The following is a 54,383-nucleotide window of genomic DNA, read 5'->3' on the forward strand; positions in this document are numbered from 1 at the left end:
CTCGTATGCCCAAGGGCTGACGCACGGCGCGACCAACAGATTGACACGGCCCGCGTAATCCGCCGCATGCTGATCAAGAAACTGCAGTGCGCCGTGTACACCGCTGGTTTCATAGCCGTGTACCCCGCCTGTTATCAGCACGACTGGCAAATCCTCACGCCAGTCGCGGCTGCGAATCGCCATCAGCGGATAACGGTTGGCGCCATAATCCAGACGGCCATACTCTTCCACATCAAAACGTGGGCGCAGACGCTCGATCACGCTCAACACATCAGACTCATAGCTCCGTTGACGGGTCTGCTGTGACAACCACTCAGCACGTTCCACCTCACCCCAGGGAGTGCCAGGCTTACCGATGGGATAGGGTGCGGGAGCCGTGTTCATATCATCTTTCCTCCATATGAGTTGTCAGACGTCGTACTCATCGTGGCGGCGATTCCATACGTAGGGCTCCGTCTGAGGCCAGCCTTCCGGTGAGTCTTCCCAAGTTTCCTGGCGACCAAAGGGGGTCAAATCCAGGTATGTCCAGAGAGTGCCGAGATATTCGACGCCACGCGCACCCGTATAGTAGGTGCGGTAGATATCATCTCCGTCGCGAATAAAAACACTGGCACCGTGTCGTTCACCGTTATCCGTGGTTGCGCCGAAATCGACGTTAAAGTCGCTCTCGTAAGACGAATACCATGGAACAGGCGCCGTCCATCCCATCCGCGACCTGTACTGCATGAGTTTTTCCCTTGGTGCGCGTGACACCATAACCAACGACGTATCGCGAGCATGCAGGTGGGCCGGGTGTGTCATGGCATCTACCAACCAGGAGCAACCGTCGCAGCCAGCGTTCCAATCCGGGGCAAACATGAAGTGATAAACAATGAGCTGACGGCGCCCTTCGAACAAATCGAGCAGGGACACTGCGCCATTTTCCCCCTGGAGCGTATAGTGCTTGGCCACCTTGACCATCGGTAACTTCCTACGCTCTGCGTTCAGTGCATCCCGTGCCCGGGTTAACTCTTTCTCTTTTACAAGAAGCTGATCCAGCGCCGCTTTCCACTGTTCCGAAGAAACGACCTCCGGTAGTGGCTGTTTATCTGTCGCCATTGTCTGAGTCTCCTATGCGTTCAATGTAGGGCCTCCGGCAACCGCGGAAACTACGTAACACTGCGCACGGTTTTGGGCTGGAGTTGTCGCCACACTAGTTCGACAGGTTTAGCTGCCAAGACACACCATACCTATCATTCAACCACCCGAATTTCTGGCTAAAACCATAATTATCCAGCGGCATTAGCTCTGAGCCACCTTCTGCCAGGGCTTTAAATACTTCCTCAATTTCGCTCGCCGATTCGCACTCAACATACAGCGACATGGAGGGCGTAAACGTAAATTGGTGATCAAGGTGGCTGTCGAGCGCCATAAACTCTCGACCGTTTATCTTAAACTTCGCCATTTTCACAGAACCTTCTGGTTCATGCTCGCCGGCCTGGTAACGTTGAATATCGACGATCTCTGAACCAACGAATAGCGAGGTATAAAACCTGATGGCCTCCTCGGCTTTCCCAGCCTGCTCTCCAACAAACATGAGTGATGTTGCAATAGATCTCATCTGTGCCTCCATTCCAATCAGATAACATTCCGCTGCGGGCCACACACGCGCGCATCCGCCCCTGGTGCTTAACGAGGTTGTAGAGAAACCGCTTCCAAGCGTTCCCACCACCAGTCTTGATTATGTTTTTTTACACGCCACGAACTCACCTTTGCCTACCGGCACAGTAGTGGTGGTAAACCCGCCAGTGCTGTCGACAAAATCAATGAATTCCCTCAGTTCCTCAGCGTGCGAAACCGCATTGTCACACACCAGAATGCCCCCGGGCCGAATGAGGGAAACGATTTGGCCAGCAACTTGAACGTAGCTCGCGCGGTCGGCGTCAAGAAAAACCAGATCAAACAAACGGCTAGCTTGCCCGAGATAATCGACGGCGCCCATTTGTACCACAGTGATCTTATGATCGAGATTGGCACGTTTGAAGTTGCTTTTGGCCTGACTAATCTTGAACGGAGACACTTCCAGAGTGGTCACATGTCCATCCTCTGGTAGCGCGGACGCTATCCACAAAGTGGAATAACCGTTAGACGTTCCGATCTCCAGAACCTGTCTCACTGCGCCAGCTTTTATCAGTACCGACAAGAACTCCCCGGTATCCCTGGTGATGTTGAGATACTTGCGATCTTTCTGCTCTACCGACGCATCGTTCTCTTTCCCTAGCGTCTCGAGTTCTTCTAAAAGTTCCTTGAGTTTCACGTCGCTACTCCAGAAGCAACATTCAGCTCAGCCAGCCGAATCTATCTTCAGTTCTACCAGATTGCAGTGCCCGCAGTGCGTCGCTCAGTTTTCGAGTGTTAGGGCCGGTGCTACCATCGCCTACCTTGTATGTAGCGCCTTTGTGCACAAACGACCCCACACCAGAAAGAACAGCCGCTGTTCCGGATAACGCGGCTTCTCCGGTCTGAATCCAATCCATGACCTCAGCAACGGTAAAATCTCGTTCGATGACGTCATAGTTCAAGTCTCGAGCAAGGGTTATTACCGAATCCCGGGTGACGCCATGCAGAAACGACGCATCCAAAGGCTTCGTGAGCAGCTGAGAATCATTGATCAGGAAGAAGTTCGACGCCCCTGTTTCCTGCACATCGCCGTTCGGGCAGAACAACACCTGATCTGCTCCATGTTCTTTCCTGGCTTTAACGACATGGCGAAGCGCTGAGGCATAATTACCTCCGGCTTTCGCCTGACCGAAGCCGGGAGTACTCCGCAACTCCTGATCTTCGATCAGGATAGTCAAACCATGACCACCTCTCGAGAAATAATCTCCGACGGGCGACGCCAACACATAGAGCATGGCCTGTGCAGAGGGCGCACCCGCCGAACCGATGTTCTCCTCCGTGCCAATCAGCGCCGGCCGTAGGTAGAGCGCACCAGGTGCTTCCGGTATATCGTCAAAACATAAATCAACGAGTTGGCGGATCATTGCTTCGACAATGTCGGCGGGCGGCAGAGGCAAGCAAAGCAACTCGGCGCTGCGCTGGAAGCGTTCAACATGGCGGTCGAGGCGAAAAATACGAACGCCGCCATTCTGCATCCGAAAAGCTTTCATGCCCTCGAAACACGAACTGCCATAATGCAACACATGAGATGCTGGGTGTAGCGGCAAAGGTCCTACCGGCAGTGTCTCCACCTCAGACCAACGCCCATCGGCAAAACGGACGAGTGTCATATGATCGCAAAACTGAGTGCCAAATGGCGAGGCGGTATGATTAGCTGACGATACAAGCTTTGCTGACGGGGTTTCTTTCACGATTGAATGCCTCCGCAGAGACAGCGACCCATTTGCTTCATCTGTACACCTCCTTGTCTGCTTGTTTGATCCCGTCAGAACCTGGACTGAATCGACTGTTCCATACCTAACATTCAGTTTGAATTTTGGCTCCCTTTTGAACCAAACCCATGAACCGGTGCAGGCCACCACTGCTGTGGCCTATTCGCTTTATATCTCAATGTACCACTTGGGTTTCGTGCGCCCGAAATCCCGGCGGACATTTGCTTTCAGTGCCTTCCTGGAATCCAACACCTTTGCATCACCACGCTCTCTGACCAAAGCGCCGTATCGTCGGCGTAAATACCCAGCGCGTTTGCAGTCCGTTTAGCCTCGGCATAACTGATGCCTGCTAAAGCTGCACTTGCGGCTATACCACAACCAGTGGTTTCTTCCTGAACAACGGGTTCCATATTTTTACCATCTGACACGGAACGAACCGTTAGAGCAATCCCCAACGGTTACTCATGCTGTAAAACATTGATGAGCTTCCCGAACGGATCACGAACATAGAACCGACGAACACCCCAGGGCTCACTTACCGGGCCATACTCAATCTCAATATTTCCATTCTTCACTCTCTCCAAAGCGATCTCCAGGTTATCAACCTCGATAGACAGATCAGGAACTGGCGTTCCGGAGCCACCTTCCGATGCCACGCTTACCTGAGTGGTCATTTCCTCGCCCGAGCTATAGGTTCTTATCCATCCATGATCCATCACAATCTTAAGCCCAAAAATAGCCGAGTAGAATTTCTCTGCTTCGGAGGGGGTTGCCGCCGCTATGTTGGTAACTATTCGTTTTACCTTCATTTTGTCTCCCACAGATTGAGGTTCATTTAGCTCTAACCGGTGACCGCTGAACCGCTAAGCGTCTGAAAGCTGAACGAAACTGTCGAGGCAAATGTTCTCGCTCATGAGTTCAGTTTGCCGCTGGCGCGGCCAACAAAATGCCTATTCTCTGTTGGTTCCAAGAAGGCTCATATGCGTTATGTGGTAGTTGCATCTACACAGAATTTTCACTTTTTTCGCTCATTTCGACATCGAGATCTTGGATTTGCTGAATGATTTTGATGAGCCTCTGACCAGACTTGGTCAGCGAATACTCGGTACGCGGTGGGACCTCCGGGAAGCTCTCCTTGTGCATCAGGCCATATGCCGTAAGTTTTCGAAGTCGTTCAGAGAGGACTTTTGCCGAGATTCCTTCAATATGTCGCTCAAGGGCCCCAGGCCGGTTAACCCCCTTCTCCACGGCGAGAAGGACGGAAACCGACCATTTGCAGCCCACTATGTCCTCCAACTTGCGATAGGTGCTGCGAGTCTGCAAGAATTTTTCTCCTTTCATTTCGACAAATTACACCAAAAGGTGCCCAGCCCACTCATTTGTGCCCACTAGTCAACGCACTCTGCCAACTCTATCGTTTAGTCGTGCGCACGCCAATCAACCAACAGATATTAGGAGTTCAATAATGAGTGGCAAAGCTATTTTCTACCACGCAGGATGCCCTGTATGTGTCGCTGCTGAGGACCATGTTGCCGAGGCGATTGATCGCTCTCGCTACGATGTTGAAGTGGTCCATCTTGGCAATGACAAGGCGAGAATCGCCGAAGCCGAGGCAGCCGGAGTCAAGTCAGTCCCGGCTCTTGTCTTGGAAGGGGCTCCGTTCCATATCAACTTTGGGGCAAGCATCTCAGATCTGAAGTAATCGTTGCCTCCACTCGCGGCGCCTCTGATTGCTGAGGCGCCGTACTTTCGCTGTCTAACGTCCTGTCGAGTTCAACTCCTCCGCTAACAACTCCACCGATTGGGTTATCTCAGCTTTACTTAACGCTCCAAACCCAAATCGCAGGTGAGTCGGCGCCACCTGATCGTCCGTATAAGCAGTACTAAGGGTCGAATCCTTACCTGGCAGGCTATCCAGCTCCCGGCTTTTGGCCAGCTTGGAAATATCAACCCAGATAGCCATTCCGCCGGTAGGCAAGGTAAAAGATACCTTGTCACCAAATACCCGGGCGAACTCGGCTGCAGCAAAATTACGCCGGGCCTCATACTCCTTGCGCGTCTTACGAATGTGACGCCGGACCTCACCAGACTCCATCAGGTTAGACAAAACCTGCTCTGTGACTGTATTGCCCTGACGGTCAATGAGTATGATTTCCTGTGCAGCACGTTCAATGAACCGGATATCCGCTGCGATGTAGCCAAGCCTTAAACCCGGCGCAAACACTTTGGACATCGAGCCGATATGCACCACGTTCTCGGCATTGGGCAAGCTCGCAAGTGGGGGAACAGGGTTCGTCTCATAGTGGAATTCATGGTCATAATCATCCTCCAACACCGCGAACCTGTGTGCTTTGGAAAGTTCTAGCAGTGTTAGCCGCCGATCCATGGGCAGGCAAACGGTGGTGGGATACTGGTGATGCGGTGTGACATAAATGGCGGCAACCGAATGCTCGGCGAGTAATGCCTGTAGGTGTTCGATATCCAGCCCCTGGCCATCCAGCCTGCATTTCAGCACCTTGAAACCATTCGACTCGAAGGCTGCCCGGGCGGGCAGATAGCAGAGATCTTCCATCACGATGGCCCCCTTACTCGGGTCTAGAATACGGGAAGCGAGATAGATACCCATCTGGCTACCCCTGACAATGCACACCTGCTCGGCTGAGCAATTCATAAAGCGGTCACCAGACAGCATCTTCGCAACCGACTTGCGCAGGTCAACACTGCCTTTGGGATCGCCATAGCCCAGCCTGGAGTTGCGGCTCAGCTCAATACAGACCCGTCGATAAGTGCGCGCCAGCAGTTGATAGGGGATCAACCGGGAATCCGGGGTGCCGTCATTGGTGACCGGCATTGCGTTGTAGGCGCTAAGCGCGTCCTGATAGAGGATTTCCACCAGCTCCGAGGCGGATCGAGTCCTGTTGGTACTGTTAACCAGTTGATGGTCAGAGGACGACAGCCCCTGCTCGGGCAGGGTCTCGGACACAAAGGTTCCCGACCGCGGGCGCGTAACCAGCCAGCCCTGGGCCTCCAGCTCCTCATACACCTGTTGCACGGTTTTGCGATTTACACCCAACTGCTCGGCCAGTGAGCGGGAGCCCGGCAGCATGCTCCCCGGCGACAGCCGGCCTTCCTTGATATCCACCGTCAACGTATTCAGCAATCTTGCATGCAGGGTTTTGCCGGGGCTGTCCTCCAGCCACAGCTGCGTTTTCCAGGGTCTTAACATGCCCGCCTCTCCACTGGACCAGAAAACCTAACAAAACTGGCTCTTATTGCCGGTCCAGAATAGCGATATCGTTCTCCCCACGTCAAAGCTGACACCAAGGAGAACGCGTATGAAGACCGCCACCACAAGCAAGCAGGCACTGATGCAGAGCACCGAACGCGATATGCAAAGCCTGATTCAGGATATGGAACTGACCGACCATGAGAAGCTCGCGCTCACCTGTCGCATTCTGTTCGACAAGGGCCATGACTCCGGCCTGGCGGGCCAGATCACCTGTCGTACCGAGCACCGCGACACCTTCCTGACCCAGCGACTGGGGCTGGGGTTCGACGAGATTACGGCCGACAACCTGATCACTGTCGACCATGATCTCAAGCCGCTGGCAGGGGAAGGCATGCCCAACCCCGCCAACCGCTTCCATACCTGGATCTACAAAGAGCATCCGGAGGTTAACTGCATTATTCACACCCACCCGACCCACGTGGCTGCGCTGGCCATGCTGGAGGTACCACTGCAGATCTCCCAGATGGACGTCTGCGCTCTGTACGACGACTGCTCGTTCGTCGCGGACTGGCCTGGTGTCCCCGTAGGCAATGAGGAAGGCGTGCTGATCTCAAACGCCCTGGGCAACAACCGCGCCGTATTCCTCTCCCACCACGGCCAACTGGTCACCGGCAAGACGATCGAAGAGGCCTGCAACCTGGCCGTGCTGATAGAGCGCGCGGCACAGCTGCAGCTGCTTGCGATGGCTGCAGGAGAGATCAAGCCGCTGCCACACGAGCTGGCCCGGGAAGCACACGACTGGGTATCCACCGACAAGCGCAACAAAGTGAATTTTGCCTACTACGCACGGCAGGCGCTTAAACACCACGCGGACTGCATTTAACAACCTTTTTTCGAGGAACAGGACATGAACCTATCAGGCATCATTGGCTATCCGGTAACCCCTTTTAGCCAGGACAATAAACAGGTTGACCTCAATAAGCTCGGCGACGTCATCGATGTGCTGCTTGAAGCCAAAGTGGACGCCATAGCGGCCTTGGGCAGTGCCGGTGAAGCCGCCTATTTGAGTGAAGCGGAATGGAAGCAGGTCGCCGAGTACACGGTGCGGCATATTGCGGGTAAGGTGCCGGTGGTCATCGGCATCGCCGAGCTGACCACCGAACAGGCTATGCGAAAAGCGCAGCATGTCTATCAAATTGGTGCGGACGCGATCATGCTCTCGCCATTCTCGTACTACAAGTTGAGCGAGGCGGAAACCTTCCAGCACTATGAAACAGTCGCAAGCGCCAGCCCACTGCCCATCATGATCTACAACAACCCCGCCACCTGCGGCGTGGATATGTCCCCAGAATTCATGCTGGAAATGGTTGAGCGCATCCCGAACGCCAGCATGATCAAGGAAAGCACCGGCGACATTCAGCGTATGCATAAAATCTACACGCTATCGGATGGCAAAGTGCCATTCTTTAATGGCTGCAACCACATGGCCCTCGAAGCCCTCAATGCGGGTGCCACCGGCTGGTGTACGGCGGCACCCTGCCTGATCGGTGACAAGCCGAAGCAGCTGTATGATGCCGTTAAGCAAGGTGAAAACGAGAAAGCCAAAGAGCTGTTTTACCGGCAGTACGCGTTTCTGGAGTTTATCGTTTCATCGGGCTTGGCGGCAGCGGTGAAATCCGGCCTGGCCCTGCAAGGCAACGATGTCGGCAACCCGAGAAAGCCTCTTCTGCCTTTGAATGAGCAGGCACAGCAGCGCCTTCAGGGAATGTTGGAGGGGCTTGCTTAAGAGCAGGTGATAACAAAGGCTATTGCGGAGTTATCGATGCCTGTCTATTGAAGTGAGGGAAGTCCACGGTTTTGTGGTGAAGGCGCCGCCGCAACGAAAAAGCCGTGGACTTAAAGGCTCTTAACTATGCTCTTCGGCCCGGAGTGTCAGTACCTCATAACCATCGGAGGTAACGGCCACTGTATGCTCCCACTGAGCCGACAGCTTCTTGTCACTGGTGACAACGGTCCACCCATCCTTCTTCAACTTAACCTTGGCCTTACCCTGGTTAAACATGGGCTCTATTGTAAACACCATGCCTTCCTGGAGGACCAACCCTTTTCCACGCTGGCCATAGTGCAGAACCTGTGGCTCTTCATGCATTTCTCGACCAATCCCATGCCCACAATACTCGCGAACAACTGAATAGCCGTTCTTCTGGGCGTGGCTTTGAATGGCATGGCCGACATCTCCAAGTGTGGCACCAGGCTTTACGCTTCGAATCCCTTCCCACATGGCTTCATAGGTTTTATCGACCAAACGCCTGGCGACCGGAGTCACGTCGCCGATCATGTACATTTTGCTGGAATCAGCGATAAATCCGCCCTGCTCTAACGTGATATCTACGTTGATGATATCCCCGGATTTCAGCTTCTGAGCGGTTGAAGGAACGCCGTGGCATACAACCCGGTTTACAGAGCTATTCAGAACATACTGATACCCATACTGACCTTTACTCGCTGGGCGAGCGTTCAGCTGATCGACAATGTACCTCTCCGCAAGATTGTTGATATCCATTGTAGATACGCCGATCTCCATATGGCCATCAAGGTAGTCGAAAACCGTTGCGAGAAGCCGACCGGACTCCCGCATTGCACTCAGTTCCTCGGTGCTTTTCCGTTTTACACTAGCCACCGACAGCCTTCCTTATGTCTACCTCGGCCAGCTTCATTTGGTCGCGCATGATTTCGGAGAACGACATGCTGGGATTCGCCTCGGCAAGCATGCCAACTTTTATCCAATATTCAGCCTGAGCATTGATAGAGCGAACCATCACGGCACTTGCCTTGCGGATCTCCCCGTGTAATTCATCGTCAATCTTAACAATTCCCATAGCAGCCCCTTAATATACGATTTATATACGGATCATATATCGACAGTGGCAGCCATTCAAGATGAGTAATGAACTGTTTAACGTGTGGCTGCACTGCGCAGAAAAGCGCAGCATAGGTAGGTCTGACATCCCATTGCCGAAGTATCAATCGTTCAGTTCTAAGTCATGGTTCAGGTGGTGCCTTGGAAAAGGACCATCAAGCGCTTGTCGCGTGGATGGCGTTATTAGCTTCTGCTATCTCATATTGGCTAAATACCTGGATATTATGCCGACGTAACAACGCAGCCGTAACACCCATGCCTGGAGTTCGGTTACCTGAAAAGCGACCGTCATAGATAAATGAACTTCCACAAGAAGGACTGGACTCGGCCAGTATCGCTATCTCAATACTGAACTTTTTGCACAATTCCAGAGCAATAGAAGCACCTGCAATAAAATCGTCGGTGACAATATTTCCGCCCTTTTCAATAACGTCGGATTCGCCGTCTAATACATTGTTCCCGCTTCCTCCGTAAATCTCCGCAGGCATCCTTGGGATATTCATTCCGGCTTCAACTTCGGGACACACTGAAACAACCCGACCTTCTGTTATCCAGGTCTCTACAAGCTGATCATTCATCGAAAGGCTCCCACCATCGTATCGAACCCGTTTCCCTAGAAGGCAGGCGCTCATTAATACTCTTCTCAACTTACTAGACCTCAATATTGCTGTGTTTATGCAGCATTCTCAAAATGCCATTGCCGATGATATCGCCACGATCAGCAGCCCAACCCACCCCGGGTGCATTCCTTTAGTTGCGAAAAGTACCAATGCGCTGGACACGCCCATTGAAATTGCCACCGCTCGGAGAAACAAGCCTCGGACATCGGTGACCGGATAAAGAGACATGAAAACAAGTACCCCCGCAATGGCCAGACCGAATACAGAAACGATGTGCCATGTGGCCCACAAAATTCTAACGTAACGCTCTCTGAGGACCGGCTGCCCCTGCGTTGGGACAATTGTCTCTTTACGCATTCGCTGGAAAATCAGAACTTCGCCAAGCGCTGAATGGACAACCGCTACAACGATGGCGACCAGTCCACCAACTAACAACCAGCTTTCACTCGCCATCCGATTCATTCCTTTGATGCAGGGTCAGGGTGTAGTGGCTTACTTTAGCGCGTCCACCGACACGTATAGAGAATTACCATTGCAGCTTGCTATTTGCTACTGGCAGCAAGGTGAGATGGCCTTTATTTGAGGCTTGGGGGTCGAAACCATAGTCTCTGGTGATGTGCTTGACCTATGAGGCACACGGTTGGAGTGAAAAAATGAAAAGCCCAAACCACACATTACCAAGAAGTATCAGTAACTTGATGCCGCCCCGCGCAAAGGCCGGAATATTTTGATATCGGTGCATATTCCGGCGAACGTGAACGCCCATTCTGGCTGAACGTGAACACCCTTTTTCTTAACGCATCACCCACCGGAGTTTGTACTCCGGGTGTTCACGTTCAGTCAATTTCCTGAAGTCTTTTTCTCATTGATTCTCCTTTCAGAGCCCAGCGGTGGGCGTTGTGCATGAGTCTGTCCAGGATGGCGTCAGCCAGGGTGTTGTCACCGATAGCGGCGTACCATTGATCGGTAGGCAACTGGCTGATGATCATGGTTGAGTGAGTGCCGTGACGGTCATCCATGATTTCCATCAGGTCGTTTCGCTGTGCCGGTTTCAGAGCTTCCAGCCCCCAGTCGTCCAGGATCAGCAGCTTTACTTTGGCCAACTGGCTGAGAGCTTTCTGGTAGGTGCCATCGGCTTTGGCCTGGGTCAGTTCCAGCAGTAATCGGGAGATCCGGTAATACCGGGTGCTGAGGCCGTTCAGGCAGGCCTGGTGCCCCACGGCGCAACCGAGGTAGGTCTTGCCGCTGCCGCAAGGGCCGGTGATCAACAGGTTCTGGCCCCGTTCGAGCCAGTCGGCCTGGGCCAGTTGAGCTACCTGGGCCTTTTTGAGGTTGCGCGGGTGCTGGTAGTCGATGTCCTGAACGGACGCCCGGAGCTTGAAGCGAGCCTGGCGCACCAGACGATCCTGCTTCCGGTGGTCCCGGCTTTGGAACTCCCGATCAAGTAACAGTTCCAGGCGTTCGGTGAACGATAGCTCGTCATAAGTCCCCGGCTGATTTTGTTGATGCTCCAGGGCGGCAGCCATGCCGCCGAGCTTCAGGTCTCTCAGTCGTGTCAGGGTTTGTAAGGTGTTCATACGGGGGTCCTAGTGGAAGCTCTTTGGGCCACGGATGTTCTCGTGATGCTGGGGCAGTTCGGTGTGTAAGGGCAGCTGTTCCGGCAGCTTGTCCCGGTTGCTCCGGAGGATGGCCTTGATGTGTTTCAGCCGGTCCAGGCCTTCGCGGTTGGCAATGCGGCAACTGGCATTCAGGCGCTCGGCGGGGTACGCCTTGCTCAGGTTGAGTAACCCGAGACAGACCCGATAGGCCTGCTCCGGATGTTCCCGCTCATCCATCCGGCCACTGACCCAGACCAGGGTGTCCGGTCCGATATCCCGGGCCCAGCTCTTGAGGCGTCCGGGCGTCCACTGCTGTTGTTTTTGATGGCGGGTGGGCATGTGCCCTGGCTCGGTGGTGATGCCGTACTGATGGCTGCGTGGGTGACTGGTGATCAGTTGCTGCCGGAAGTAGATCTGCACCAGTCGCTCACCGGCATGGAGGTCTACCTGCTCGCCGACATACTGGTGCGGCACCGAGTAATAATGGCGCTGGAACTCAATGTGGTAGTCGATGTTGACCCGGCAACGCCGGATCTCGACGTACTCATAGGGGTGTTTGGGTAACGCTTTCAGGGCGGGCTGATCGAGTGTCTTGAAGGCTTCCTGCCGGTTGCCCGGCAGCGCTCGGAAGGGGCGGCTGTTCAGGTCGTCCAACAAGGCCCGGATACACTGGTTCAGGTCGGCCAGAGTGAAGAAAGTGTGGTGGCGCAATCGCGCCAGGATCCAGCGTTCAACGATCTGTACGCCCACCTCCGCCTTGGCTTTATCCTTGGGCTTGTAGGGCCGCGCAGGCAGTACCGCGACCTGATAGTGCGCGGCCAGTTGCTGGTAGCTGGGGTTCAGGTCCGGATCGTACCGACAGGCCTTGTTGACACCGCTCCGGAGATTATCGGGAATGATCATCTCCGGAACGCCGCCAAAAAATTCAAAGGTGCGCACGTGGCTCATCAGCCAGTCCTGCAATACCTGGCTCCAGGTCGCCTCCGCGTAGGTGTAATTGGACGCCCCCAGCACGGCGACAAACACCTGGGCCGTGCGGATTTCGCCGGTTTGCGGGTTAATGATCGGAACGGTGGGGCCACAGTAGTCAATAAAGCACTTTTCACCGGCCTTGTGGATCTGGCGCATGGAGCGCCTTTGCTGCTTTTGCCAGTGCCGGAAGCGGTCACAGTATTGAGAATAGCTGTAACACCGGTTGGGGTATTGGGCGGTGTATTCCTCCCACAGCAACTGCTTGGTAACGCCCTTCTGTTTGAGGTTCTGATGGACGGTCAACCAGTCCGGTACCTGGTAACGGCTGGAGCTGGTGGGGTCAGCACCGGGATAGAGCATGGCCGCCAGGCGGCCATCGTCCAGATTCTCGGGTAAGGGCCAGGTGATTTCTAAAGCCTGGGCTCGGGTCAGGAGCTTCTGGATAGCCCCGACACTGGTTTTGGTACTGGCGCTGATCTGCCGGATCGAAAGCCCGGCTTCCAGCCTCAGACGAAGCACTTCTCTGATTTTGCGCATTGGATTTCTCTTTGCTGCCATGACCCTGATTCCCAAAAAAAGAACCAGAGTAGCAAGCGGTTGAATAAACAATGCGTTAAGAAGGATTCTGGTGGAACGTGAACACCGATTCCGGGAACGTGAACGCCAATTCCGGCATGGTGAACACCGATTCCGGAAATTCTTGAAAAGTGTTCATCTTCGACCAGAATGACTGTTCACGTTGAACCAGAATAGGTGTTCACGTTCGTCCGGAATGGGCGTTCATGATGGGCCGGAATATGCAATCGGAATAAATACCCGATCACCACCCATTGCACAACCAGCCACACGACTGAGAAATACAGAAAACCTTTGTGGCACTCTACGTCAGTTGCTGTGTAATACGCATACCACCAAGCCGAAACTGCCCCCGTAGCGAGTAGCACAAGAATCACGCAAGATAGAATATTGCGCCAACGCGGGTAACCCGTGCTTAAAAGCTTTTCTTTCGCTTGGCTAAATTTTGCTGTCATTCAAGTCTCTTTTCCAATTGCCACAAAACGAATGCCAACCTCCGACTCGATTTTGCTGAATAACTCCTTAACTAGAACCTTCCGAATCACCGAGGTGCGCCCCTGCATCATATTAATCTTAATAACCGTGTAAGCGGGTGATCTACCACCTGGATAGTAAAAGTCCTCAGCATCCATTGGGATGAAACGGGCAACATGTGCGCCACATCAGTAGCGTCTCTTGACCTCGTTAAGCATTTGACTCCAGGGCATAACTCTGCAGATCAAGGCCATAGAATTTGGTGCCGGGCGTCGGGTTGAAAAAATAGGGCTCGATTTCCTCAAAGCCCATTAACTCGTATAGTTCCTGGGCTTTTTTCGTAGGAGGCACGGCATCCAAAACGACTCGGGTATAACCCATTCTTTTCAGCTTCAATAGCAGATTGTCCATGAGCACACGCCCGAGTCCCTTACCCTGATACTGTCGACGTACGTACAGGCGCTTCACCTCGGCTGTGTACTCGTCAATCCGTCTAAACCCAACACCACCGGCGATACGAAAACGTTCTATTGCGAATGTATATTGGCCGCTAGGCGGCGAGAACAGTGCTTCGAGCGAGGCCATCTCTCCCTCAAAATCCTGATAGGAAAGATCGATACCCAGCCAATCTGCATACTCGAGAATAAGCTTTCTTAACTCATCGCTATCTGCGGGGAAGACCACATCCCTGATCATAACCATCTCTTCCGTGTTTTAGACTATTGCTCAACACCTTTGTTTGGCAGCGCCCCTGTGGCTTAACGAAAAGGCATTCGGTGGAGGCCGGAGGCCCAAAACGTACTTGAGCGACCTGCTACACATTGACTGAATACTTAAGGTCACGTGCCTCGTCTCCAGTCATACCCCGAAATCCCCAACAATGGGCAGGCTGCTCCTTAATTGTCACTTCGATATCTACAGGAGATATGCCAACCACAGACTCAATTTTTCTGAAAAGTTCCTTGATCAAAGCCTTTTGGGTCTCTGGAGCCCTCCCCTGCATCATATTGATCTCTATGGCAGTGTAGGCTGGAGTTCTGCCACCTGGGTAATAAAAATCTTCGGCATCCATAGGGATAAAACGATGAGCCCGCTTGTCTTCCGGCATTCCGAGTACGGATTGCATGCATCCGTGAATGACCTCAGAGAGCTGAGCTTTGACCGGGTTAAGGTGTTCTTTGATTCCATATATGACTATCACGATGCCTCCTGCAATATGTGTAACGCTCCCATAACTCAATTCGATAATTAAGAGATTCTATACTCCATGAATACAGCTTCTGGGTGAGGGTTGAACCGGTACGGCTCGATTTCCTTGAAGCCAAAAGCTTGGTACAACCGCAAGGCCTTATCAAGCTCACGAACGCTGTCGAGTCGCACTGAACCATAACCCATTTCCTTCGCCTGACAGAGCAAAGCTTCAGTCAGAGCTTTACCGATACCCATGCCATGGTAGTCTGGCAAAACATACATCCGCTTCATCTCAGCAACTCCGGGCTCGAACTCTCTGAGGCCGACAGCACCAACATGCACTCCCTCAAAAGAGCTCAGCAATAGCGCACCTTTGGGTGGACCGTACAATTGGCAGCGATGCCAACTCACTGGAAAAGCCCTGAAACTCCAAATCCAGCCCTAGAAATTCTGCATATGCACGAATCAACCTACCACCCAAATCAAACTGTTCGGCGGTCTCAGCCACCTCAATACTTACGGACATCCTTATCTCCTAACGCTGGCTTTTGCGACGGTTTTGTTAGTCACGCCACGGTTTGAGCATGACCTCTAACTGAATCATACAAGATGATGACTGAGAGCCAGGTGGCCGCTGGCGCGGCCCCAAAAAGACTATTGCTTATTGATCCCAAGAAGGATCATATGGGTTATGCGCTTCTTCAGGCTGCAACAAGCCTCTTCACGTTGAGCTCTTTGCGATGTTGTTCGGCATGCCAGAGTTCATATTGGGACTGCTGATTCAACCAGCTTTCTGCCGAAGTATCGAAAGCAATAGAGAGCCGGATCGCCATTTCAGGACTGATGCCAGCTTTGCCATTTAACACGGCACTTAGCGTTTTGCGGCTAACACCCAATGCTTTAGCCGCCGCCGTGACAGAGAGGCCAAGGGGCTCAAGACAAAGCTCTCGCAGTACTTCACCCGGGTGCCAGAGAGTTCGTGCAAACGAAGGCCGGGTAAGTCCATATCTTTGGCATTCGCCGCTGCATCGCCTCAACTATTTTCCTACCAACACCTTTACCGTGTTGATCTGGGTGCACGAGTAGCTGATGGTAATACACTACCAAGCTACCGTCTGAAATTGGGTTACCGAGGCTAATGAGCTCGCCATTAATCCTCGTGGTTACCACTCTCTACCACGCTCAGAAGGTGCAAACTAACGATTGCAAGCGCGGCTACAGCGACATTCGTTGACACAGGGTTGAAGGCTGCCCCAAGCAGCATGGGCTGCATCAGAGCCACAAATGCCAGCAAGCCGATCATTGCAATCAATGTAACGACTATCGGCCATCGCTGGCGCCAAAATATCAAGACAACAGCCGACATGGTGATCTCTAGTACGCCACCGATAGTTGCCAACTGCAACGCACCAGCCGGTGAAAAGCCCGCTGCCATCCCCATAGCCAGTTCATCCTCATGCGGATAGAGCAGTTTCGGAATCAAGCCATGATAGAACCAAATAAAGGCGATAGCGCCACGGCAGACTGCATAGCTAAAAAATGGGCTACTCGCCCAGGAACCTCGAATCATGATCTTTATCCGGAATCATACAAACTTCATAGCGACCGAAAAGCTTGTAACGATTTAGTGCGATGCGGTCGTAAAGCCAGTCCCGAATGACTGAGGGGACAACCCAGCCAATACAGAAAAGTGGCCACGGCCATGGTAACCGAAGCATTACTCTGAAAAACGCTGAGGACTTCGTGTATATGTTGGGCCCTTCAGCAAGCAGCATGGTTTCGTATGAATCCGTTGGGAAACCATGCGATTCCAGAATGGCCTGGCCTTCAGGTGACTGAACAGTCGCCAACTTGAATCGACGCTTTCTATCAAACCTGATGAGGAACCGCGCCCACGCGGAACACAATCGGCACACTCCGTCGAACAGGACCACTCGATCCTCGGGGGCAATATTTGCTTCAGATTGCGATTGTTGTTTCATAACTGAGGTAACGTCTACTTTAAAGCGCCGGTGCCGAACACAGCGAAGTACCGGCTGGTTTGAACGGTTTTTTATATTTCACTCTGCTAAACGCGCCAGAGCATGCTCTTCCGCCAAGAATCTCTGGTTATGTGATCCTAGCTCACTCTGGCAGGACCTCGAACTCTGGCACGTCTCCAATCGCTTCGTCCCAAACCGCTCTGCTCGATGTAAAGATGTGCGCAGTTGGCAACACAGAGACTTCAGTGTCCAAACACCCTGCGGGAACAACGAGCAAACCTGCGACCTGAGTGTTTGGCAATGCCGAACCACACAACTTACAGAAGCTTTTGTTATGACGAGTGCCAGGGAGCGTAAAGGAAGTCACAGCATCTACACCCGACTGCCAGACCAATTTAGCTGACTGCGAGAATAAATTTGCCGCATGAGCGGATCCCGTATCTTTCTGGCAATACTCACAATGACACAGGTAAAAGCTGTCGAAGTCCCCATGGACCTCAAATTTCGCTGTGCCACACAGGCAGGAACCGACATGCTTAGTCATAGGATTCTCTTCTATGATCTGCAGGTGACGCGGCACATCAATGCCTCACTCAATCGATATATCAGCGTTCATCTGCAAGTGAGTTATTAGATACCTCGCTGAGATCGATTTTCTTTACATCTCGCAAATTCCTGAAGTCCTTAGACATAAGCCTTGCCAAGAATGAAAAAACCAACATCACTAACATTCCTAGGAAGCTGGTTACACTGTTATCTGAAAACAGTAGCTGAGTGGCCATCAGAAGACCAAGAAAGAAAATTATCGAAGCCGAGACTAAAGAGTATAAAGAGGCGAACTTCTCGAACCTAGATATCGACAGCTTTAGTCCGCCGTCAGAGGAGGGCTCCAAATACCTCGAGATTCCTTGCAATCTATCAAGAGAAACGTTACCCGATAAATAAAGTCGCATTAACGCTTTCGACTTTTTTGGTGATGACTTTATTCCAGAGACCACCCTAAATACCTCATTGTTTTTCAAGTCACTTAGAAAATCCCTATGAAGCCCAGACTCCTTGACTATCTCGGATAGATCAGCAATTCGCCTATATGATCTACGAATAATGTACTCCTCATAGAAGTCGTAAATGCTTTTGGCAACTTTCAGAGCTAGCCCAACAACCGACACCATCACTGCAAAGACTAAGGTGACGGAATGCTCTTTTAGTATGTCAGCGATCTCTATGCCCATAATTATTTACAACTCCCACCATCACCGATGACACAGCCACAGCGAAGCGGGGGTTCTGGCATCCGGTACATAGCTTGATGACACCTCATCTTGGTCAGTGAAGCTGATTAAAAACTTCCGGGTGTTGTTCAGCAATGCGCAAAAGAGCAACCGCTGGGCCTTGTGGCTCCCTGCGTCCTTGCTCCCAATCCTGAAGAGTTCGCACGCTCACTCCCATAAGACCTGCAAACGCTGATTGCGACATATTCAACTTCAGCCTAATCACTTTGGGCGGTGAGGGCTCAGAAAGCTCATGTGTTCGTAGAGCCAATTTGCCCTTCTTGAATTGCTTGATTTCATTGATACCGTCAAGAATCTCTGCTCCAAGGTTCCTGTCACCCATTTTTGATCGCCTCCGCTATCTGCTTGAGCGTATGGCCAGGAATGCTGGCGCGCTCTGATTTACTGTACAGCGTGAGCATCCATATCTCGTGGTCAGACTTCTTCCAGTAGTAAATGGCTCTGATACCACCGCTCTTTCCCGAACCCGCTGGTGCCCATCGAACTTTACGAACGCCACCCGAGCCTTTGATTAGATCCCCGGCATCCGGCTTCTGCAAAAGGTAGGTTTGAAGCCCACGGTATTCCTCGTCCGTGAGGTAGTTCGGCAATAGCTTGGTGAACGTTGAGGTTTCGATGAATAGCATTACCAGAATATACGGCTCTGCCGTATAAATCTCAAGATCGGAGCCGTAAAATGTAACGTAGCTTTCACACCGTACATTGATCGACTGAGAGCTTATCCATCACTTCTTGTCGAATGTTTGAGAGTTCCGGCGTTTTATCTACCAAGTTCCAATGATCTTCAATGCTCCAGTCCTTACAGGAAATCTTTTCACCGAAGTGGGTTTCAACCTCTATTCCGGCGGTATGGTAGCGCAAGAACGGCCGCTCAAGGTCATGCCCAGATTTTGTGAGGCCTAGGCGGCCAAACTTTTGATCTGAGGTTCTGGCAATTCGAGCTACTGGGAAGAATACTAACTCCTCAAAGGGAATTCCTGCCTCGTATAAGGACACCATTGCTGATACCGGAATAGCGTGTTCGCAGACTACTGGGATCTCAGGATTTAGACCCACTTCGCGATAGAGACAGCCGAATTTTCGAGAACCAGCCATACCCATGAAATCATGACACCCTCTCAACCTGCGATTGATTTCGTCTCGCTTTTCTCTGGGCCTGCGAAAAAAAGCAACCTTCTCAATTGTAAAAAGGTTCGCTTTGCAAAGCGCAATCTGCTCTGCAACCACATCCGCAGTTGTGGCGCCATGTTTGTTTCTTATACCAGGGATGGAAATCGTCATTTCATCGAACACCCGCCATAAACGGCCGCAAAAGCCGCTTCATAGTTACAACTGCGAAGTACATCGTGGTTTCACCATATACCCATACAAACACTTACAAACATGGTGACAGAGCACCAGTAAGGCTAATGCTCACCAAACAAAGACCTTCAAAACGCAAAGGATTGAGAAAACCACCACCAACCCAAGCCATCCACAGAACCTGGTAACTCCGACCGGAAACCGAACATTCAATTCCGGGAACAGAATTGCCCCAAAGGAGACCGCCGGGACAAACCCGAAAATATGGCCCAAATGAGTAGCCGTTATCCCCAGTTTGGGGGGAACGTACAAATAGATCGCCAGATAAATCACCATGAAAGCTGATGCATAGGCAACCTGCACCTCGTAGAAATCCTCACGATTCAAGACCAAGTACAGGACGATCAGTGCCGAGGCTACCGTGATTTCAATCACTTTCTATAAACCAGTAACGTTGGTGTTCATGAGAGCACTGTTCCCAGAAAAGCCAAACTTCTCATACAACCCTTGAGCATCACGGGTTTGCAATACCATTTGAGTGCCCTTGATGGCCGGATGCGCAACCAAACATTCCATAATCCACTGCCCCAGCCCCGCACCCCGAAACTCCGGCTCAACGACAATATCTGCTACCCAGGTAAACGTAGCGCTGTCGGTGACGGCTCGCCCGAAACCAATCTGCCTGGAACCACAGTAAAGACTGAAGCAAATGGAACCAGCAACCATACTGTCCACAATTTCTCTGGGACGGCGGCTCCCCCAATAGGTTGCGGCAAGCAAGCGGTGGACAACATCCAGTTGCACCCGGGATTTGTCGTCGGTGATAAGATATTCGTTCTTGCGCCACTCCATCGATGGCTACTCCCTGATTCAAAACGCCGAAATGGGGCTTTATCCCTTTCCTGCAGCACCGGCGGAACTACAGTTAGTTGACTGGTTAAGCTGCACTGCCCCCATAGCATGACCTTAGCACCTTGTGACGGTGCCGAAAGACGAACCGGTAAGCTGGCGCGAGAAGGTATGTCAGTAGGGGCACTCTGCATTGGAACTCAACAGTATCGGTAACCAGACAGTTTGCCCCACTACAATCAATATCCCTACAGTGATGCCACAACTTGTTGGTTAAAGAGTAGGACGTCTCCGCAAAACCCCGTTGACGATCCATGCTCTGGAAAAAGAACGTGTGCCTGTCGATCGGGATGATCCCAAAAAGCAGTATCCAGCTCGAAAAAAGCACTCGCCCCGTAGGCCACTCGAAGATCGGTCGGTTAGCCCATTGGGGAGACGCGGTCATGCGTATAAGAGGGCTCAGCTCCGAGTTTACTCCTCTCATGGTGAGAAGCTCGCTGACCTCATCTGGACTGATTTCAAGCTTGCTCGATACTTCGAATTTCACTCAGGTTTTCCGTGGACGTTAATGCGAAGCTCACCGATGGTTTTTACAGAACGGAGCGGCGTATCAGCCATCCATGTACAGCGAATTTTTACAGCCCATTCGCAGATTCCAGCCTTTCGATTATCGGAATATCACGAAAAGGCTTCTGGAAGTACGGTATCGACTCGAGATTTTTCTTCATGTCGTCAGGCAACTGAAGATACCTTTCCTTGAGCGCCCACGTTTCCTTTCCATACATCAGGGGTTTCACGCTGGAAATCAAATCCTCGACCTCAGCGTAGGCAGTAGATGCCTCTAGCATGCCGATTGTGTATGCCAAATCAGTCAGGTGGGGCTTTTGGCACTCATTCGCCATCGCCGCACTTCGGGTAATAAGAAAGACTCGCACTTCTTCATACTCGTACTGCCGGAGTAGATCGAAAACGTCTGAATCCGGCATGCCGTTTTCAGCAGCCTTTGAATCACACCTCACGATCGCCGCTTCCAATCGCTCTATATTTGACTCGATATACTGCTGAGAGATAGACGCATCCCCGGCCTGACATGATGCGGAAAGCCAACTTAAACACAGAACAATAGCTGCTTTACCCATTCTCATGGCTGACACCCCGCCTCGACTGCCCGCCAGAATTGAGTCTGTTCGTAGGACAAGCCAGCGCGTAAACGTTGCATCTGGGAGATGGTCACAATTCTCTTTTTGACAATCGGTGAAATGTGGGTCATTGCTTCTGCAAACTGAGCCCAATCCGTGGAGTGGATATTGTACGCAGCCTGTGCGGAGTTGTTGCCGAGGAAAATGGTGGTTAGAACACCTGCCGGCAACATGATTTCCAGCATATTCCCATTGCGCTGCGCATTTCGAATGGCTTCGATAGCTTCCAGATCTTCGGAGTCCAGCCGAAGTCCGGAAATGGTTGGACATTCCATGTGTCCTGCTCTCCTTTCCTTGAGTTCCGTACGACTGCCAAATGTTAACCCAAAGGTTGGCTAGGCTCAAAAGCCATGTTGTTTGCGGTATGCGCGCCCTTGGAATGGGATTAAAGGCTTAATAGCTGGTGACCCTGCCCCCGATGGAACGACCGGTTAGGTCGTGATCTAAGGCCACCTAAGAGCGCCCCTATATGTGTTTACTGTGAGTACCTGACAGCCCCACAAGGCTGAGGAGGAAGGCGTTCTCGCTCACGGTTTGGGTTGGCCGCTGGCGCGGCCAAAAAAATGACTATTGCCTATTGAATCCGAGAAGGCTCATATGTGTTAGATTTCAAAGTATCTAGTTGGTTCATTAGGATCGATTACCACGATCCTGTCCCAATCATGTTCAATTCGGACTTGATTGCGAAACATCTCTAGATCGTAGTCGTCAATTCCGAAGCCAACATAGTCTACGAGGGTAAGCCACCACTCTGGGTATCTACTTCTGACTTTGGAGACCTTTCTCAACTTTTCGGCAGCGCAGTAGCGAATATTCTTTTCCATCTCAGCTAAGACCAAACCGCCGGACTCTTCATCGCTACAACCTCCGATCAAAAACATTGTTGAGTGCCGGTTGCTTGCCGGAAAAATGTCGAGTTCAAAATCTCCATTCCGAAAAATAGTCCCTTTTTTTCTGAAGGGGATTCTCAGCAGATGACTGGAGAGCAGTTTTTATCTTTGGGCCAAGAGTTTTCCATGGAGCAACCGGGCGAGCAAAACGGAAAAAAACAAACCAACTTTGCCCAAACAATGGCGGACCGAGGCTTTTGGTAAGGTCATCAATTTTTCTCCAGAGTGGTATCTCTACCTCTTCAAGTCCCCTAAATTTCCCACCATCGAAGTGATTCTGGTTTAGACGTCGAACCTCCACAGCAATAGTGCCGCCCAGTAAGAAATCGGGCGGTACGTTACCGTCTGGTTCATAAGTAATGTCTTTAAAACCGCGGTGACGTAAGTGCCGTTCAACATATCTTTCAGTTGGATCCAAGTCGGCTCCTAGAAAATTAACGCCAGAATAAGCCGCCGTTTGGAGCGCCGGCGCAAAACGGTCGGCTTGATTCACTTGTTAAAAAATCAGGAAAATATGAATTTAAAAATAGCTGCTGTCAGAGCAACTATACTACCCACAGCAATCTTCGCTGCATGTTCTCTCCACCAAGGCGAGATTTCTGGCTCTGTCTTTTCTTTAACAAAGGCTCCCGATTCACGGATTAGTGAATATAGATCGCAGTCTGAAAAATGCTCTTCCGTCGAACTCTCGAATCGCCATTGTAGATCATCTTCTTCAGCCCCTCGCCTGGATAAATTTTCGTGAGCAATTCTCCTGTCTAAGCTATCTGTATAAAAGCTTAAATGAGAGCAGAAAAAGCCGAAGCGCTGGTAAGTCACCTCTGGACAGAAGTTTGAAATAAATGAAACTTGGTCATCAACTTTGAAGACCGAGGTCGCCTGCTCCTCAACCTTTGGCCACAAATCGGACTTGCTCCAATAGTTCAGCAACTGATTATCTTCTTCTGCGTTGAGCGACGTACCTCCAATATCGCCATGAAGGGATATGCTTTGGTAATAACGAGGGCACCTTTTTACAGAGGCATAAGGGCAGCGCGTCGGCAGGGATTTTGCCCCACTAATCTCTTTGTACCAGTCCTTACCAGGCACAACTGTCAATTTCTATTTTCCTTTTTAACAGCGTGTTATACGAACTCGTTCGCAAAACTCCGGGCGTATATCCAGCATTCGTATAATTCCACACACCTACCCGCACATAGTCCAAAAACTCAATATAGTTCATAAACTTAAACCATGCATCCAAAGTTCTGGAATCGGTGTTCTACGAATCAATGCCCGGAATGATCCATCCCATCCCCTTCCATCTTCATCTCCCCATCCAGCGGCGCAACCTTCAGTTCAACCTCCATGGTTTCCGCGCCATCAAAGCTCACCGTCAGCGGCACGCGCTCCCCTTCTTTCAACGGCCCATCCAGTTTTTCCAGCATCATGTGGTAGCTGTGGGGTTTGAGCTCCACGGTTTCACCGGCGGGGATGGTCAGGCCACCTTTCAGAGGGCGCATGCTCATGGTGCCGTCGGTCATGGTGCTTTCGTGAATGGAGACGCTCTTCGCCCTGGGCGTGGTAGCGCTGGTCAGGGTGATGTCGCTGTCGCTGTGGTTGGTGATCACCATGTAGCCAACGCCCATGGGTACACCGGGAGGCGTCGGGCGGCTCCAGGGGTGATTGATGGTTACGGAGTCTGAGGAATGATCGTGGGCGGCGGCCGGGGTGACAATCAGGGTGCTGCAGGCGATCAGGGCGCTGGCGGCCAGTTTTTTGAGTGGGTTCATGTTCCTTGTTACCTCATCAATGGTTGTTTCAATGGAAGTCGTCGTCAGGGCCGTGGCGTTCCGGTTTCAGGAAACGTGTGCCGCCAGAGCGCGAATTCAGTTGCTGGATATTGGTTGGCGCACCGGTTCCATCCAGCTCTACCAAGCCGATACCGGCGTTGTTCCATAGCCGTTCGCCAGCATCACGCCCCTCGGGCAGCCTGGGGCTCACTCGCATGCGCCGGCGCTTGGTAAACCAGTTCAGCGGGGACCAGGGCGCGTACAACCAGCGATTGATCCTATCCAGCCACTCCATAAGGGTGTGGGGGAATTCGTTCTTGAGGCCGCTGCTGGTAATTTGCCAGATTCTGGGCCGTTCCGGCCTGTGCCGCAGTCGAACATCGTAGACGAATGAGTAATGTACGTCACCCGAGAGAATCACGAAGGTTTCCGGTGTGCGGGAGTGGCCGAAGATATTGAGCAGAACATTGGCAGCACCCCGGTGGGCCATCCAATTTTCAGCGTCCACCACCAGGGGTTTGCCGAAGAAGGTGAACACACTCTGGATGGCTTCAATCAGTTTTACACCGAACATGGGCGCAGGCGACACCACAATGACAGCGTCTTCGCCCATCACATCCTGCTGGAATTCGGTCAGCGCTTCCCAGTCCAGCAGGCCGGAAGGCCGCGCCCGATTAAGCTCGCTTCGCCATCGGCGGGTGCGGGTATCCAGCACCACCACTTTAGGTGACGTCTGCAGGGAGTAGTGCCATTGCTGAAACTGCAGCAGATCATCAATCAGTTGGTCCTGCCCGGCGTGATTAAACACGCCACCCTGCTCTGCGGAGGCGGCCAGTTCCTTGATGGCCGGCATGATGTCATCGAAGACGTCAGGGTTGTTGCCCCAGCCCTGGCACAACAGGTAGGCCACCAGGGCATTGCCAACGATGCGCCGGGAAAACGGGTGTTCATAGGTGGTGGTTTCCCAAAGGGCAGACAGGTTCCAGTCGTCGGTCACGTCGTGATCGTCAAAGATCATGTAGGTAGGCAAGTGTGCCAGCGCCCGGGAAGCTTGTGGCAGGCCAGCGACGAAGTCATCGATGGCGGCCTGCTGGTCCTGAAAAACGGCGGCATCCTTGGAAGCCAGCGCAGGCTGGTCCCGTTCGACCAGTTCCCAGCACACAGGCGACCACACCAAGAGGTACATGGCCATCACTTCGCTGAGGGAAATCAGGTGGTTGTGGGCATTGGCGGTGGTGAACACCGGTTTTCGCACACCGCCGAAGAATCGCTCGATCAGCGCTTCATTGCTACGCACATCCGGGAGCAGCTTTTCCCTGTGAAAGTAGGTGTCTGCGTTTTCCCGCAGGGTTTTGCTGTCGCTGACCGAACCGCCGGTGAGCGTTTCCTCGTACAAGCCCAGGCGGTCAATCAGTTGGTGTATGGCCCGCAGCATGGGGCCAGCGACATCGTCCGCGTATATCTGGTCGCCGGTCATCAACAACAATGCTGGCCGCTCTGTGATATCGCCTTCAGCTTCCAGTAACGATTGATCCACTCTCACCATACCGTCGGCAGCGGCGGAATGGGGCCGCCGGCAGGAACCATGGGCGATCCGGTCCAATCGCTCCCGGATCACGAAGTCAGACCGCTCGGCGCCCGGCAGGCACAGGTGTGGCGCCCATTTCCGTATCCATCGCTCGTCGCTCCCGCCCGAATCCACGGTGTCGTCCGAAACGCCCAGGTCGTACCCGATGCGGGTGTTTGCCGGCAACGAGTCGTTCAATTCAACGTCGATCAGATAGAGGTAGGCGGAGGCGCCGAATCGCACCCTGGTGACGTCCTTCTCTGTCAGTACCCGGTCCATCCATGGCTCATCCGCATCTTGCAGATACAGGCGCAATCTCAGGGCGAGCGCACAGGAGCCGACCAGCCAGAGCGTAAGCCGGTTGAGAGAGGTATGCCGGAGAACAGGCCCGGCCAACACCGGCGACAGGGGCTTTGAAGATCGCTCATTCATTTAATCCTCCTGACACACTTTGCTGTTTTAGTGGTGTCTACCTGACCTACTTCGGGCCCTTGCGTGCTGCGGAAGGCGCGCCTCAACCAACGTCTGGTGACAACAATGCGAGTCGGTGACAATTTTTCCAAGAACCTGCACAAACTGGGTTACTACTCCGGAAACGCGGTGCGCTCCCTGGTTCCTCGAGCCTACTGGCAATGGCAGTGCGACCTGCTGATGTCGGAATACGAGGCGATGACGGGCGAACGCAGAGCGGCGATTGACGCAAGGGTTGCGTACTACAATCGCCTTTCAAACCCGTTCACGCTACCAGCAACCGCCGAACCCGCCGGCGACTTTACCTTCGCCGGCAAAAGCAGCGCCTACTGCTTCGATTTTCGCAATCTGATCCAGTGTTTCCCCCGGAACCGAAAAGTGGACTACCAGTTCGGTGATGTAACCGAAATCCCGAACGAACCCCGTTTCGTGAAAAGCCGCCCGGTACGTCGTGATGCCTCCAACCGTAACTCAGTATTGCTCAAACTCAACTCGGTTCGGCATTACCAGTTTGTAGAGGACCCGACACCTTTCCGCCAAAAGAAGCCCCTGGCGGTGTGGCGCGGCAAGTCCAACCGCCAGCACCGCATCGAATTTGCTACCCGCTTTAATGACCACCCCCTCTGCGATATTGGCTGCACCCAACATAAGGAACCCGCACCCCAGCCCTACCACAAGGACTTCATGAGCATTGAGGAACAGCTGCAGCACCAGTTTGTGGTGAGCGTGGAAGGCATTGATGTGGCGACGAACCTGAAGTGGATCATGGCCTCCAATTCCCTGTGCCTGATGCGCCGGCCCCGCTTTGAAACCTGGTTCATGGAAGGCTCACTGGTGCCCGGTTATCACTATGTAGAACTGGCCGATGACCACTCTGACCTGCCGGAAAAAGTACGCTATTACCAGAATCACCCTGAACAGGCAGAGGCCATCATTGCCAACGCCAACCGGTATGTAGAGAAGTTTTTCGATCAGCAGATGGAACAGACCATTGCACTGCTGGTAATCCAGAAATACCTTCACCTGAGCGGGCAGGAGGTGTACGACCTCCCACGCCTGAAGGCCGGTTGACCGATAGATAGGGAACATCGAGCCCTGGATTTGAGCGCCTAACTCCCCGGCGACACACGCGCCAGTATCGTCGGGTTTTCTGACAACGGCAGTGCCATAACCACTCCCTCGTTCGACGATGGGTATATGCCGGTCAGTGCCGTAATATTTACCTGATGGGATACCAGCACCACTGGCAGGCCTGGCTCCATTTCATTCACAATGGCGATGGTCTGCTGGGTATGCATGTCTGAGTTGCTACGGTTCTGGAAAAACGAGTTCAGCGACATCATCTCCTTCACCGGCCCCACATCCATTCCCCGCGCGGTATCGAGGCAGCGGCACCACTGACTGCTGAAGACCCTGGCCTCCTCAACGCCATGCTCCGCCAAATAGACCTTCCAAGCCCGCGCCTGCTCGCGCCCTTCGGCATTCAGGTTTCGCTGCGTGCTGCAATCGTCGACATCAAAGTTCGCGGGGTCGCCTGTTCCCGGTGCCAGGGCGTGTCGCAACATCAAAACCGCCCGGCCTTCCCGGAGAGCCTCCCAGGCCTCTGATTCATCGGCGTACGCAGTTCCTGCAAAAAGGGAAATCAGCCCCAGCGAAAACACAAGAAGTGCAGTAAGAACACTGTGAGTCTTCATAAGTTTGTGATCCTCCACCCGCAAAGCATGCAACCACGTAATTAATACGCACCCCAAACCTACCAGGCTCACATCATCAAAAGGTAAACTTCACCAAGCACCGAACCAACAAAGGAACCAAACATGCCAATCTGGGTCGACGCCGACGCCTGCCCCGTGCCCATTCGGGAAATCCTCTGCCGCGCCGCCACCCGCTGGCAGGTCGATACCACCTTCATCGCCAACCACGCCATTAACCTGCCCCCGAGCCCTTACATCAAACGCCGGCAGGTACCCCAGGGTTTCGACGTGGCCGACAACGACATCATTGACCAGATGGAGACAGGCGATCTGGTGATCACCCAGGACATCCCCCTGGCTGCCGAAGCCATCGAAAAAGGCGCGGACGTGTTCAACCCGCGCGGCCAGGCTTTCACCAAAGAGAATATCCGCCAGCGCCTGGCTATGCGCAACTTCATGGAAGAAATGCGCAATGCTGGCCAGGTCACCGGTGGCCCGGCGCCCTTCAGCCAGACCGACCGCAAGGAATTCGCCGACAAGCTTGACCGCTGGCTGCAACAGAACGCCAGTAGGTGATAATGATTCCATTTTAAATTCTCGACAAATCCGCTACGCTTGCCGCTTTCTGGCGCAAGCGGAGCGAACCATGACACAGTCTTCCCCCCACACCACCAGCAGCTTTGCCGCCCTGGGCCGACTGCTGAAATACGCTCGCGGCTATCGTCGCCAGATCATTACCGCCACCACTTGCTCCATCATCAACAAGTTGTTCGATATCGCACCGGAGATCCTGATTGGTATCGCCATCGACGTGGTGGTAAACAAGGAAGAAAGCTTTGTGGCGGGCCTGGGCTTTGAGACCGCTCAGGAGCAGATCACCATCCTGGCTGTGCTGACCTTCTTTATCTGGGCCGGCGAATCGATATTCGAGTACCTGTTCCAGATCCTCTGGCGCAACCTGGCTCAACGCCTGCAGTCCGACCTGCGGCAAGACGCCTACGAGCATGCCCAGAAGCTGGACATGAGCTTCTTTGAAGCCCGCAGCTCAGGGCAACTGGTCGCCACCATGAACGACGACGTCAACCAGTTGGAGCGTTTCCTGGATGGCGGCGCCAACGCCATGATTCAGGTGGTGGTGACGGTCGTTGCCGTAGGCGCTGTGTTTTTCGTATTGTCACCGCTCATTGCCCTGCTGGCGTTTACTCCCATTCCGCTGATTATCTGGGGCGCGTTCTACTTCCAGCGCAAGGCTGGCCCGCTGTACGCCGACGTGCGCGAGAAGGTCGGTGACCTGTCGAGCCGGTTGGCCAACAACCTGGGCGGCATTGCCACCATCAAGAGTTTCACAGCCGAAAACCGGGAAGCGGAGCGGCTGAAAGCCAGCAGTGAAGCCTATGTGGACGCAAACCGCCGGGCCATTCGCATCAGCTCCGCGTTTATTCCGGTGATCCGCATGGCGATCCTGGCGGGTTTCCTGGCCACCTTTACCGTGGGCGGCATGATGGCCCTGGAAGGCTCTCTGAACGTCGGTGCTTACGGCGTGCTGGTGTTCCTGACCCAACGTTTGCTGTGGCCTCTGACCGGCCTTGCGGAAGTAATCGACCTGTTTGAACGAGCCATGGCCAGCACCCGCCGCATCCTGGACCTGCTGGCTGAGCCGGTTCACGTTCGGGATGAATCCGGCAAAACGCTGGAACAGCCGGTGAAGGGCGAAGTCACCTTCGAGGGCGTGAGCTTCCACTACCCGTCCAGCGGTGCCGGTATCGACGACATTTCGGTAGCGGTACCAGCCGGCAATACCCTGGCGCTGGTCGGGGCGACCGGTTCCGGTAAGTCCACACTGATCAAGCTGTTGTTGCGTTTCTACGACCCCACGGGCGGCCAGATCCGCATCGACGGCCAGCCCATCCAGTCCGTCAGCCTGAAGTCCCTGCGGGAGGCCATCGGCCTGGTCAGCCAGGACGTATACCTGTTTGAGGGCAGCATTCGTGACAATCTCGCCTACGGCTCCCCCGGCGCGAGTGACGAACAGATTATCGAAGCGGCCAGGACGGCGGAGGCCTGGTCATTCATCGAGGCACTGCCCGAAGGGCTTGCCACCGCCGTGGGTGAACGAGGAGTTCGGCTTTCCGGTGGCCAGCGCCAGCGCCTTTCACTGGCCCGCGCACTGCTGAAAGACCCGCCCATTCTGGTGCTCGACGAAGCCACGAGTGCCGTGGACAACGAAACCGAGGCGGCCATCCAGCGCTCCCTGAAGCGGATCGGGCACAATCGCACCGTGATCATGATCGCGCATCGGCTGTCCACCATTGTGGATGCCGATACCATTGCCGTGGTAGCCGGCGGGCGCATTCTGGAATCCGGCCGCCATGAGGAACTGCTGGAGAACAACGGCCCCTATTCCGCACAATGGCGCGTACAGACCGGTCAGGCCTGACAGCACGCCATACATTGCCAGGCATACATTGATAGTAATTCGCATTTAGATTATTCTGCAGGCCCTCAGATCCATGGGAGCCTGCATGTCTGCGTTCTTTGAAGTATCCAGCCTGGGCGTGCACATTGGTGACGCTGCCATCCTTGACAACATCAACATCGAGTTTCGTGAAGGCGAGGTCACTGCCCTGCTCGGTCACAATGGCTCCGGCAAGTCCACGTTATTGAAAGTGCTGGCCCGCCAGATGTCGCCTTCTTCGGGCAATGCAAGCCTTCTTGGCAGCTCATTCCGGACCACCGGCGCGCGGGAATTCGCCCGTACGGTCGGTTACCTCCCCCAACATCCACCGGGCACGGACGGCCTCACCGTACGGGAACTGGTTGCCCTGGGGCGTTATCCCTGGCGCGGGCCTTTAGGCCGCTATACCGGCGAAGACCACCAGTTCATCGACCAGGCCATACACGATACCGGGCTCGACCACTTCCAGCACCGCTCTGTGGACACGCTCTCCGGCGGCGAACGCCAGCGCGCCTGGATTGCCATGCTGCTGGCGCAACAAACTCGCTGCCTGCTGCTGGACGAGCCGATTTCCGCCCTGGACGTCAAACACCAGGTGGAAACCCTGCGCCTGGTGCACCGCCTGGCCGAAGAACGGGAACTGACGGTGATTGTGGTACTGCACGATGTCGACCTGGCCGCCCGCTTCTGCGACCGCTTGGTGGCCCTCAAAGGCGGCCGGTTGATTGCAGATGGCAGTCCACGCGACATCATGGACTCGGGAATCCTGGAATCCATTTACGGCGTACCAATGGGGGTGATGGAGCGGGCGCCGGGCCAGTGGGTCTCGTATGTGCACTGAGCGTGTGGCTAAAACCCTGATTGCCATGGTGTTCATTGGTGCTCTGTCGCTGCCCGCCAGCGCCGGCACCTGGCAGCATGAAGGCGGCACCCTCACCCTGGACGAGCAACCTGAGCGGATTGTTGCCCTCAACTGGGCCGCCACAGAAGCCTTGCTGTTGCTGGGCGTGACGCCCGTGGGCGTCGCTGACCGCGATGGCTATGACGTGTGGGTGAATGAGCCGCAGCTTCCAGAGGAGGTTGCCAACATCGGCACCCGCGTCGCCCCCAGCCTCGAAGCCATTGCCGAACTCAAACCGGATCTGATTGTTACCAGTGCCGAAATGGCGCCCGCCGCAAAACTGCTGGAGCGTATCGCCCCCACTTACGTTATCAGTGTGTACAAAGAGGGCAGTCAACCCTTCGAGAAAGCCAGTGACATGCTGACCACCCTCGGCGAGATGCTGGGCCGCGAGGCTCGCGCCGAATCGATTCTGGCGGATATTGACACCACTCTGGAAACGCAACGCCGCCGGCTGGAAGCGGCGGGACTGACAGACCGGCCGGTTGCACTGGTTAATTTCATGGACGCCCGCCACGTGCGTATTTATGCCCCCAACGGCCTTTACCAGAGTGCCCTGAATGCCCTCGGGCTGGAAAACGCCTGGCCCCGGCAAGGCAACTTCTGGGGCTTCTCGGTGGTGGGCCTGGAATCCATAGCCCCTTATGAAGACAGCCGTATTGTGGTGATTGCGCCCACCGCCCCCGGGCTTGCAGACACCCTGGCCGCCAGCCCGTTCTGGACGTACCTGCCAGCGGTCAACCGCCATCAGGTTTACGAGATCGACGCCATCTGGCCGTTTGGCGGGGTTTTTCCGGTGAAACGGCTGGCCACCATGCTGACAGACAGCCTGCTGGCCGGGGGCTCTGACAATGTACGCTAGCACCTCCGGCATGCCTGCTTCCCGGCCTGATATGCCCGCCAGGCTGCCCATCGCCGCCACACTCCTCTGGCTGGGCGCGTTACTTGCCAGCGCCGCTCCCTGGCTCAACCAGTTGGATGCCGGCGCTGTGGTGTCAGCGTTCTGGGCCTTCAATCCGGACGACTATTCATCGGTTCTGGCTCACTTCAGCTGGGCGCCACGTGTATCCATCGCCATTCTGATTGGCTGCGGCCTGGGTCTGGCCGGGGCGGTTACCCAACAGGTGCTGGGCAACCCACTGGCTTCGCCTACCACCCTCGGTGTGGAAGCGGGTGGCCAATTCGGGGTGACCGTTGCCACGCTGTTCGCGCCCGGGTTACTGGCCTTCAGCCCGGATCTGGTGGCCATTGCAGGTGGCCTCATCGCCATCGGCATGGTCATCGCCCTGACGTGGCGGCTTGGTTTTTCACCCGTGACGGTGATCCTTGCCGGCCTTGTCATCACCTTCTTCCTGGGCGCCCTCAACATGGCATTTCTGCTGCTCAAGGGTGAGTGGCTGGGCAATCTTTTCATCTGGGGCGCCGGCTCCCTGGTACAGAACAATTGGGGGCCGTTCATGGAGCTGTGGCCCCGCGTGCTGATCATCTCGGTGCTGATATTGCTGCTGATGCGCCCGTTGCAGGTGCTGCAACTGGGGCAGTCGTCCGCCAGTTCACTGGGTGCCAGGGTCGGGCTTATTCGGGCACTGGCTCTGTTCCTGGTGGTACTGATGACGGCAACGGTTGTCAGCCGGGTGGGCGTCGTGGCCTTTGTGGGGCTGGCAGCGCCGGTACTGGCACGCCTGCTGGGCGCGCGTACATTAGCCAGTCGCATCCTGTGGAGCACGCTCATGGGCGGCGGGCTATTGCTGCTGGCGGATACTCTGGCGCATTGGGCATCTACCTGGGGTGATGGCTCCCTGGTGCCGACGGGAACCACCACGGCCCTCATTGGCGGCCCCATCATCCTGCTGGCGTTACAGGGTTTCAGAAACACCCATCACATGCCCGGGCAGGAATCCAACTTTGCGGGCTTCCAGCCCAGGCGGCGCGCGCCGTTGCTGGTCAGTGGTATCGTGACCGGGCTGATCGCACTGACCGTTGTCGTTTCCATGGGTTGGTCCCCGGGCCTGGATGGCTGGAACTGGACACCTGTCACCCAATGGGACAATGCCTGGGTGTGGCGCGGCCCGCGCCTGTTGGCCGCCATGCTGGCAGGGGTCGCATTGGGTCTCGCCGGCACGCTGATTCAGCGGATGACAGGTAATCCAATGGGGAGCCCGGAGATGTTGGGTATCAGCGGCGGCGCCGCGCTGGCCATGGTTCTTATCGTGCTCACCGGCGCGGATGTAGGCCGGGCCGGGCAGCTTGGCGCTGCGACGCTCGGCGCGGCCGGCGCACTCGGGTTATTGATTCTCCTGGCCCGAAAACATCGATTCGCCGGTAACCAACTGCTGCTGGGCGGCCTGGCCCTGTATGTATTCATGGATGCGGGGCTGAGATTGGTCATGGCCTCCGGCGGCACCGTCGCGTCACAACTGCTGAACTGGATGTACGGTTCCACCTGGCTGGTTTCCGAAACCGAAGCGTTTGGGCTGCTGGGATTCATCCTTCTTATCTGCGGCGTTTTGGCGCTGATCGTAAGGCCCCTGACGCTCTTGCCTCTGGGAGATACTTCGGCATCGTCCCTCGGGCTTCCGGTCACTAAAGCCCGCCTGCTACTGCTGCTGCTTGCCGCGGTACTGACTGCATCGGCTACGGTGGTGATTGGCCCTCTGAGTTTCGTAGGGCTCATTGCACCGCACCTGGCACGGGTACTGGGGCAGCAAACCGTTGGCAGGCAATTGATCGTGGCCGGGTTGGTGGGTGGCCTTCTGTTGGCCCTGGCGGACTACCTGTCGCGCATTGTGGTCTTCCCCAACCAGTTACCGGCGGGCTTGCTGGCTGCGCTGGTTGGTGGCGTCTACTTCTTGTGGGGGCTAAGCCGGCACGGTAAAGCGTGACCGACGGGACGTGTCACCAGAGCACCAGGAGGCTGGCTATGATCAGAACAAACACACCGGCGCCGGCGGCCAGTTTCAGCCCTTCAATCGCTTCCTCTTCCGGGGTCATTGTACGTCTCCTTGTGTCCATGGGTATGGATGGTTCCCGTTGATATTGAAGTAACAGTACATGATACTCGCCCAAATGTTAATAGTTCTCATTAACGTTTTGGTAACGTCAGGGTCGTAATGTTATCGCCTGATACTGCCGGCCATTCCGTTCGTATCAAATGCTAGACTTTATCGATGCAGGAATAACCTGGCACGGAGATCATTCTATGAATCGACTCGGCAACATCGCGACTCTACTGGCGTTGGCTGGGCTGGCAGCGGCCGGGCCAGCCTTCGGGCAAACGTTCCGCTCAGACAAAGCCGACTTTCGTCTGGATACGGTCGCGGAAGGCCTGGAACATCCCTGGAGCCTCGCCTTTCTCCCCAATGGCTCACAGTTGGTGACCGAGCGCGAAGGCCGGCTACGCCGAATCGAGAATGGTGAATTGCAGGACAAGCCAATTGCCGGTGTTCCCGAGCTGGTGGTCTCCGGCCAGGGTGGCCTGCTGGATGTGATCCTGCATCCGGACTTCGAAAACAATCGCACTCTGTTCCTGAGTTACGCCCATAAGATCAGCCGCGACGGGCTGACGACCAGAGTGGCTCGTGCAACGTTGGACGGCGACCGGCTGTCAGAGGTTGAAGTGATTTTCGAGGCCCTCCCCCGAGGCAACACCAGCCGTCATTTTGCGGGCCGCATGGAATTTGATCGCGATGGCAATCTGTACGTCGCGGTGGGCGACCGGGGTGAAATGGACCGTGCCCAGGCCACCGATGACGATGCTGGCGGCGTTCACCGCCTGACCGTTGACGGCGCCCCCGCGCCGGGCAATCCGTTTGTCGACGACCCGTCAGTGAATGACACCTTCTTCACCTACGGCAACCGCAACATTCAGGGCATGACCATTCACCCGCAAACAGGCGACATCTGGAGCCATGAGCACGGCCCCAGGGGTGGCGACGAGATCAACATCATCCGTGCGGGTAACAACTACGGCTGGCCAGACGTCACCTATGGCATCGACTACTCCGGAGTGCCCATCACCAGCAAAACCACCATGGAGGGCGTGACCGACCCGCTGCACTATTGGGACCCGTCCATTGCCCCCTCGGGCATGGCATTCTATACCGGTGACGAATTCCCGGAGTGGCGGGGAGATCTGTTTGTGGGCGCCCTGAAAATGCAGAAGCTGGTGCGCCTGAGCATTGAGAACGGCACGGTCAGGGAAGAAGAAGATCTTCTGGAAGACCTGGGCGAACGCATCCGTGATGTGCGAATGGGGCCCGACGGTGCATTGTGGCTGTTGACGGACGCGGACAACGGCAAGGTCTACCGGATAGTTCCAGCAGAATAGTTCGACGAGGAAACCAGCGATGCGTCAGTGAGGATCGTTGGTTCTCTCGGTTTTCTCAAACTGCGGGGTATCGTCGGTGATGGTGAACCAGTCCGACTTGGAGCCCACATAAACGTGTGATGCCGGCCCCTTTTCCAGGGGCTCATTGATCACACCCACCCGCAGGCGCAGTATACCGGGGATGGCATCCACGCGGCTGTATAACTGGCTACCGCACCTGGGGCAGAACCCACGGTACTTTCCCGGCCGGGATTCGTATTCACGGATCAGGTCCTCACCCGCTGTAAAACGGGTACGGATTTTCTGGATCGGCGAACTGGCGGAAAATGCACTGCCGTGAGCCCGGCGGCACTGGCTACAGTGGCACAGGGCAATCGGCCCCAGAGGGCCGTCGTATTCAAGCTTTATATCGCCGCACAGGCATTGCCCTGTCAGCATAACGTGACCTCAACCATGGTTTCGCTTGCGGGTTCCGAAGGCCGGTATGATAACCACCCGCCACTTGAAGAACCAGCGGGTGGGCACCACATATAAGTCACAGCGTTCACGAAGGAGGACACTATGGCATTCAGCACACTTCCGAACATCGGTATGGGTACATTCCGCCTGAAGGGCAACGATGCAAGAGACGCCGTGAAGAGTGCCCTTTCCCTTGGCTACCGGCATATCGATACCGCCCAGATGTACGGGAATGAGGCTGAAGTAGGCGATGGCATTACCTCAAGCGGTATTCCGCGACGGGAGATTTTCCTGACCACAAAAGTGTGGCACGACCAGCTCCAGCACAGCGACGTGATCAACAGTCTGCACGACAGCCTGTCGCGACTGAAGACCGACCATGTCGACCTCACACTGATTCATTGGCCATCGCCGGGCGACGCCATCCCCATGGAGGAATACCTGGGCGCACTGCGCGACGCGCAACGCGAAGGGCTAACCACCCACATCGGGCTGTCCAACTTCACCTGCGCGCAAATGGACAAGGCAAAGGAAATACTGGGTGACACGGCGATTTTCACCAACCAAGTGGAAGTGCATCCGTTCCTGGCCAACCGCAAGGTGGTGGAGCATGCCCAGAAACTGGGCATAACCGTAACCGGTTACATGCCGCTGGCGGTGGGCAAGGTAATGGACGATGAAACCCTGGCTCGCATTGGCCGCGAACATAATGCGTCTGCTGCGCAGATTGCCATTGCCTGGGTGGCCTCCCGAGGGGTGGTACCGATTCCGTCGTCAACCCGACCCAAGCACCAGAAGTCCAACCTCGACGCGCTGAACATCACGCTCAGCGAGGATGAAATTGCGGAAATTGACGGCCTGGACCGTGGTGATCGGATCGCTAATCCGGATTTCGCGCCTGCCTGGGACTGACGAAGCAGGCCATCGCCGCCAACACCAGCGTGGTACCCGGAATGACCGCCAGCACCCAGGTGCCTAATGTCCAAAGGGTCGCCACGCTGAACAGTGACCATATCAGTGGTAATAATAGAAACAGCCACCGCACCCGGCGGGGAAACAGCAGCATGCAGAGCACCGCGCCCAACGCCGTGACGTCCGGTGTAACGGCGAACAGCGCTGCTGCCTGACCATTGCCGGTTTGAGCGACTGCGAGGAGAGGCGACAGCCCCATCAATGCGATCCAGCCGATGCCCATCAGCCAGCGAGACCATATCGGCCGGTTCGTTGCCGCATTCCAGGGCCAGAACAGCCCCGCCACCGTCAGTAAGGCACCCTGCAGGACAAAGGCCCAGCCGAACCAGATCGCTGGCAGATTGATCGGCCCGTAGTAATGCATCAGGAAGCCGGCCCCGCTCCATAGCCACGCCGCGGCCACCAGCAGCAGTGCACTGCGCCTCGCCATCCCATCCCCACGTACCAGTAAGGCGCCAATCGCGATCACCATCACCACCGCAACACCCTGCCATGGCCAGATATCCTGGTTGATGCGAAAAAAGAGCCGAAGAAACACCTCTGGCCCGAACATCAGGAAATCCGCCAGGGAATAGCTGAGCCAGGTGGTCCCCATCACAGCCCTGCGACATAGGCCGCCATTCGGCGCCGTTGTTTCTCATCCGGCAAAGCACCGTATAGGGCGCCCATGTTCTCCTTCATATGCTCAACGCTGGTGGTGGCCGGAATGGCACAGGTAACCGCCGGGTGGGAAAGGATGTACTTCAGGAAAAACTCCGCCCAGTTGCGGCAGCCCACCTCATCGGCCCAGGGCGGCAGTGCTTCGGACTGGAAGCGCCGGAACAGTCGCCCGCCCTGGAAGGGCCGGTTCGCAATCACGGCGATCCCGCGTTCCCTCGCCAAAGGCAGCAGTCGGTCTTCCGCCTCCCTGTCCAGCACGTTGTAGGTCAGCTGCACAAAGTCCAGCGGTTCCGTCTCCATGATGCGTGCAAAGTCTCCGTGCCTGCGGCCATGGGAGGTGGTAATGCCGATATAGCGCACGTCACCATCGGCCTTCATTTGCTGTAAGGTTGCCAGGTGTTGCTGCCAGGCCACCAGGTTGTGTACCTGCTGCAGGTCAAAACGCTCTATACCCCACTTCCTGCGGGATTCACGGTCCTGTTGCCGGGTTGCATCGCCGTCTCCGGTCCAGATCTTGGTGGCGGAAAACAGTTTTTCACGGGCATTGAGGGTGTCCAGCGCCTCACCCATCACCTCTGCCGCCGAGCCGTACATGGGTGAGCAGTCCACCAGGGTGCCACCGAGATCGAAAAAGGTTTTCAGTACCTCGGTACGCTGATCAATCAGATACTGGTCACCGCCGACATTGAAGGTACGCCAGGTGCCCATGCCAACGGCAGGCAACCGTTCGCCGGAGGAAGGAATGGGATTCATCATCACATCCCCCTTCGGAGCAGCCATCAGCGCAGGCATTCGACATGAAAGACCTGCCGCGGCCATGGCAGCCAGAAATCGCCGTCGAGTCAGTTCGTGCGCCATACTCACTCCATTTTCTGTTTCCATCATACTAATCAAGAGGTTGTACAAATGCTAACCAGTTGATTAGCATGGGCGCTTACATCCGTTAACAAAAACGCAATATAAACAACGCCCCTACTGGCATTTTTTAACGTCATGTAGAGCCTTTCCACATAGTACACGCTTAGAATATGGGCTATTGTTAATGCACTTGGAATCAATGAGCGCCACACCATGTTGCTGAAGGCACGACGCCACCCGAACACGTCCCGTTATGGAACTATCCGCCAGCATGGTCGGGTGGCCCGTGGCATGGTGGTTTCCACCATGGCTGCAGTCCTGGCAGTCGGGTCTGCCGGTGCCTTTGCTTCGGAGTCAGCCGAGGCCGGTGGCACCAATAAGACCTGGAGCAATCAGGTGCGGGATTACGCCACCGAATCCCTGAACGACGAACAGGCGCTGAGCCTCGCGGCCATCCCCATGAACGGGCCGGGCATCGAGCAGTACATCAATGCAGATGCCTTGATGAGCCCCGGCTCTATCATGAAGCTGGTCACCACCTATGCGGCGCTGGAAATCCTGGGGCCAACCCATCATTGGGACACCAGCTTCTACACCGATGGCGAGCTTGTGGGCGATACCCTCAATGGCAATTTCTACGTTGACATGGGGGGTGATCCCAAGCTGACCATTGAACGGCTCTGGAGCACCCTGAACGAGCTTCGCGGGATGGGTATCAGTGCCATCAACGGCAACCTGGTGCTGGACGGTGATGTGTTCCGCATCGCAGACGAGCAACCCGTTTTCGACGACAACGGTGACAACCCCCACGCTCCGTTTCTGGTAAAGCCGTCGCCATACCTGAGCAATCTCAACCTCGTTCACTTTCAGGTTCGCGCAGATGAACGCGGAACACAGGCCTGGAGCGCGCCTTCACTGAACGACGTGGTGATCGACAATCGAGTGATCGCTACTGCGGAAGCCCCCTGCCCCGCTCGCCGTCATTTTACCTGGGAGCCGTTTTTTCACGAGGATCACCGGGTCACCGTTCGGGTGTCAGGCGAATTACCGCAGGGCTGCCGCACCACGGCCTATCTGTCGCTTCTGCCTCACGAACAGTACACCGCATCCATGATACGTTCACTGCTGTCAGACATGGGTATCGACATCAACGGTAAGAGCCTGCTGGCCAAAACGCCGGATGACGCCCGCCTGTTGCTGAGGACCACGTCTCCGGATCTGGTAACGATGGTTAGGGACATCAACAAGTGGAGCAGCAACGTGATGGCTCGCCAGTTGCTTCTTACCATCGGTGCCGAGAATCGCCTGGAAGATGAAGAAGACGATCGTGTGGCCGGTATTCGCGTCGTTAACGAGTGGCTACAGGAAAAAGGCGTCAATACCGCTGGCCTGGTGATCGAAAACGGTGCGGGTCTGACACGCGACGGCCGTATTACAGCGCGCCAGGGTGCGCAGATTTTGCAGCACGCCTGGAACAGCCCTTTCGCTTCGGACCTGATGGCCTCCATGCCGTTGATTGCGATGGATGGCACCATGGCCAGACGGCTGCGGAATTCCGGCCTGGACGGCAAAGGGCGCATCAAGACAGGTTACCTTGAGAACGTGCGCTCCATCGCAGGCTTCACCCGCGACGACACCGACACCACCTGGGCCATTGTCGGCATGGTCAACAACGACCCTGCCTGGAATGGTCAGGCCGTGCTGGACCGGATTATCTACTCCCTTCACTACCGTCCGCCCACTGGAACCACCCTCTCCAGGGCCCAATCCAGCGGCACAAAAATACGCTGAACCACACCAATAAGCGGTAGCTGCCGGGTTTCGGTGGTTACCGTTCTGTCATTTACCGGCCCAAAGCCCACCCCCCACGCCCGCAACCTTTTGTGGCGCATTCGGCAACAGATCCGTTGTAGCGACGCCTCTCCCTACCAAGTTTATTTCCATACCTTCATGCCGTAATCAGATCCCACTGCTAATCTTATGCGTAGCAGTAGCACTAGGTGCTTAAATTGGCGGAGCCTTCAGGGGTGTCGCCAAAGACAAGTACCAACAAGAGTCTGGACGGGGCTATATCGCCCCGTTCCTCACTGGAAGGAGATTGTGCATGAGCAAGCATACTTCGATGTTAGGTGCTGCAGGTGTAATCAGCATCGCTGTCATTGCCGGAGGCTGCGCCAGTTCGGTTGAGCGGCCGGATGGTGAACTCCGGTCCGCCGAGTCCGCCATTCAGCAGGCGGTGTCGTCCGATGCCAGGGATTTTGAACCCGTACTCTTGAATCAGGCTCAGAACCGGGTTGCGGATGCCGAGGAATTGATCAATCGCGAACAATACCTTGAGGCAAGCCGCTTACTCGAAAAGGCAGCCGTGGATGCGCAACTGGCCGGCGCTCGCTCGGAAACCGCGAAAGCAAGACAAGCGGTTGATGAGGTCAATCGCAATATTGAGTCTCTTCGCAAGCGAATCGACGAACGCCAGTAAAGGCCTCATCGGAAACGGGAGATGGTTATGAATAAGCGCAACATGACTTTGGGTATGGCAGTAAGCGTTTCTGTCCTCGTGGCAGGCTGCGCCAGCACGCCCCAGGATAACGCAAAGGTCGATGAAGCACGGGCCGCCTATGAGGAAATCCGCAACGACCCGAACGTAGCCCGCAGTGGTGATCGCCAGTTGAGGAACGCAAGGGAGCAATTGTCCCGTGCTGAAACTCTGCTCGCGGACGGTGCGGACGTTACCGAGATTGAACACGCGGCTTATCTTGCCAACCGGCATGCACAAATAGCCGGTGAGCAGGGAGAGCGCGCAGAGCTGCAGGAGCAGATTGATTCCGCGGAAGCGCGTCGCAAGGAGCTGGAACTGCAGATGCGCGCTGACGAAGCGGCACAGGCCAGGCGGGAAGCCAAAGAGCTTCGCCTGCAAATGGAAGCCATGCAGGCAGAGCAAACCGACCGGGGAATGGTGTTGACCCTCGGAGATGTGCTGTTCGATCTCAACAAGGCCGAACTGAAGTCTTCCGGTGAAGCCACTGTCAGGCGATTGGCCGAGTTCATGGCCGAGTATGAAAACCGGCGTGTGCGGGTGGAAGGCTACACCGATAGCACCGGTGAGGCCTCCTACAATCAGGGCCTGTCCGAGCGTCGTGCAGAAGCCGTTCGCGATACCCTTGTCGATATGGGCATCAGCAGAAGCCGCGTTGAGACAAAAGGGTTCGGTGAGCAGTTCCCCGTTGCCAGCAATGACACCTCTGGCGGAAGACAGCAAAATCGCCGGGTAGAGATTGTCATCTCCGACGAAGAGGGCAATATCAAAGCGCGGGAGAATTGATCACCCCGTTGCCACTTACCCATAAAAAAGCCCCGGTTCAACCGGGGCAAGTTTTTTCAAAAGATGCAAAGAATCAACGCTTCAACCTGATTCTAAGGTGTTATACGTCGTTCATCACTTTTGGATCAGGTTACCCGCTTTTCCCGAGGACCGGTCATGATTCGGATTGTTTCCATTGCGCTGCTGGGCCTGGCACTCCTGGCCGGCTGCAGCTCCACCAAGATGGCGTATCGCTATGCGGACTGGGGCATCGTCTGGTGGGTGGACGACTACATACCCATGACCGCCGAACAGGAATCCCGGCTTGAGCAGGACATCCGTGGCCTCCGCCAATGGCATTGCGCCACTGAATTGCCACGCTATTCCGAGTGGCTTGCCCAGTTAAAAAGCGATGTTCGCTCTGGCAACCTGAGTCAATCCACCGTTACCCACCACCAGGAACAGCTGCTTTCCTTTTTTCCCCCACTCATGGAGCGCGCAAGGCCGGCAGCCACACGCCTGTTATCAAGCCTCAGCGATGAACAGGTTCAACAGTTGGCCAGCAATATGGAAGAGAGCCAAAAAGAGCTGGAAGACGAGTTCCTGGCGGACAACCCGGAACAAACCCGGGAAGCCCGGGCCGAGCGCACGATGGAACGGGTTGAACGCTGGCTGGGGTCCCTCAACGAGCGACAGCGTGACACGGTCAACGCCTGGTCGGAAGGCCGGGGCAAGCAGACTGAAATCTGGCTGGAGGGGCGTCGGAATTGGCAACAGGCGTTAATCGATGCCCTGGCAACGCGAGACAGCGACGATTTTTCAGATCGAGTCCATTATCTAATGAGCAACTACGAGGAAGTTCGGGGGGAACGATACCAGCGGATGATGTCGGAAAGCCGGGCAGCCATGGCCGGCCTGATGACCGATTTACTGCAGCAGGCCGACCAGCGCCACCTTGACCACTTGCTGGAACAGGCGGCAACCATGCAGGGCGATTTCGATACCCTCGCCTGCACCAGCGAGGGTACCGGAAGCCTTAACGGCTAACGTCAGGACGCCCGGCTCAGATCGTCAGGTAACCGCCGTCCACGTTAATGCAGGTGCCTGTGGTATAGCTGGAAGCACCCGACGCCAGGTAAAGGACCGTGCCGGCCATTTCGTCCGGGTCTGCCACCCGCTTCATGGGGATGTGGGCCATCGCCTGCTTCTTGATGGCTTCGTTGCTGGTCAGCGCACTGGCGAACTTGGTGTCGGTCAGCCCCGGCAGCAGGGCGTTTACCCGAACCTTCTGCTGCCCCAGTTCCATGGCGAAGGACTTTGTCATGGATATCACCGCTGCTTTGGTGACGGAATAGATACCCTGGAAATGGCCAGGGTTGACGCCATTGACCGAGGCCACGTTGATAATGGACCCACCGCCATTCTTCTTCATGATCTGTGCGCCGCGGGCACACATGAAGAAATAGCCGCGAATGTTCACGTCCACCGTCTTGTGGTAGGCGCCCAGATCCGTGTCTTCGATGGGGCCGAAATAGGGGTTGGCTGCGGCGTTGTTCACCAGAACATCCAGCTTGCCGTGTTTCGATTCGATGTGCTGCCAGATGTCTTCAATCTGATCCATTTCGCCAATGTGGCAGGCATAGGCTTCGGCGCTGCCCCCAGCTTCGCGGATGCTACTGGCAACCGCCTCGCAACCGTCAATCTTGCGGCTGCTGACAATCACATGGGCGCCGTAGTTTGCCAGGGTGCGGGCGATGCTCTCGCCGATGCCACGGCTGGCGCCGGTGATCAGGGCCACTTTCCCACTCAGATCAAACAGGTCTTGCTTACTCATTCTTCACCTCAGTTCGTTATCGGAAGGTCACCAGGGAGGGATCTTCGGCTTCCAGGTGACTGTAATTGTTGAACACCGCCAGGCTGCGCCGGGCCCCGGAATGCAGAACCCGGGTAACACTGGTATTGGCAATCACGGAATTCATATCCAGGGCCTTGCGATCACTCAGTTCCAGAAGATGCTGGGCGATCACGGCAATCGGACCGCCGGATGTGGATACCAGGGTCTCGCCACCATCGGCATACTCAATCAGTTGCTCCAGCGACGTAATCACCCGCTGACGGAACGCTTGCCAACTTTCGGTGTATTCGTGATCGTGTCCGCCACTGACCCAGCGCTGCATGGCTTCCTCGAACACCTGCTGGAACGCCCTTGCCGGCTTGGGGAAGGCTGCCAGATCACGCGCCATGCGCTCGCGGTCTTGCCACTCGGGGCGCAAACGCTCCACCACCTGGGTATGATCAAACTCGTTGAAGCCATCCACCGCCTGCATGTCTGGCAGTGCATCACCGTAACCACTGGCGATCGCCTCTACCGTTTCCCGATGGCGCTCCATGTTGCCGCCGAAGACCGCGTTGGGCGTCACCTTGCCCGCAAGCCACCGGCCGAGGACACGCCCCTGCTCCCAGCCACGAGGAGAAAGCTGGTCATAGTTTTCCTTGCCGAAACTGGCCTGCCCGTGGCGAATCAGATAGATCGTTGCCATTACAGGTCACTCGCCTCGATAAGTCGCTGACAGCGTTTTTCCAGGTAGTTCGCGGCATGGCCAAAGGCGGCGAATCGCTTGTCTTTGGTCTGGCCGTGGTAAAAACGGTAATAGATCTGCTGGACAATCACCGCCAGCCGGAACAGGCCATAGATCTCGTAGAAATCGAAGTTGTCGATCTTGCGGCTGGATTTCTCCGCGTAGTAAGCGACCACCTCCTTGCGGGTCAGCATGCCCGGCTGGTGGGTCGGCTGTCGACGCAACATCTGGAACGGGCCCTCGTCATCGGCCTCAATCCAGTAGGCCAGGCTGTTGCCCAGATCCATCAGCGGGTCGCCGATGGTCGCCATTTCCCAATCAAGAACACCAATCACCTCGAACGGGTTGTCCTGATTGAGCACCACATTGTCGAAGCGGTAGTCGTTGTGAATGACCACCTGGGCAACGTCGTCCGGCATCTTGTCGTTCAGCCAGCCCATCACTGCTTCAAAGTCACCCACGTCATCCGTCTTCGCCTTGCGGAAACGGTCACTCCAGCCGCCAATCTGGCGCTGCACATAACCGGCGCCCTTACCCAACTTATCAAGGCCGGTGGCCTTGGCATCGACATTGTGCAGGTCCACCAGTTTGTCGATCACATTCAGGCACAGCTTGCGGGTATCCGCCTCACTGAGCTCAAAGTCCTTGGGGAAATCCTGGCGCAGGATGATGCCTTTCAGGCGCTCCATGATGTAAAAATCGCAGCCCAGAATGTCGTGGTCGTCGCAGATGGCGACAATGTTCGGAACATACGGGAATTCGGGCTTGAGAGCCCGCATCACCTTGGCTTCCCGCAACATGTCGTGGGCAGACTTGGCAATATGGCCAAACGGCGGGCGGCGCAACACGTAAGAACGATCGCCATAGTCCACCTGGTACGTCAGATTGGATGCGCCACCGGGATACTGTTTGATCGCAGGCGCGCCTTCCAGGTCCGGGATGGCCTGCTTCATGAAGCGGTCAACGGCCGCAATATCCAGCTCTTCACCTTCGCGGATATCAACAGCCTGGTCGATCTGGGTCATACGGCTCTCCCTTACTTCCTGATTCTGTGTTAAATAATGACTTAGGCCTTGCCGCCCATTTTCTTCATCCAGCGCTTGCTTTCCTGGTACATCAACCAGTCAAACGCCTTGGGCGCGTGGCGTTTGAGTACCCACATGCGACGCTCTTTGGCGTGTGGCAGCACCCAGAAATCGCCTTTCTCTACCGAACGAACGATGTCATCGGCCACGTTTTCAGCAGTGATGGTGGAGCGTTTCATCAGTTTGTTGACGTTCTGCTGAATGCCCGGAATATCCGATCGCATGCTGCTGGTCAGATTGGTCTGGAAAAACGCCGGGCATACGCAGCTAACGTGTATACCGGAGTCTCGCAGCTCCTGGCTGAGGGTTTCCGAGAGCGCAATCACACCGGCCTTGGACACATTGTAGCTGTCCATCAGCGGCGCAAGCATAAGCCCGGCCATGGAAGCGATGTTCACAAAGGCTCCGGAGCCCTGCTTCTTGAACTGCGGGGTAAAGGCCTTGCAGCCACGAACGACACCCAACACGTTGATGTCCATGATCCATTCCCAATCGGCCATGGTGGTGTCTTCAATCGAGCCCGCGGAAGCGACACCAGCGTTGTTCACCACCACGTCTACCCCGCCCCATTTGCCGGTGAGGTCCTCGCAGATCTTCTCAAGGTCGGTCAGCCGGCGCACATCGCACTCAACAAAGTAACCTTCGCCACCCGCGTTGTTGATCTCCTGCTCTACGGCAATGCCCTGCTCGGGATTAATATCGCCAATACAGACCTTGGCGCCTTCTTTGGCATACCGCAATGCAATAGCCCGGCCCAGGCCGCTGGCCCCGCCGGTAATAAATACTCGCTGTGTCATCGTTGTCTTCCGCTGTTTTCTATCGTTTTTAGTTTCGGTGCAAGAGCCCGCGATGGCCCCACATGCCGACTCCCTGAGTTAGCAGGGGACGGAGGGGGGCTGTTTCAGAAACTGTACGGAGCCATGGATGGCGGAGTCCAAGCGCCACATGGATGTGCCGAAGGAGCGTGTTTCTGAAACAGCCTCCCTCCGTCCCCAGGCACCCAAGCTTCAGTTCCGGTATTTAGCCAACTCCAGACGAGCAACCATCGCACGGTGAACCTCATCAGGGCCATCAGCCAGGCGCAAAACCCGAGCATAGGCGAACAGCTGAGTCAGCGGGAAATCATCGTCGCTAACACCCGCACCACCGTGAATTTGAATCGTATCGTCCACAATCTGCTGAAGCATCTTCGGAATAACCGCCTTAATCATGGACACTTCCTGCAAGGCTCCAGAGATACCTTTGGTATCCAATGCCCAGGCGCATTTCAGCGTCAGCAAACGCGCCTGCTCAATCGCCATACGGGCATTGGCAATCACATCCGGATTACCGCCCAGTTTAGCGATTGGCCGACCAAACGCCTCACGACTGGTCGCCCTTTTGATCATCAGTTCCAGAGTACGCTCCGCCGCACCGATGGCACGCATACAGTGGTGAACACGCCCCGGCCCAAGACGGCCCTGGGCAATCTCGAAGCCACGGCCGGGGCCCGCAATAAATGCAGTCTTGGGCAAGCGCACGTTGTCGAAGGACACAACACCGTGACCGTATGGCTCATCGTAGGCGCCGAACACCGGCAGCATTCGCTCAATTTTGACCCCAGGGGTATCCAGCGGCACCAACACCATGGAATGACGGCGGTGCTTGTGGGCATCGGGATCGGTCAGGCCCATGAATATGGCAACCTTGCAATCCGGGTGGCCAACGCCAGTGCTCCACCATTTGCGACCGTTGAGAACAACCTCGTCGCCATCCACGGTGGCCGTGGCTTCCATGTTGGTGGCGTCTGAAGATGCCACAGCTGGCTCTGTCATGCAGAAAGCGGAGCGTACTTCACCGCTTTGCAGACGGGGCAGCCACTCGGCTTTCTGCTCTTCGGAGCCGTAGTGGATCAGCACTTCCATGTTGCCGGTGTCCGGCGCGTTGCAGTTGAAGATTTCCGGGGCAATGAAGCTGCGGCCAGTTTCTTCGGCAATCAGGGCATAGTCGGAGTTGAGAAGCCCACACCCGTATTTCTCATCCGGGAAGAACATGTTCCACAGGCCCTGTGCTTTGGCCTTTGCTTTCAGTTCCTTGATGATGGGCAACACCACCCAGCGGTTTTCCTGCGCCATCAGTTCCTTATGGTACTGCTCTTCAATCGGGAAGATTTCTTCCTCCATGAAAGTTTTGACGCGCTTGAGATAGTCCTGGCCCTTCTCGGAAATACTGAAATCCATTGCCATGTCCTCTTGGTTTGACCGATATCGAGCCAGTCTAGTTTTCTATCCACTATTACGCGACTGAATAATTCTTATCATTTATCATAAGGCTGGCTTATTCGCGAAGGGGAGATGCTTATGGCACTGAATCGACTGGACCTGAACCTGCTGCATGTATTCGACACCATCTACCGGGAGGGCAGTCTGACCCGCGCCGCCCGGGCCCTCCACCTCACCCAGCCGGCGGTCAGCCATTCCCTGTCACGTCTGCGGGAGCATTTTGATGACCCCTTGTTCAGCCGTCAGGGCAACCAGATGGTGCCCACTCCCCTGGCCCGTCGTTTCCTGGAGTCCATGCGCCCGGGGCTGACCCAGATACAGAGTGCGGTGAACCAGTTCCACGCCTTCGACCCGGCCAATCAGCGCAAAACCTATTCGCTGGCCTTGCGGGACATCCTCGAGTCGACGTTCCTGCCCAAACTGATGGGCCGACTGGAAAGCTACCCCGAACTGGAGATCATCAGCCAGCGGGTACCCCGGCGGGACATGGAAACCCAGCTGGCAGCGGGCAAACTGGATTTTGCGGTGGACGTGCTGTTGCCGGTCAGCAATCAGACGGGCCATGAACTATTGCGACACGACAGGTTGGTGGTGCTGGCGAGAAAGGGCCACCCGCTCACCGGCGGCGGCCTGACCTTGGACAAGTATCTCGAAGCCAAGCATGTACTGGTTTCGTCCCGGTCGGAGGGCCCCGGCATTGAGGACTTTGAACTGTCGCGGTTCGGAGTGCAGCGAAACATTCGTCTGCGATGCCAGCACTACTACGCCGCCTGCCGGGTAGCTGAGGGAACCGACCTGTTGCTGACCATGCCGGAAAACTACGCGCGGATCATCGCGGAACGGGCTGACATCGATATTCTGACCACTCCGGTGGACCTACCCGGTATCGATGTGCATCTATACTGGCACAAGGCCTATGAAAGGGAGCCAGCGCTCATCTGGTTCCGGGAGCAGTTGGCCAGCATCGTGTGAGCGCCACCTTCAGTAGGCCCCCACCAGTTTCAGGAAACCAAGAAATCCGGCGGCGGTAATACCCAGTGACGCTACAACAATGCCGAAGCCCCACCAGATCGCGGCCCCATCAGACACCTCAGTGTCGTGCCCTCGCAAGGTGCGGTAGAACGCCCAGGGGCCAAGAATAAAGGCACCCAACACCGCAAACACGAGCCCCACACTGACGCCCGCAAATGTCCAGGTGGCCAGCACTGTGGCGCGATCAGATACCTGTTCCTTGACGCCATGGCGAAGCAGGAACTGTTTGCAGAAGAACCAGATCAGCGCGAACAGGATGATGACAAACAACAGTCCGCCAACGACGGTAATCAGGCGATAGAACAAGGCAAATCCTCAGTAAAATTAGTCAACCACAGCACTATAACCAGCAATCCATAACTGGTAAAACAAACGAGGGATTAAATGGTGTGGAATCCCCATGGCACATGACTACACTGAATCACACGACTGACTCTACGATCACAGCAACAGGAAGGAGTATCCGGAATGGCCCAGAAAACCCGAATTGCGGTGACCCCCGGTGATGGCATCGGTCCTGAAGTGGTTGCCGAGGCGGTACACTGCCTGGAGACCCTGCGCAAACGACACGATTTGCCGATGGAGTGGACACGCTTTCCCTGGCCATCCCATGCCTGGCACGAAGAGAATGGCGAATCCATGCCGGCTGATGCTCTGGACCAATTAAAATCCTATGATGCGATTCTGTTGGGTGCCCTGGGCGACCCCGGCCCGGTCGACGACCCTGACCGTTACCTGCTGCCAGACAGCATCTCCCTGGCCCCCCTGCTGGACATGCGCAAGGGATTTGATCAGTGGGTTTGCGAACGGCCCGCCAGACTGCTTCCCGGTGCCCGTCAGTATCTGGCGGATGAGCGCGCCAAAGACATCGACATGCTGGTGATTCGAGAAAACAGCGAGGGCGAGTACGTTAGCCAGGGCGGGCGGCTCCGTAAGGGCGCACCGGATGAAGTGGCTACCCAGATGGAAGTATTCACCCGCCGGGCAACCGACCGGATTATCCGCTATGGCTTCGAGCAGGCCCGCCTGCGAGCCGCCGCACGCGCCGAAGAAGGCCGCACCCGACACTTCCGTACTCTGGAAGGTAAAACCTGCGAAAGCCAGGTGTGCATCGTGACCAAACGCAATGCCCTGCGCTATTGGGGCGACATGTACACCGAAGCCTTCGAAGAAATGGCGAAACAGTACCCCGACGTAGCAACGCACCACGAACTGGTGGATGCGGCCTGCATGAAGTTCGTCCAGGCGCCCTGGGCGTTCGATGTGGTGGTGGCCAGCAACCTGCAGGGTGACATCCTGACCGACCTGGCAGCCGTATTGTCCGGCGGCATGGGCGTGGCGCCCTCCTGCAACCTGAATCCCGACGAAAACGGCATGCCCTCGATGTTCGAGCCAACCCATGGCAGCGCACCGGATATTGCCGGCCAGGGCCTGGCCGACCCCACAGCCATGCTGTTCACCACGGCACGCATGCTGGAGTGGCTGGGGCGGAAGGACCCGGCTGTGGCCGCGGCCGGGCGGGAATTGTTTGACGCAGTAGCCGCTGATCTGGCGGAGAACGCCGGCAAATCCAGGGGTACACAGGAAATCGGCGCCGCCGTGCGCGAGCGCCTGGAGTCACTTACTCGGCCATAACGAACTCAAGCCGCCCGGGCGCAACCCTCACGTCCATGGGCACCATGCCGAACATTCGCTGGGTGAAGTCCGCTTCATCCAGCCGATACACCGGCATGGTTTCCAGCATCTGGGCAACCACCCTCATGACGTTATCCGTAACCGGTTTGAGATCCCCTTTGAAAAACGACGAATCGATACTGCTTTCCAACAGTTGCAGCCGCCGAATGTAGATCGCTTTCTCCTTACTGTCGTAAACAGGCGCTCCTTCCACTTTCAGGGCAATATCGACTGGCAGCTTTGCCATCAGCGCATTCAGGGCGACCTGTCCTCTCAGGTCAATGACCGCCACGTCACGGCCATCCGGGCCAAGGGTAATGTCCGCATTGCTCAGGCTCAGGCTAAGTGGCGACCCGCTCTGCAGCTGCCGGCGATCAAAGTCACTGACGGTATCCTGAAAGTGGCGCTCCAACGTCGCTTCGGAAATGGAATAGGGTGACAGGCTGGCACAGCCGCCTAGAACAAACATGGATAACAGAATAACGGCCGAAAACAGGCGGGTTGATGCGTTGACCATCGAAAGACTCTCCTTTGCAGTTCCTCCTATCCTGAGCCAAGGTGGCTGCCCGGGCAAGCCGGGCAGGTTAATCATCGTTCAGGAATGAATAGACACCGCCGAAGGTTGGCGGGCGGTTATTCGTTCTCGGCCCGGACGGTCACGGAGGGGGTCAGGTTCTCGTCGAGGACCACGTGGACCAGGATGGGCTGACAGCACACCTGGCAGTCCTCCACGTACTCCTGATCTTCCACCGAAGGGTCGACGCTGAGATCCAGCGTCTCCCAACAGTAGGGGCATTGCACAAGCACTGAGTCCAGAGCCGACATGACGGTCAGAACTGCTGCTTGGCCATCCAGGGGATGATCCGGTCGAAGGCTTCATCCAGTTTCTCGCACGTGGTCGAGAAACTGATCCGAACGGCGTTCGTGCACCCTTCCCCGAAGGCATCTCCCGGCACCAGGCAAACACCCGTTTCCTTGAGCATTCGCAGCGCCAGATCGGAGCCGTCCACGTGGGGCGGCAAATCCGGGAACGCAAAGAAGGCGCCACCGGGTTTGTACCCTGTCAGATACGGTGTCTGGTCGACCAATTCCACCACCTTGTCGCGGCGTTCACGGTAGATGTCCACCATGTTCTTGACGCATTGCTGGTCTCCGGTGAGTGCCGCGACGCCCGCGAACTGGGACGGCGTGTTGGCGACAGAGGTGGTGAACATGTGGAAACGCCGCAGCGACTTGATCGCCGCCTGGCTTGCAATCACCCAACCTACCCGCAACCCGGCCATACTGTAGGTCTTCGAGAAGCTGCTGATGCACATGATGTTGTCCAGGTCCATTGAGCAGTTCAATACACTGGCGAAGTCGTCATCGTCAAAGATGAGGTGATCATAGACCTCGTCGGCGTATACCTGGATTCCCCGGTAGGCGCACTCTTCCAGAATGGTCTCGACGGTAGTGCGGGGGTATACGGCCCCGGTGGGGTTATTGGGGTTGTTCAGGATCAGCGCAAACGTGCGCGGTCCCATGGCCCGGATTACTTCGTCCGGATCCAACTGGTGGTCGTTATCCGCCCGGGTGGGCACAAACTTGACCTCACCACCGTTCATGCGAATCAGCGGTGCGTAAAGCAGGAACGACGGGTCAGTCACGATGAACTGCCGGCCTGGCGCAGACGTCGCCGAAATCGCCAGGTACATCGCCTCGGTCGCCCCGCTGGTGATCAGGATGTTGTCCCGGGTCAGCTTGCGATCGTAGCGTGCGCCGTAGTAATCCCGCAGGGCAACCAATAACTCGGGCAGGCCCGCGTCCATGGTGTACCCCGTCTGCCCGGCATTGAGCGCGTCAATATAAGCGTCAATGACATGCTTGGGGGTTGGCAAATCCGGCTGACCGATGGAAAGATGAATGACATCCTTCATGGTGGCCGCCATATTCACCATGCGACGAATGCCCGGCACCGGAACCGCCTGCATCGCCGGGTTCCAACTGGCCTTGTTCTTCCGGTATTTCACTTTACGCGGTTTGGTCTGGCCGGTTTCTCGATTGGCGGCTTCTGCCATAAACACCTCCTGGACGCGGGGCAAAATAGTAGCTACTCCTGCAGGTTAGTCAGTAAACAGGGGCCGTACAAGACATAAAACAGAAAGATTGGATTACCGGAACGAAACGCCGTAGTACCCGCTATAACAAGGGCTACGACCTTTATCTTATATGGGGTCAGGTTGACCAGTTCAGGCTCAGATACCAGACTGTAGACTCGACATCCGGACTGTCGATTCCCGCGGCCGGACGCGGACAAACTGCATTGGCGGAGGACAGATGACCCAACACAGCAAACCGGTTGTAACCGTTCTGACAGCACCCGGTGAAAACGAGCCTCCTGGCATGGATGCCCTGCGGGCACGAGCAGAGGTTCGCTTTGCCTCTGACGAGCCCACTCTGCGGGACACCTTGCCGGGCACCGACGTAATGATGGTGACGGACTTTCGTACCGAGGCCCTGGCCGCCGCCTGGCCGTCAGCGGACAAACTGCAGTGGATCCACGCCACCAGTGCCGGCGTGGATGCCTTGATGTTCCCGGACCTTATTGAAGGCGATGTCACCGTGACCAACGCCCGGGGCATCTTCGACCGCACCATTGCCGAGTACGTGCTGTGCACGATTCTGATGTTCGCCAAGGATTTTCCCCGCTCCCTGCGCCTGCAGGCAGAGCACAAATGGCAGCACCGGGACACCGAAAGAGCTGAAGGCAAACAGGTACTGATCGTTGGCGCCGGTTCCATCGGCGGGCAGATTGCCCGGCTATGCAAGGCCGCCGGCCTGAAACCCCACGGTATTGCCCGCAAACCCCGCCAAGACGATCCGGATTTTGTCGCGGTTCACGGCAATGACGACCTCACCGAGCAACTGGGCCTGGCGGATTTCGTAGTCATCGCCGCCCCACTGACCCCCCAGACCGAAGGCCTATTCAACGAAAAAGCCTTCAAGGCCATGCGCAAGTCCGCCCGCCTGATCAACATTGGTCGCGGGCCCGTGGTGAAAACCGACGACCTGATTGCCGCCCTGAATAACGGCGACATCGCTGGCGCGGCGCTAGACGTGTTCGAGGAAGAACCCCTACCGGCGGATCATCCGCTCTGGGATATGGAAAATGTCATCATGACCGCCCACATGTCTGGCGATTTTATCGGCTGGAAACGGGCGCTGACCGACCAGTTCCTGGAGAACCTGGACCGCTGGCATCAGGGTGAGGAGCTGTTCAATCTGGTGGATAAGAAATTGGGGTATGCCAGTAAAAAGTGAGCACGCCCGCTCAAACAAAAAAAAGCGGAAATCCCATTCGCAGGGATTTCCGCTTTTTCAATTCAATAGAACCTCTGGGCCAATCAGCTACCAGACAACGACGTATCCGAAGGATCTATCTCCATTTGCTGGATCGCAATTACCGCCTGGGTCCGGTTGCGAACCCCCAGCTTCCGGAACACCGCCGTGATATGGGCCTTGATGGTAGCCTCTGAGACGTCCAGATCATAAGCGATCTGTTTGTTCAAAAGCCCCTCAGCCAGCATACCCAGCACCCGGAACTGCTGCGGCGTCAGTGACGCCAGTTTTTCGGAGAAGTCCGTCATGTCCGAATGCATCCGCTCGATCTTGTCCGCCACACCCTCCGGCAACCAGACGTCTCCTTCCAGGACTGCCTGAATCGCCTCGGTGATGGTTGGCAGAGGCGCCGACTTCGGAATAAAGCCCGACGCCCCATAGTCGATCGAACGGCGCATCACCTGCATTTCTTCCGATCCTGACACCACCACCACTGGCAGGCCGGGGTACTCCGCGCATGAACACGAGCCCC

The 54,383-nt window shown here is 55.7% G+C and carries 68 protein-coding genes and 1 pseudogene (2 of these 69 running past the window's edge); 18 read left to right on the forward strand and 51 right to left on the reverse strand.

The genetic code is table 11. The annotated features are described in order from the left end of the window. The 7 genes from SIC19_RS04080 to SIC19_RS04110 form a co-directional block, all read right to left on the reverse strand. A protein-coding gene (locus SIC19_RS04080) for a M14 family metallocarboxypeptidase (protein ID WP_075195923.1) crosses the window boundary here: on the reverse strand, window positions 1-384 show its 5' portion. Its footprint begins 540 nt before the window's first position; only the first 384 of its 924 coding nucleotides appear in the window; its start codon is at window positions 382-384; its stop codon lies beyond the left edge, outside the window. Window positions 385-408: 24 nt separating this feature from the next. Further along, the gene (locus SIC19_RS04085; protein WP_075195924.1) at window positions 409-1,098 is read right to left on the reverse strand and encodes a DUF899 domain-containing protein; all 690 of its coding nucleotides are present in this window, start codon (window positions 1,096-1,098) and stop codon (window positions 409-411) included. A gap of 94 nt (window positions 1,099-1,192) precedes the next feature. Further along, window positions 1,193-1,600, reverse strand: coding sequence for a VOC family protein (locus tag SIC19_RS04090; RefSeq protein WP_041335301.1), 408 nt, complete (start codon window positions 1,598-1,600; stop codon window positions 1,193-1,195). A gap of 120 nt (window positions 1,601-1,720) precedes the next feature. Further along, a complete protein-coding gene (locus tag SIC19_RS04095; protein WP_075195925.1) occupies window positions 1,721-2,296 on the reverse strand; it encodes an O-methyltransferase in 576 nt (191 codons plus the stop codon). 22 nt (window positions 2,297-2,318) lie between these two features. Continuing rightward, entirely contained in the window at window positions 2,319-3,350 is a 1,032-nt protein-coding gene (locus SIC19_RS04100; protein ID WP_075195926.1) for a branched-chain amino acid aminotransferase, read from the reverse strand. A 479-nt stretch (window positions 3,351-3,829) separates the two neighbouring features. Next, window positions 3,830-4,180 (reverse strand): VOC family protein, encoded by a 351-nt coding sequence (locus SIC19_RS04105; RefSeq protein WP_075195927.1) that lies wholly within the window; start codon window positions 4,178-4,180, stop codon window positions 3,830-3,832. A 193-nt stretch (window positions 4,181-4,373) separates the two neighbouring features. Further along, window positions 4,374-4,694: a winged helix-turn-helix transcriptional regulator gene (locus SIC19_RS04110; RefSeq protein ID WP_218618582.1), complete on the reverse strand. Its 321-nt coding sequence runs from the start codon at window positions 4,692-4,694 to the stop codon at window positions 4,374-4,376. Between the two features lie 142 nt (window positions 4,695-4,836). Here SIC19_RS04110 and SIC19_RS04115 point away from each other — a divergent pair, with 142 nt between their 5' ends. Beyond that, window positions 4,837-5,073, forward strand: coding sequence for a thioredoxin family protein (locus SIC19_RS04115; RefSeq protein ID WP_075195929.1), 237 nt, complete (start codon window positions 4,837-4,839; stop codon window positions 5,071-5,073). 54 nt (window positions 5,074-5,127) lie between these two features. On the opposite strand, the gene SIC19_RS04120 is transcribed toward SIC19_RS04115, so the two are convergent. Then, window positions 5,128-6,597, reverse strand: coding sequence for a PLP-dependent aminotransferase family protein (locus SIC19_RS04120; RefSeq protein WP_075195930.1), 1,470 nt, complete (start codon window positions 6,595-6,597; stop codon window positions 5,128-5,130). A 109-nt stretch (window positions 6,598-6,706) separates the two neighbouring features. On the opposite strand from SIC19_RS04120, the gene SIC19_RS04125 reads away from it, so the two are divergent. Then, window positions 6,707-7,483 (forward strand): aldolase, encoded by a 777-nt coding sequence (locus SIC19_RS04125; RefSeq protein ID WP_075195931.1) that lies wholly within the window; start codon window positions 6,707-6,709, stop codon window positions 7,481-7,483. A 24-nt stretch (window positions 7,484-7,507) separates the two neighbouring features. Next, window positions 7,508-8,386 carry a dihydrodipicolinate synthase family protein gene (locus SIC19_RS04130; protein WP_075195932.1) on the forward strand — a complete coding sequence of 293 codons (879 nt, stop codon included), beginning with the start codon at window positions 7,508-7,510 and terminating at the stop codon, window positions 8,384-8,386. Between the two features lie 120 nt (window positions 8,387-8,506). Here the strand turns inward: SIC19_RS04130 and map are convergent, their stop codons facing one another. The 29 genes from map to SIC19_RS04275 all read right to left on the reverse strand — a co-directional run bounded on the left by map (window position 8,507) and on the right by SIC19_RS04275 (window position 26,236). Then, window positions 8,507-9,238 (reverse strand): type I methionyl aminopeptidase, encoded by a 732-nt coding sequence (gene map, locus SIC19_RS04135; RefSeq protein ID WP_412535604.1) that lies wholly within the window; start codon window positions 9,236-9,238, stop codon window positions 8,507-8,509. A 34-nt stretch (window positions 9,239-9,272) separates the two neighbouring features. Continuing rightward, window positions 9,273-9,479 (reverse strand): ParD-like family protein, encoded by a 207-nt coding sequence (locus SIC19_RS04140; protein WP_075195934.1) that lies wholly within the window; start codon window positions 9,477-9,479, stop codon window positions 9,273-9,275. Between the two features lie 196 nt (window positions 9,480-9,675). Next, the gene (locus SIC19_RS04145) at window positions 9,676-10,167 is read right to left on the reverse strand and encodes a DUF523 domain-containing protein (protein WP_228712221.1); all 492 of its coding nucleotides are present in this window, start codon (window positions 10,165-10,167) and stop codon (window positions 9,676-9,678) included. 39 nt (window positions 10,168-10,206) lie between these two features. Next, on the reverse strand, window positions 10,207-10,593 hold the full coding sequence (locus tag SIC19_RS04150) for a hypothetical protein (RefSeq protein ID WP_075195936.1): 387 nt from the start codon (window positions 10,591-10,593) through the stop codon (window positions 10,207-10,209). A 383-nt stretch (window positions 10,594-10,976) separates the two neighbouring features. Continuing rightward, entirely contained in the window at window positions 10,977-11,717 is a 741-nt protein-coding gene (gene istB, locus SIC19_RS04155; protein ID WP_127400812.1) for an IS21-like element helper ATPase IstB, read from the reverse strand. A gap of 9 nt (window positions 11,718-11,726) precedes the next feature. Then, a complete protein-coding gene (gene istA / locus SIC19_RS04160) occupies window positions 11,727-13,268 on the reverse strand; it encodes an IS21 family transposase (RefSeq protein ID WP_127401805.1) in 1,542 nt (513 codons plus the stop codon). Between the two features lie 176 nt (window positions 13,269-13,444). Further along, window positions 13,445-13,741, reverse strand: coding sequence for a hypothetical protein (locus SIC19_RS04165; protein ID WP_412535580.1), 297 nt, complete (start codon window positions 13,739-13,741; stop codon window positions 13,445-13,447). Then, a complete protein-coding gene (locus SIC19_RS04170) occupies window positions 13,742-13,918 on the reverse strand; it encodes a tautomerase family protein (protein ID WP_083637225.1) in 177 nt (58 codons plus the stop codon). Window positions 13,919-13,970: 52 nt separating this feature from the next. Beyond that, window positions 13,971-14,456, reverse strand: a complete 486-nt coding sequence (locus tag SIC19_RS04175) for a GNAT family N-acetyltransferase (RefSeq protein WP_178380789.1) — start codon at window positions 14,454-14,456, stop codon at window positions 13,971-13,973. A gap of 118 nt (window positions 14,457-14,574) precedes the next feature. Further along, window positions 14,575-14,961, reverse strand: coding sequence for a tautomerase family protein (locus tag SIC19_RS04180; protein WP_036204345.1), 387 nt, complete (start codon window positions 14,959-14,961; stop codon window positions 14,575-14,577). 47 nt (window positions 14,962-15,008) lie between these two features. Further along, window positions 15,009-15,362 carry a GNAT family N-acetyltransferase gene (locus SIC19_RS04185; protein WP_178380790.1) on the reverse strand — a complete coding sequence of 118 codons (354 nt, stop codon included), beginning with the start codon at window positions 15,360-15,362 and terminating at the stop codon, window positions 15,009-15,011. Continuing rightward, window positions 15,298-15,477, reverse strand: coding sequence for a hypothetical protein (locus SIC19_RS04190; RefSeq protein WP_127400811.1), 180 nt, complete (start codon window positions 15,475-15,477; stop codon window positions 15,298-15,300). Before SIC19_RS04190 ends, SIC19_RS04185 begins: the two co-directional genes overlap by 65 nt. 175 nt (window positions 15,478-15,652) lie before the next feature. After that, a complete protein-coding gene (locus SIC19_RS04195; RefSeq protein ID WP_273633663.1) occupies window positions 15,653-15,988 on the reverse strand; it encodes a HigA family addiction module antitoxin in 336 nt (111 codons plus the stop codon). Then, window positions 15,909-16,121, reverse strand: coding sequence for a GNAT family N-acetyltransferase (locus SIC19_RS04200; protein ID WP_127400810.1), 213 nt, complete (start codon window positions 16,119-16,121; stop codon window positions 15,909-15,911). Before SIC19_RS04200 ends, SIC19_RS04195 begins: the two co-directional genes overlap by 80 nt. Then, window positions 16,102-16,521, reverse strand: a complete 420-nt coding sequence (locus tag SIC19_RS04205) for a DoxX-like family protein (RefSeq protein WP_075195939.1) — start codon at window positions 16,519-16,521, stop codon at window positions 16,102-16,104. Before SIC19_RS04205 ends, SIC19_RS04200 begins: the two co-directional genes overlap by 20 nt. After that, the gene (locus tag SIC19_RS04210) at window positions 16,496-16,933 is read right to left on the reverse strand and encodes a thiol-disulfide oxidoreductase DCC family protein (protein ID WP_075195940.1); all 438 of its coding nucleotides are present in this window, start codon (window positions 16,931-16,933) and stop codon (window positions 16,496-16,498) included. The genes SIC19_RS04205 and SIC19_RS04210 overlap by 26 nt, the downstream gene beginning before the upstream one ends. A 142-nt stretch (window positions 16,934-17,075) precedes the next feature. Beyond that, window positions 17,076-17,477, reverse strand: a complete 402-nt coding sequence (locus SIC19_RS04215) for a GFA family protein (RefSeq protein WP_075195941.1) — start codon at window positions 17,475-17,477, stop codon at window positions 17,076-17,078. Window positions 17,478-17,538: 61 nt separating this feature from the next. After that, entirely contained in the window at window positions 17,539-18,165 is a 627-nt protein-coding gene (locus tag SIC19_RS04220) for a hypothetical protein (RefSeq protein ID WP_075195942.1), read from the reverse strand. A gap of 94 nt (window positions 18,166-18,259) precedes the next feature. Continuing rightward, window positions 18,260-18,547: a helix-turn-helix domain-containing protein gene (locus SIC19_RS04225; RefSeq protein ID WP_012137897.1), complete on the reverse strand. Its 288-nt coding sequence runs from the start codon at window positions 18,545-18,547 to the stop codon at window positions 18,260-18,262. Beyond that, window positions 18,540-18,851: a type II toxin-antitoxin system RelE/ParE family toxin gene (locus SIC19_RS04230; RefSeq protein ID WP_012137896.1), complete on the reverse strand. Its 312-nt coding sequence runs from the start codon at window positions 18,849-18,851 to the stop codon at window positions 18,540-18,542. Before SIC19_RS04230 ends, SIC19_RS04225 begins: the two co-directional genes overlap by 8 nt. A gap of 64 nt (window positions 18,852-18,915) precedes the next feature. Then, the gene (locus SIC19_RS04235; protein ID WP_075195943.1) at window positions 18,916-19,506 is read right to left on the reverse strand and encodes a hypothetical protein; all 591 of its coding nucleotides are present in this window, start codon (window positions 19,504-19,506) and stop codon (window positions 18,916-18,918) included. Window positions 19,507-19,638: 132 nt separating this feature from the next. Then, window positions 19,639-19,962, reverse strand: a complete 324-nt coding sequence (locus SIC19_RS04240) for a hypothetical protein (protein ID WP_075195944.1) — start codon at window positions 19,960-19,962, stop codon at window positions 19,639-19,641. A 3-nt stretch (window positions 19,963-19,965) separates the two neighbouring features. Continuing rightward, on the reverse strand, window positions 19,966-20,379 hold the full coding sequence (locus tag SIC19_RS04245; protein ID WP_075195945.1) for a GNAT family N-acetyltransferase: 414 nt from the start codon (window positions 20,377-20,379) through the stop codon (window positions 19,966-19,968). A gap of 632 nt (window positions 20,380-21,011) precedes the next feature. Continuing rightward, window positions 21,012-21,521 (reverse strand): hypothetical protein, encoded by a 510-nt coding sequence (locus SIC19_RS04250; RefSeq protein WP_127400809.1) that lies wholly within the window; start codon window positions 21,519-21,521, stop codon window positions 21,012-21,014. After that, window positions 21,518-21,850, reverse strand: coding sequence for a hypothetical protein (locus tag SIC19_RS04255; protein WP_075195948.1), 333 nt, complete (start codon window positions 21,848-21,850; stop codon window positions 21,518-21,520). Before SIC19_RS04255 ends, SIC19_RS04250 begins: the two co-directional genes overlap by 4 nt. Before the next feature lie 643 nt (window positions 21,851-22,493). After that, window positions 22,494-22,883, reverse strand: coding sequence for a hypothetical protein (locus SIC19_RS04260; protein WP_127400808.1), 390 nt, complete (start codon window positions 22,881-22,883; stop codon window positions 22,494-22,496). Between the two features lie 86 nt (window positions 22,884-22,969). Next, window positions 22,970-23,563: a hypothetical protein gene (locus SIC19_RS04265; protein ID WP_075195950.1), complete on the reverse strand. Its 594-nt coding sequence runs from the start codon at window positions 23,561-23,563 to the stop codon at window positions 22,970-22,972. 170 nt (window positions 23,564-23,733) lie between these two features. After that, a complete protein-coding gene (locus tag SIC19_RS04270; RefSeq protein ID WP_075195951.1) occupies window positions 23,734-24,237 on the reverse strand; it encodes a copper chaperone PCu(A)C in 504 nt (167 codons plus the stop codon). Window positions 24,238-24,265: 28 nt separating this feature from the next. Beyond that, the gene (locus SIC19_RS04275) at window positions 24,266-26,236 is read right to left on the reverse strand and encodes a hypothetical protein (protein WP_075195952.1); all 1,971 of its coding nucleotides are present in this window, start codon (window positions 26,234-26,236) and stop codon (window positions 24,266-24,268) included. A gap of 105 nt (window positions 26,237-26,341) precedes the next feature. Between SIC19_RS04275 and SIC19_RS04280 the strand changes: the two genes are divergently transcribed. Continuing rightward, window positions 26,342-27,346: a glycosyl transferase family 90 gene (locus SIC19_RS04280; protein WP_041336153.1), complete on the forward strand. Its 1,005-nt coding sequence runs from the start codon at window positions 26,342-26,344 to the stop codon at window positions 27,344-27,346. A 38-nt stretch (window positions 27,347-27,384) separates the two neighbouring features. Here SIC19_RS04280 and SIC19_RS04285 read toward each other — a convergent pair whose 3' ends face one another. Beyond that, a complete protein-coding gene (locus SIC19_RS04285; protein WP_041336157.1) occupies window positions 27,385-27,969 on the reverse strand; it encodes a histidine phosphatase family protein in 585 nt (194 codons plus the stop codon). Between the two features lie 123 nt (window positions 27,970-28,092). Here SIC19_RS04285 and SIC19_RS04290 point away from each other — a divergent pair, with 123 nt between their 5' ends. The 6 genes from SIC19_RS04290 (at window position 28,093) to SIC19_RS04315 (ending at window position 35,652) form a co-directional block, all read left to right on the forward strand. Next, window positions 28,093-28,545, forward strand: a complete 453-nt coding sequence (locus tag SIC19_RS04290; protein WP_041336161.1) for a YaiI/YqxD family protein — start codon at window positions 28,093-28,095, stop codon at window positions 28,543-28,545. Window positions 28,546-28,615: 70 nt separating this feature from the next. Next, window positions 28,616-30,406, forward strand: a complete 1,791-nt coding sequence (locus SIC19_RS04295; RefSeq protein WP_041336163.1) for an ABC transporter ATP-binding protein — start codon at window positions 28,616-28,618, stop codon at window positions 30,404-30,406. An 85-nt stretch (window positions 30,407-30,491) separates the two neighbouring features. Next, window positions 30,492-31,265, forward strand: a complete 774-nt coding sequence (locus SIC19_RS04300; protein ID WP_041336165.1) for an ABC transporter ATP-binding protein — start codon at window positions 30,492-30,494, stop codon at window positions 31,263-31,265. After that, window positions 31,255-32,187, forward strand: coding sequence for an iron-siderophore ABC transporter substrate-binding protein (locus tag SIC19_RS04305; RefSeq protein WP_036204309.1), 933 nt, complete (start codon window positions 31,255-31,257; stop codon window positions 32,185-32,187). Before SIC19_RS04300 ends, SIC19_RS04305 begins: the two co-directional genes overlap by 11 nt. After that, window positions 32,177-34,207 carry a Fe(3+)-hydroxamate ABC transporter permease FhuB gene (gene fhuB / locus SIC19_RS04310; RefSeq protein WP_075195953.1) on the forward strand — a complete coding sequence of 677 codons (2,031 nt, stop codon included), beginning with the start codon at window positions 32,177-32,179 and terminating at the stop codon, window positions 34,205-34,207. The genes SIC19_RS04305 and fhuB overlap by 11 nt, the downstream gene beginning before the upstream one ends. A 317-nt stretch (window positions 34,208-34,524) precedes the next feature. Continuing rightward, window positions 34,525-35,652 carry a PQQ-dependent sugar dehydrogenase gene (locus SIC19_RS04315; RefSeq protein WP_127400807.1) on the forward strand — a complete coding sequence of 376 codons (1,128 nt, stop codon included), beginning with the start codon at window positions 34,525-34,527 and terminating at the stop codon, window positions 35,650-35,652. 24 nt (window positions 35,653-35,676) lie between these two features. On the opposite strand, the gene SIC19_RS04320 is transcribed toward SIC19_RS04315, so the two are convergent. Next, entirely contained in the window at window positions 35,677-36,090 is a 414-nt protein-coding gene (locus SIC19_RS04320) for a GFA family protein (protein WP_007152016.1), read from the reverse strand. Window positions 36,091-36,213: 123 nt separating this feature from the next. Between SIC19_RS04320 and dkgB the strand changes: the two genes are divergently transcribed. Then, window positions 36,214-37,023: a 2,5-didehydrogluconate reductase DkgB gene (dkgB, locus tag SIC19_RS04325; protein WP_075195954.1), complete on the forward strand. Its 810-nt coding sequence runs from the start codon at window positions 36,214-36,216 to the stop codon at window positions 37,021-37,023. Here the strand turns inward: dkgB and SIC19_RS04330 are convergent. After that, window positions 36,992-37,678: a DUF6064 family protein gene (locus SIC19_RS04330; protein WP_075195955.1), complete on the reverse strand. Its 687-nt coding sequence runs from the start codon at window positions 37,676-37,678 to the stop codon at window positions 36,992-36,994. The two genes, dkgB and SIC19_RS04330, sit on opposite strands and share 32 nt — an antisense overlap. Continuing rightward, entirely contained in the window at window positions 37,678-38,601 is a 924-nt protein-coding gene (locus tag SIC19_RS04335) for an aldo/keto reductase (protein ID WP_036204296.1), read from the reverse strand. Before SIC19_RS04335 ends, SIC19_RS04330 begins: the two co-directional genes overlap by 1 nt. Window positions 38,602-38,814: 213 nt before the next feature. On the opposite strand from SIC19_RS04335, the gene dacB reads away from it, so the two are divergent. The 4 genes from dacB (at window position 38,815) to SIC19_RS04355 (ending at window position 42,949) form a co-directional block, all read left to right on the forward strand. Beyond that, window positions 38,815-40,392 (forward strand): D-alanyl-D-alanine carboxypeptidase/D-alanyl-D-alanine-endopeptidase, encoded by a 1,578-nt coding sequence (gene dacB / locus SIC19_RS04340; protein ID WP_075195956.1) that lies wholly within the window; start codon window positions 38,815-38,817, stop codon window positions 40,390-40,392. Between the two features lie 313 nt (window positions 40,393-40,705). Further along, window positions 40,706-41,080 carry a DUF4398 domain-containing protein gene (locus SIC19_RS04345; protein WP_036204295.1) on the forward strand — a complete coding sequence of 125 codons (375 nt, stop codon included), beginning with the start codon at window positions 40,706-40,708 and terminating at the stop codon, window positions 41,078-41,080. Between the two features lie 27 nt (window positions 41,081-41,107). Further along, on the forward strand, window positions 41,108-41,923 hold the full coding sequence (locus tag SIC19_RS04350; protein ID WP_041336782.1) for an OmpA family protein: 816 nt from the start codon (window positions 41,108-41,110) through the stop codon (window positions 41,921-41,923). A gap of 156 nt (window positions 41,924-42,079) precedes the next feature. After that, window positions 42,080-42,949, forward strand: coding sequence for a DUF6279 family lipoprotein (locus SIC19_RS04355; RefSeq protein ID WP_075195957.1), 870 nt, complete (start codon window positions 42,080-42,082; stop codon window positions 42,947-42,949). A 16-nt stretch (window positions 42,950-42,965) separates the two neighbouring features. Here SIC19_RS04355 and SIC19_RS04360 read toward each other — a convergent pair whose 3' ends face one another. From SIC19_RS04360 to SIC19_RS04380, 5 genes are all read right to left on the reverse strand, one after another. Then, window positions 42,966-43,736 (reverse strand): SDR family oxidoreductase, encoded by a 771-nt coding sequence (locus SIC19_RS04360; RefSeq protein ID WP_036204289.1) that lies wholly within the window; start codon window positions 43,734-43,736, stop codon window positions 42,966-42,968. A gap of 16 nt (window positions 43,737-43,752) precedes the next feature. Beyond that, entirely contained in the window at window positions 43,753-44,442 is a 690-nt protein-coding gene (locus SIC19_RS04365) for a histidine phosphatase family protein (RefSeq protein WP_036204287.1), read from the reverse strand. Next, window positions 44,442-45,506, reverse strand: a complete 1,065-nt coding sequence (locus SIC19_RS04370) for a phosphotransferase family protein (RefSeq protein WP_075195958.1) — start codon at window positions 45,504-45,506, stop codon at window positions 44,442-44,444. Before SIC19_RS04370 ends, SIC19_RS04365 begins: the two co-directional genes overlap by 1 nt. Window positions 45,507-45,547: 41 nt before the next feature. Beyond that, window positions 45,548-46,363, reverse strand: a complete 816-nt coding sequence (locus SIC19_RS04375; protein ID WP_036204283.1) for an SDR family oxidoreductase — start codon at window positions 46,361-46,363, stop codon at window positions 45,548-45,550. 210 nt (window positions 46,364-46,573) lie between these two features. Continuing rightward, window positions 46,574-47,785 carry an acyl-CoA dehydrogenase family protein gene (locus SIC19_RS04380; protein WP_075195959.1) on the reverse strand — a complete coding sequence of 404 codons (1,212 nt, stop codon included), beginning with the start codon at window positions 47,783-47,785 and terminating at the stop codon, window positions 46,574-46,576. A 120-nt stretch (window positions 47,786-47,905) separates the two neighbouring features. Between SIC19_RS04380 and SIC19_RS04385 the strand changes: the two genes are divergently transcribed. Continuing rightward, entirely contained in the window at window positions 47,906-48,799 is an 894-nt protein-coding gene (locus SIC19_RS04385) for a LysR family transcriptional regulator (RefSeq protein WP_075195960.1), read from the forward strand. 9 nt (window positions 48,800-48,808) lie between these two features. Here SIC19_RS04385 and SIC19_RS04390 read toward each other — a convergent pair whose 3' ends face one another. Next, a complete protein-coding gene (locus SIC19_RS04390; protein ID WP_036204277.1) occupies window positions 48,809-49,165 on the reverse strand; it encodes a hypothetical protein in 357 nt (118 codons plus the stop codon). A 162-nt stretch (window positions 49,166-49,327) separates the two neighbouring features. Here SIC19_RS04390 and SIC19_RS04395 point away from each other — a divergent pair, with 162 nt between their 5' ends. Beyond that, window positions 49,328-50,494 carry an isocitrate/isopropylmalate dehydrogenase family protein gene (locus SIC19_RS04395; protein ID WP_075195961.1) on the forward strand — a complete coding sequence of 389 codons (1,167 nt, stop codon included), beginning with the start codon at window positions 49,328-49,330 and terminating at the stop codon, window positions 50,492-50,494. On the opposite strand, the gene SIC19_RS04400 is transcribed toward SIC19_RS04395, so the two are convergent. The 3 genes from SIC19_RS04400 to SIC19_RS04410 all read right to left on the reverse strand — a co-directional run bounded on the left by SIC19_RS04400 (window position 50,481) and on the right by SIC19_RS04410 (window position 52,590). Beyond that, window positions 50,481-51,050, reverse strand: a complete 570-nt coding sequence (locus SIC19_RS04400; protein WP_036204273.1) for a DUF1439 domain-containing protein — start codon at window positions 51,048-51,050, stop codon at window positions 50,481-50,483. The two genes, SIC19_RS04395 and SIC19_RS04400, sit on opposite strands and share 14 nt — an antisense overlap. A gap of 116 nt (window positions 51,051-51,166) precedes the next feature. After that, a complete protein-coding gene (locus tag SIC19_RS04405; protein WP_007152033.1) occupies window positions 51,167-51,358 on the reverse strand; it encodes a CPXCG motif-containing cysteine-rich protein in 192 nt (63 codons plus the stop codon). A 5-nt stretch (window positions 51,359-51,363) separates the two neighbouring features. Continuing rightward, window positions 51,364-52,590, reverse strand: coding sequence for a pyridoxal phosphate-dependent aminotransferase (locus tag SIC19_RS04410; RefSeq protein WP_036204271.1), 1,227 nt, complete (start codon window positions 52,588-52,590; stop codon window positions 51,364-51,366). A 259-nt stretch (window positions 52,591-52,849) separates the two neighbouring features. Here SIC19_RS04410 and SIC19_RS04415 point away from each other — a divergent pair, with 259 nt between their 5' ends. Then, the gene (locus tag SIC19_RS04415) at window positions 52,850-53,833 is read left to right on the forward strand and encodes a D-2-hydroxyacid dehydrogenase (protein ID WP_075195962.1); all 984 of its coding nucleotides are present in this window, start codon (window positions 52,850-52,852) and stop codon (window positions 53,831-53,833) included. Window positions 53,834-53,916: 83 nt separating this feature from the next. Here the strand turns inward: SIC19_RS04415 and SIC19_RS04420 are convergent. Next, window positions 53,917-54,383 (reverse strand): annotated as a pseudogene (locus SIC19_RS04420) (LuxR C-terminal-related transcriptional regulator) (it continues 197 nt past the right edge of the window).

Source organism: Marinobacter sp. MIT930201 (genome assembly GCF_047122665.1).
Classification (GTDB): domain Bacteria; phylum Pseudomonadota; class Gammaproteobacteria; order Pseudomonadales; family Oleiphilaceae; genus Marinobacter; species Marinobacter salarius.

What these genes read in the sequence shown, in the direction of transcription:
- SIC19_RS04085 (WP_075195924.1), bottom strand. Translation starts at nt 1,098, where the DNA reads ATGGCGACAGATAAACAGCCACTACCGGAGGTCGTTTCTTCGGAACAG.
- SIC19_RS04090 (WP_041335301.1), bottom strand. Translation starts at nt 1,600, where the DNA reads ATGAGATCTATTGCAACATCACTCATGTTTGTTGGAGAGCAGGCTGGG.
- SIC19_RS04105 (WP_075195927.1), bottom strand. Translation starts at nt 4,180, where the DNA reads ATGAAGGTAAAACGAATAGTTACCAACATAGCGGCGGCAACCCCCTCC.
- SIC19_RS04115 (WP_075195929.1), top strand. Translation starts at nt 4,837, where the DNA reads ATGAGTGGCAAAGCTATTTTCTACCACGCAGGATGCCCTGTATGTGTC.
- SIC19_RS04120 (WP_075195930.1), bottom strand. Translation starts at nt 6,597, where the DNA reads ATGTTAAGACCCTGGAAAACGCAGCTGTGGCTGGAGGACAGCCCCGGC.
- SIC19_RS04125 (WP_075195931.1), top strand. Translation starts at nt 6,707, where the DNA reads ATGAAGACCGCCACCACAAGCAAGCAGGCACTGATGCAGAGCACCGAA.
- SIC19_RS04130 (WP_075195932.1), top strand. Translation starts at nt 7,508, where the DNA reads ATGAACCTATCAGGCATCATTGGCTATCCGGTAACCCCTTTTAGCCAG.
- map (WP_412535604.1), bottom strand. Translation starts at nt 9,238, where the DNA reads ATGCGGGAGTCCGGTCGGCTTCTCGCAACGGTTTTCGACTACCTTGAT.
- SIC19_RS04140 (WP_075195934.1), bottom strand. Translation starts at nt 9,479, where the DNA reads ATGGGAATTGTTAAGATTGACGATGAATTACACGGGGAGATCCGCAAG.
- SIC19_RS04150 (WP_075195936.1), bottom strand. Translation starts at nt 10,593, where the DNA reads ATGGCGAGTGAAAGCTGGTTGTTAGTTGGTGGACTGGTCGCCATCGTT.
- istB (WP_127400812.1), bottom strand. Translation starts at nt 11,717, where the DNA reads ATGAACACCTTACAAACCCTGACACGACTGAGAGACCTGAAGCTCGGC.
- istA (WP_127401805.1), bottom strand. Translation starts at nt 13,268, where the DNA reads ATGGCAGCAAAGAGAAATCCAATGCGCAAAATCAGAGAAGTGCTTCGT.
- SIC19_RS04165 (WP_412535580.1), bottom strand. Translation starts at nt 13,741, where the DNA reads ATGACAGCAAAATTTAGCCAAGCGAAAGAAAAGCTTTTAAGCACGGGT.
- SIC19_RS04170 (WP_083637225.1), bottom strand. Translation starts at nt 13,918, where the DNA reads ATGGATGCTGAGGACTTTTACTATCCAGGTGGTAGATCACCCGCTTAC.
- SIC19_RS04175 (WP_178380789.1), bottom strand. Translation starts at nt 14,456, where the DNA reads ATGATCAGGGATGTGGTCTTCCCCGCAGATAGCGATGAGTTAAGAAAG.
- SIC19_RS04190 (WP_127400811.1), bottom strand. Translation starts at nt 15,477, where the DNA reads ATGTCCGTAAGTATTGAGGTGGCTGAGACCGCCGAACAGTTTGATTTG.
- SIC19_RS04205 (WP_075195939.1), bottom strand. Translation starts at nt 16,521, where the DNA reads ATGATTCGAGGTTCCTGGGCGAGTAGCCCATTTTTTAGCTATGCAGTC.
- SIC19_RS04210 (WP_075195940.1), bottom strand. Translation starts at nt 16,933, where the DNA reads ATGAAACAACAATCGCAATCTGAAGCAAATATTGCCCCCGAGGATCGA.
- SIC19_RS04215 (WP_075195941.1), bottom strand. Translation starts at nt 17,477, where the DNA reads ATGACTAAGCATGTCGGTTCCTGCCTGTGTGGCACAGCGAAATTTGAG.
- SIC19_RS04220 (WP_075195942.1), bottom strand. Translation starts at nt 18,165, where the DNA reads ATGGGCATAGAGATCGCTGACATACTAAAAGAGCATTCCGTCACCTTA.
- SIC19_RS04225 (WP_012137897.1), bottom strand. Translation starts at nt 18,547, where the DNA reads ATGGGTGACAGGAACCTTGGAGCAGAGATTCTTGACGGTATCAATGAA.
- SIC19_RS04230 (WP_012137896.1), bottom strand. Translation starts at nt 18,851, where the DNA reads ATGCTATTCATCGAAACCTCAACGTTCACCAAGCTATTGCCGAACTAC.
- SIC19_RS04235 (WP_075195943.1), bottom strand. Translation starts at nt 19,506, where the DNA reads ATGACGATTTCCATCCCTGGTATAAGAAACAAACATGGCGCCACAACT.
- SIC19_RS04245 (WP_075195945.1), bottom strand. Translation starts at nt 20,379, where the DNA reads ATGGAGTGGCGCAAGAACGAATATCTTATCACCGACGACAAATCCCGG.
- SIC19_RS04250 (WP_127400809.1), bottom strand. Translation starts at nt 21,521, where the DNA reads ATGAGAATGGGTAAAGCAGCTATTGTTCTGTGTTTAAGTTGGCTTTCC.
- SIC19_RS04255 (WP_075195948.1), bottom strand. Translation starts at nt 21,850, where the DNA reads ATGGAATGTCCAACCATTTCCGGACTTCGGCTGGACTCCGAAGATCTG.
- SIC19_RS04270 (WP_075195951.1), bottom strand. Translation starts at nt 24,237, where the DNA reads ATGAACCCACTCAAAAAACTGGCCGCCAGCGCCCTGATCGCCTGCAGC.
- SIC19_RS04275 (WP_075195952.1), bottom strand. Translation starts at nt 26,236, where the DNA reads ATGAATGAGCGATCTTCAAAGCCCCTGTCGCCGGTGTTGGCCGGGCCT.
- SIC19_RS04280 (WP_041336153.1), top strand. Translation starts at nt 26,342, where the DNA reads ATGCGAGTCGGTGACAATTTTTCCAAGAACCTGCACAAACTGGGTTAC.
- SIC19_RS04285 (WP_041336157.1), bottom strand. Translation starts at nt 27,969, where the DNA reads ATGAAGACTCACAGTGTTCTTACTGCACTTCTTGTGTTTTCGCTGGGG.
- SIC19_RS04290 (WP_041336161.1), top strand. Translation starts at nt 28,093, where the DNA reads ATGCCAATCTGGGTCGACGCCGACGCCTGCCCCGTGCCCATTCGGGAA.
- SIC19_RS04295 (WP_041336163.1), top strand. Translation starts at nt 28,616, where the DNA reads ATGACACAGTCTTCCCCCCACACCACCAGCAGCTTTGCCGCCCTGGGC.
- SIC19_RS04300 (WP_041336165.1), top strand. Translation starts at nt 30,492, where the DNA reads ATGTCTGCGTTCTTTGAAGTATCCAGCCTGGGCGTGCACATTGGTGAC.
- SIC19_RS04305 (WP_036204309.1), top strand. Translation starts at nt 31,255, where the DNA reads ATGTGCACTGAGCGTGTGGCTAAAACCCTGATTGCCATGGTGTTCATT.
- fhuB (WP_075195953.1), top strand. Translation starts at nt 32,177, where the DNA reads ATGTACGCTAGCACCTCCGGCATGCCTGCTTCCCGGCCTGATATGCCC.
- SIC19_RS04315 (WP_127400807.1), top strand. Translation starts at nt 34,525, where the DNA reads ATGAATCGACTCGGCAACATCGCGACTCTACTGGCGTTGGCTGGGCTG.
- SIC19_RS04320 (WP_007152016.1), bottom strand. Translation starts at nt 36,090, where the DNA reads ATGCTGACAGGGCAATGCCTGTGCGGCGATATAAAGCTTGAATACGAC.
- dkgB (WP_075195954.1), top strand. Translation starts at nt 36,214, where the DNA reads ATGGCATTCAGCACACTTCCGAACATCGGTATGGGTACATTCCGCCTG.
- SIC19_RS04330 (WP_075195955.1), bottom strand. Translation starts at nt 37,678, where the DNA reads ATGGGGACCACCTGGCTCAGCTATTCCCTGGCGGATTTCCTGATGTTC.
- SIC19_RS04335 (WP_036204296.1), bottom strand. Translation starts at nt 38,601, where the DNA reads ATGGCGCACGAACTGACTCGACGGCGATTTCTGGCTGCCATGGCCGCG.
- dacB (WP_075195956.1), top strand. Translation starts at nt 38,815, where the DNA reads ATGTTGCTGAAGGCACGACGCCACCCGAACACGTCCCGTTATGGAACT.
- SIC19_RS04345 (WP_036204295.1), top strand. Translation starts at nt 40,706, where the DNA reads ATGAGCAAGCATACTTCGATGTTAGGTGCTGCAGGTGTAATCAGCATC.
- SIC19_RS04350 (WP_041336782.1), top strand. Translation starts at nt 41,108, where the DNA reads ATGAATAAGCGCAACATGACTTTGGGTATGGCAGTAAGCGTTTCTGTC.
- SIC19_RS04355 (WP_075195957.1), top strand. Translation starts at nt 42,080, where the DNA reads ATGATTCGGATTGTTTCCATTGCGCTGCTGGGCCTGGCACTCCTGGCC.
- SIC19_RS04360 (WP_036204289.1), bottom strand. Translation starts at nt 43,736, where the DNA reads ATGAGTAAGCAAGACCTGTTTGATCTGAGTGGGAAAGTGGCCCTGATC.
- SIC19_RS04365 (WP_036204287.1), bottom strand. Translation starts at nt 44,442, where the DNA reads ATGGCAACGATCTATCTGATTCGCCACGGGCAGGCCAGTTTCGGCAAG.
- SIC19_RS04370 (WP_075195958.1), bottom strand. Translation starts at nt 45,506, where the DNA reads ATGACCCAGATCGACCAGGCTGTTGATATCCGCGAAGGTGAAGAGCTG.
- SIC19_RS04375 (WP_036204283.1), bottom strand. Translation starts at nt 46,363, where the DNA reads ATGACACAGCGAGTATTTATTACCGGCGGGGCCAGCGGCCTGGGCCGG.
- SIC19_RS04380 (WP_075195959.1), bottom strand. Translation starts at nt 47,785, where the DNA reads ATGGATTTCAGTATTTCCGAGAAGGGCCAGGACTATCTCAAGCGCGTC.
- SIC19_RS04385 (WP_075195960.1), top strand. Translation starts at nt 47,906, where the DNA reads ATGGCACTGAATCGACTGGACCTGAACCTGCTGCATGTATTCGACACC.
- SIC19_RS04395 (WP_075195961.1), top strand. Translation starts at nt 49,328, where the DNA reads ATGGCCCAGAAAACCCGAATTGCGGTGACCCCCGGTGATGGCATCGGT.
- SIC19_RS04400 (WP_036204273.1), bottom strand. Translation starts at nt 51,050, where the DNA reads ATGGTCAACGCATCAACCCGCCTGTTTTCGGCCGTTATTCTGTTATCC.
- SIC19_RS04405 (WP_007152033.1), bottom strand. Translation starts at nt 51,358, where the DNA reads ATGTCGGCTCTGGACTCAGTGCTTGTGCAATGCCCCTACTGTTGGGAG.
- SIC19_RS04410 (WP_036204271.1), bottom strand. Translation starts at nt 52,590, where the DNA reads ATGGCAGAAGCCGCCAATCGAGAAACCGGCCAGACCAAACCGCGTAAA.
- SIC19_RS04415 (WP_075195962.1), top strand. Translation starts at nt 52,850, where the DNA reads ATGACCCAACACAGCAAACCGGTTGTAACCGTTCTGACAGCACCCGGT.